This is a genomic window from Candidatus Halocynthiibacter alkanivorans (genome assembly GCF_003333265.1).
In the GTDB taxonomy this organism is placed as follows: domain Bacteria; phylum Pseudomonadota; class Alphaproteobacteria; order Rhodobacterales; family Rhodobacteraceae; genus Halocyntiibacter_A; species Halocyntiibacter_A alkanivorans.
Genome location: NZ_QOLB01000157.1, coordinates 1 through 42,851, shown reverse-complemented (window position 1 = coordinate 42,851; position 42,851 = coordinate 1). Strand labels below are relative to the sequence as shown.

Genomic DNA, 42,851 nt, shown 5'->3' with positions numbered 1-42,851 from the left:
GACAGCCTTACCGGTCGAACACCTGCCCGACTGCCGCGCCCACCACCCTCAGAGCCACCGGCCCGGACATCAACCGCTTTGAATGCAACGGAGGATTTAATGTGAAACAGTTCATGACAGCATTACTCATCTGCACGCTCGCCACCCCGCTCCAGGCAGAACGATGGGCGCAGGACAAAACCAGCCACTTCACCGCTGGCGCTCTCATTGCGTTTGGCGTCCAGCCCGAACCGGGCCCCCAACAAAATCTCTGGAAAACCTGCTCCTACACGTTTGGCCTCGGCCTGCTCAAAGAAATCTGGGACATCGACCACGGCACCTCAGAATGGGGCGACGTTCTGGCCACCGGCCTGCCCTGCCTCATGTTCCGCATTGAATTCCAGGGCGGGCGCAGGGTGCGCCGGTGAGTGCCTCAAACCAGCGCAGAGCGCTGCCCGCCCGTCGCGCCATCGCTCTGAAAGCTGCCGGGAGAATTGCAGAGAGACGTGCCGTGGATACCGCGCGCGCGCAACAGGAGTCTGTCGCCCCACCGGCCTCCTCCGCACCGCAAAACTTGCGCCACAGACGCCGGCTCTGGCTCCGGCCCAAACGGCCTGCTGTCCCCGTTAAGGCACTCTGACTGAAAGCAATCTCATCCAGGTCACAATCGGACGAAACTGCGGCAAACCCTGCCCCGGACCGCCCCCATTTGCGCGACGTTGCAAAAACGTCAGGAAGTGTTACACTGCAAATTGAGATATTATGCATTAAACGCATATGCTTAGAGATGCGGCCACGCATAATCTCCGGCATGCCGGATGAACTACCCGGCAGCCCAGAAGGAGGAAAGCTACTGAAAATCCTGCCAGTTTCCGACTGGCACCGGGGGTATTAGGCTGCATGGAAAGCATTATTGTGATCCTGCCATTATTGGTCAAAATGGGTATCGTTGTCGCGGTACTCCTGCTGCTGCCGCTGCCACTGACCTGGCTGGAGCGCAAAATCGCCGCCCATATCCAGCAACGTCCCGGCCCGATGCGTGTTGGCTGGCACGGGCTGCTGCAACCGCTGGCGGACGCGATCAAACTGCTGACCAAAGAAGACCATATTCCCATGGATGCCGACCGGCTGCTGTTCAAAATGGCCCCGGTTGTGGCGCTGGTGCCGCCCTTTGTGGTGTTTGTTGCCATTCCTTTTGGCGAGCCGGTGCAGATCTTTGGCTCCAGCTACACCCTGGCGCTCTCTGATATGAATGTCGGGCTGCTGTTTATCCTCGCCGTCTCCGGCATCGGCGTCTTCGGTGTGATCCTCGCCGGCTGGGCCTCCAACAGCAAATATGCCGTGCTCGGCAGCCTGCGCTCCATTGCCCAGATGATCAGCTACGAGATCCCGATGGGGTTTTCCGTGATCGGCGTGGTGATGCTGGCCGGCTCAATGAACCTGTCTGATATTGTCCACGCCCAGGACGGGCTGTGGAATATCGTCTATCAGCCGATCGGGTTTTTTGTCTTTTTTGTTGCCGGGCTCGCCGAGGCGCAGCGCATCCCGTTTGATCTGCCCGAAGCCGAGGGCGATCTTGGTGCCGGTTATCACACCGAATACAGCGGCATCCGCTTCTCGCTGTTTATGCTGGCCGAATATGTGGTGATGGTGGTGCTGGCGCTGCTCAATGCGCTGCTGTTTTTCGGCGGCTGGCTGGGCGCACCGCCCTTCCTGCCACCGGCGCTGTGGCTGCTGCTCAAAACCGGCTTTTTTATCTGGGTCTTCATGTGGTTCCGCTTCACGTTTCCACGCTACCGCTATGACCAGCTGATGAGCATCGGCTGGAAGGTTCTGCTGCCGCTTTCACTGCTCAATATACTGATAAGCGGGATTTTTATGTTCTGAACGGAAAGGATGAACAATGGCGCGCTCCCAGGCCACAAAACAGGGTTGGATCGGCTGGATCTTCTTCTCAGATCTGGCCGCCGGGCTGATGCTGACCCTGCGCTATATGTTCTCAAAAACCGTCACGCACCACTATCCGGACGCGGAAAAATGGCTGCCCTATGAGCGCCACCGCGGCCACCACTTCATGAAAACCAATGACGAGGGCGACGTGAACTGTGTCGCCTGCGAGTTGTGCTCCAAAATCTGCCCCTGCGATTGCATCATCGTCATTCCATTTGAGGATGACAAAGGCAACCGCCGGCCGCAGGTCTTCGATATTGACCTGGCGCGCTGCCTCTACTGCGGCTTATGTGAAGACGCCTGCCCGGCGGATGCAATCAAACTGGGGCGCGAATACGAAATGTCTGAAATCAGCACCGGCGCGCTGGTGGTGCATCTGGACGACCTGGTGGCGGCGCCGGACAAAGCGCGGGACGGCGGCCAACTGGTGCCGGCGCGGCTGATCCCCGGTGACAATCCGCATTCAGAAGTCATTGCAGGCAAAGACGGGCGCGACTGGTGGCGCAGCATCCGCAGAGATTAGACGTTTTATCAGGCCCTGCCCCTGCCGGCCGGGGTCAGGTCAAAGAACCGGAAGGAAGGACTATGCTGGTTAAATCAATACTGGAAAACAAGGGTTTCGATACGTTCGAAGCCGCCCCGGAGGACACTGTACTGACGGTGCTGCGCATGTTCCGCGCCAACCGTGTCGGCTTTGCGGTGGTCAGGGACGACTCCGGCGTCGTCGTCGGCGGCGTGTCAGAGCGCGACATCTGCCAGGCTATGTCGATGGAAGAAGGCGCCGGTCGTTCCACCGCGATTAAACATGTTATGGTGGCACCCGAGCGCTGCCAGATGTCGGACAGCCTGATCCGGATCATGGCACTGATGACACAGAAAAAGACCCGCCACATGCTGGCCTATGATGACGAGGGGTTTCAAGGCGTCATTTCGATCGGTGATGTGGTCAAGAACCGGCTCGATGAAATCATCCATGAAGAAGAGGAGATCCTGCGCTACGTCGAAGGCACCGGCTACAGCTTTGGCACCTGACCCCGCCTGACCGGTGAAGCGCAGATAAAAACATCCAGCTAAGCTACAGAAAACCTGCAGAACAGAAACAGTGAACGCGCAGACCAGGAACAGACGACACCGAGAACAACGCGTAGGCAATACGCTGATAACAAATACGGAATGAGGGAGGAGACTATGGAGCGAGAGTTCTTTCTGCTGCTTGCAACCGTCGCGACCGGCTCCGGTTTTCTGGTGGTGGTGGCCAAAGACCCGATCCATTCTGCCCTCGCGCTGGTGGCCTGTTTTGTGCAGATCGCCGCGCTGTTCATCCTGCTCGGCGCGCCGTTCCTCGCGGTGATTCAAATCTTTGTCTATGTCGGCGCGGTGATGGTTCTGTTCCTCTTTGTCATCATGATGCTGAACGTGCGCCAGGAAGCGCTGACCCGGTTTATTCCCAGCGGTGCAATTGCCGCTTTTGTGGTCACCCTGGTGCTGGCGGTCGAAATGGGCCTGCTGCTGAGCTGGAGCAGTGATCTGCACCAGTTGATGGCCCCGGCCGCAGAACCGCCCTCCGTCAACGCCCTCAGCCTGGCCCTGTTTCAGGACTATCTGCTGCCGTTTGAAGTGGCCTCAGTGATCCTGCTGGTGGCGCTGGTCGGTGCCGTGATCCTGGCCCGTGATGACGAAAAGGCGGACGCAAGCCCCCGCCGCGCGCTGCACCCTGCGCAGGGCCGCGTTCCGGGTCGCGTCGCCACTCCGGACACCATGCCAGACATCCTGCCAGACAACGGGCCAGACACAGGTCGCGAACCGGACAACGGGCCCGGTACATCCGGAGGGATGCGCCGATGATCCCTTTGTCCTGGTATCTGTTTCTCGCCGCGGTGCTGTTTGTCACCGGCGCCGCTGGCGTTCTGCTGCGCCGCAACGTGCTGATTGTGCTGATGTCGCTCGAACTGATGCTCAACAGCGTCAACATCAACCTGCTGGCCTTTGGCCATGCAATGCAGGATCTGCGCGGCCAGATCATTGCCATATTTGTCATCGCCATCACCGCCGCAGAAGTCGCGGTGGCGCTGGGGATTCTCGTGGCGCTCTTGCGCCGCAAACATACGTTGGAAGTGGATGATTTAACCGTTTTAAAGGGGTAGTCGTTGGAGTTTTTATTGACGATACGACCGGTTCTGGCGGTCGCAGTGTCCCTCACTGCGGCCGCGCTGATCCTGCTGTTGCACCGCCGCCCTGATGCCCGCGACATGGTTTCGCTGGTTGCGGCCCTGTTGAAATTCCTCATCGTGATATCGCTGGCTCCGGCGGTGTTTGCAGGTTTAACCCCGGAACTGACCCTGTTTGAAATCCTGCCCGGCATTGATTTCGCCTTCCGGGTCGATGCGCTTGGCATGGTGTTCGCCACCATTTCGAGCCTGCTGTGGATCCTCGCGGCGCTCTATTCCATCGGCTATATGCGCAGCCAGAAGGAACAGAACCAGACGCGGTTTTTTGCCGCTTTTGCGGTGTCGCTCTCCGCCGCCGTGGGCGGGGCTTTTGCCGCCAATCTGTTCACCCTGGTAATCTTTTATGAAGCGCTGAGCCTGATCACCTACCCGCTGGTCTACCACAAAGAAGACGACACTTCCTGGGCCGGCAGCCGGCGTTATGTGGTCTATCTGGTCGGCGCCTCCAAATCCTTCCTGCTGGCCGGCCTCGCGCTGACTTATCAACTGGCGGGAACCCTCGATTTCCTCCCTCAGGGGTTGTTTCGCGACAGCGACGCCTCAGACGCACTGCTGACGCTGGTCTACATCTTTTACCTCGCCGGATTTGCCAAAGCCGCGATCATGCCGTTTCACGCCTGGCTGCCGGCGGCGATGGTGGCCCCGACCCCGGTCAGCGCGCTCTTACACGCGGTGGCGGTGGTCAAAATGGGCGTCTTCTGCATGTTACGGGTGATATTCCACGTCATGGGTGTCGATGTGATGGGGAAACTTGGGCTGGGCATCGCCACCGCCTATCTGGTGTCTTTCACCATTGTGATGGCCTCAATCTATGCGCTGACACGGGACGATCTCAAAGCACGCCTCGCCTATTCCACCGTCAGCCAGCTTTCCTACATCATCCTCGGCGCCGCCCTGCTGACCCCGATGGCGGCGGTGGGCGGCGTCACCCATATCGCGGCACACGCGTTCTCCAAAATCACCCTGTTTTTCTGTGCCGGCTCGATCTACTGCGCCTCGCATCGCAAAAAGATCAGCGACATGGCCGGCATCGGCCGCCGCCTGCCCTGGACCATGGGCGCGTTTTTCATCGGCTCTCTCGGCATGATCGGCATCCCGCCCAGCGGCGGTTTCATCAGCAAATGGTACCTGGTGCTGGGCTCGGTTGAGGCCGGAGAGCTGGTGTTTCTAACCGTGCTGCTGGTCTCCGCCGTGCTCAACGCCGCCTATTTCCTGCCCATAACCTACACCGCGTTTTTTGAACCTGAAAAAGCGCCGACCGACCCCGGGCTGACCGCGGCGGAAAACATCCGCGAAGTGCCGATGGTGGTGGTGCCCCTGATGATCACCGCGCTGCTGTCCCTCGCCCTTGGGCTTTATCCGCAATATTTCATTGAACTGGCGCGCCTGGTGATGCGCGGGGCGGGCCTGCTATGATCCGCACTGTGGTGAACTTCTTTGGCGACGCCAAATACCGCCGGAGGCGCTGGTGGCTGTTCCTGCTGGTGCTGGCCGCCACCCTGATCGCAGATTTCCTGGTCGAGCGTCATGCCGGAGAAAACTTCTGGGACGCGATCCCCGGCTGGGGCGCTCTGATCGGGCTGATCAGCTGCCTCGCCATCATCCTGTTTGCCAAGGGGCTCGGCCACCGCGCCTTGATGAAAGATGAGGACTATTATGACTGAATGGTTCCATCCCGCCCTGGTGTTGATTGCCGGCGCCCTGCTGCTGCCGCTGCTGACGCTGCGTGGTCAGAAAATCACTTCGCTGCTGATCCCGGCGCTGGTGATCCTGCAGGTCGCCCAATTCAACCCCGGCACCTGGGGCGAGGTTGAATTTGCCGGCATCCCGCTGGTGCTGTTCCAGGTCGACCGCCTCGCGCTGGTCTTTGCATGGGTGTTTGCCATCATGGCGTTTCTCGGCAATCTCTATGCGCTGCATATCCAGGACGCTGCCCAGCGCATCGCGGCTTTCCTCTATGTCGCCAGTGCCTTTATTGTGCTCTTTGCCGGCGACTGGTTCACCTTGCTGGTTGGCTGGGAGCTGATGGCTTTTGCCTCGGCCTGGCTGATCTTTGCCTCTAAAACCCGCGCTGCCACCGGCGCCGGCTTTCGCTATCTGATGGTGCATGTCACCGGCGGCGTGCTGCTGTTTGGCGGCATTGTCTTGCACGGCATGCAGACCGGCTCCTATCTGACCGGCGCGCTGGATTACAGCAGTGGCGGGCTGGCCTACACGCTGATCATGGTCTCATTTCTGATCAACGCCGCTATGCCGCCGCTCAGCGCCTGGCTTACCGATTCCTATCCCGAAGCCACCGTCACCGGCGCGGTCTTCCTCAGCGCTTTCACCACCAAAACTGCGGTCTATGTTTTGATCCGCACTTTTCCGGGCGCCGAGATCCTGATGTGGTCCGGCGCGGCGATGGCGCTTTATGGTGTGGTGTTTGCCACCATTGAAAACGACTGCCGCCGCCTGCTCGGCTATCACATCGTCAGCCAGGTTGGTTTCATGGTCGCCGGTGTAGGTATCGGCACCGAAATGGCATTAAACGGCGCTGCCTCGCATGCTTTTGCCCATATTCTCTACAAGGGGCTGTTGTTCATGGGCGCCGGCGCGGTGATCTACATGACCGGGCGGCGCAAACTGACCGAGATGGGCGGGCTCTACCGCACCATGCCGCTCACCCTGGTGTTTTACATGGTCGGTGCGTTGGCGATCTCCGCCTTCCCGTTTTTCAGCGGTTTTGTCAGCAAAAGCATGGTGATCGCAGCTGCCGCCGGCGACGGCCCGGCGCTGGCCACCCTGATGTTAACCGTGGCTTCCTCCGGTACATTTCTGAGTGTCGGGCTTAAACTGCCCTATTTCATGTTTTTCGCCAAAGACAGCGGTATGCGCCCCGGCGAACCACCCGCCAACATGCTGGCCGCAATGGGCATCGCCGCGGCGTTCTGCATCGTGATCGGCATCTGGCCCGGCCCGCTTTATGCGCTGCTGCCTTTCCCGGTGGATTTCGCGCCCTACAGCGCACTGCACATCACGGAAAGCATGGGGCTGTTGATGTTCACCCTGCTGGGATTTGTGCTGCTGCTCAAAATTCTGGCGCCGGAAAATACCATCACGCTGGACACCGACTGGTTTTACCGCCGGGGCGCGGCGCTGTTCATGCGTTTTGCCCGGGGTCCGGTACAGCTCTGGGAACAGGCGCTGATCACGCTGGGGGATGGCGCCGGGCTCAACAGCCTGCACCGGTTGTCCCGCCAGAGCATGAGCGCCGATACAAACGCGGTGGACGCCACCGTCAACGGTGTCGCCCATTCGGCGCGCGGCACCGGAGCGCTGCTGCGCCGGCTGCAAAGCGGCATCGTCTCCCATTATGGGCTCGCCATGATGCTGGGGCTGACCCTGTTGGCCGGCTGGCTGCTTCTGGGTCTGGGTCTGGGAATAGGGCCTGAAATGGGGCCAGTAACGGCGCCGGGACTGGGGGGATCGCCATGACGCCGTTCCCGATCCTCAGCCTGGTGATTTTCCTGCCGGCACTGGCGGCGCTGATGCTGCCGCTGGTCCGAGATGACCGCGCCATCCGCTGGTTCACCCTGACGGCGCTTTTGCTCGACTTCGCCCTCGCCAGCGGGCTGCTGCTGGCCTTTGACAGCGAGAGTGCAGCCATGCAGTTCCGCGAGAGTTATGACTGGGTGCCGGCGCTTGGCATCGGCTACAAGCTCGGCGTCGACGGCATCAGCGTCTTGTTTGTGTTTCTGACTGCGCTGCTGGGCTGGATCTCTGTGCTGGCGTCCTGGAGCGCGATTCAGACACGGGTGCGCGAATTCATGATCTCCCTGCTGGCAATCCAGAGTCTGATGATCGGCGTGTTCTGCGCGCTGGATCTGTTCCTGTTCTACGTGTTGTGGGAAGCGATGCTGGTGCCGATGTACCTGATCATCGGCATCTGGGGTGGCGACAACCGCATCTATGCCGCGTTCAAATTCTTCCTCTATACGCTTGCCGGCAGCCTGTTGTTTCTGATCGGTATCCTGGTGCTCTATTTCGCCGGTGGCCGCACGTTCGATATGCTGGCGCTGATGGGCCAGCCCTATGCCTTTCCCACTCAGGCTTGGGTTTTTGTCGCCTTCCTGATCGCCTTTGCAGTGAAAGTGCCGATGGTGCCACTGCACACCTGGCTGCCCGACGCCCATGTCCAGGCGCCAACCGCGGGCAGTATCATCCTTGCCGGCGTGCTGTTGAAAATGGGTGCTTACGGGTTCCTGCGTTTCTCGCTGCCGATGCTGCCCGACGCCTCGGTGTATTTTGCGCCGCTGATGATCGCACTGTCCGCCCTTGCGATCGTTTACGGAGGCCTGCTGGCGCTGGCCCAGAGCGACATCAAAAAACTGATCGCCTATTCCAGTGTCAGCCATATGGGCTTTATCACCCTCGGGCTGTTCACCTTCAACATGAACGGGCTGTCGGGCGCGGTGATCCAGATGTTCAACCATGGCATCACCACCGGCGCGCTGTTCCTGTTTGTCGGGCTGATCTATGAGCGCACCCACAGCCGCGATATCCCAGCTTACGGCGGGCTGATCAAAGTGGTGCCGCTGTTTGGCATCGCTATGGCAGCGTTCCTGCTGTCCTCGATGGCGCTGCCGGGCACCAATGGATTTGTCGGCGAATTGCTGGTGATTGCCGGCGCTTTTGGCAGCACCGGCTGGGCGGCGGGCGCGGCAGTCGTCGGCGCGCTGATCGGTGCCGCCTATCTGCTGGGGCTTTATCGTCAGATGTTGCTCGGAGAGGTGCGCCTGCCCGAGGGTGCAAAAATGTGGGACCTCAATGCCCGCGAAATCGCCTGCGCTGTGCCGCTGCTGGTCTTTGTTTTCTGGCTCGGGCTTTATCCGAAACCAGTGCTGACCCTGCTGCGCGCCACGCTGGAACAGTTGCTGGCCCAGGTGATCGGGACCGGCGCATGAGGGGGGCTTATGGACACTGATCTGATCGCCGCATCTGTGCGGGCCTCAAGCCCGGAAATCATCGTCATAATCGGGGCCTGCGCCGCGCTGATGCTGTCGCTCTGGCCCCACCAGGACCAGCAGAAATACCTGACCTGGCTCAGCCTGATCACCATCCTGCTTGCGAGCGCCCAGACGCTGCAGCTCAGCCCCCGCCCGGTCAACATTGTTGAGACCACTTATTCCGGCATGTTCGTGGTCGATGCCTTTGCCACATATTTCAAAATGCTGCTCTATCTCGGCACTGCGCTGACCATCCTGATGTCAGGAAAATTCCTGCAGACCGAGGAAGCGGTGAAAGGCGAATATTACGTGCTGCTGCTGTTTGCGCTCGCCGGCACCATGATCATGGTCTCGGGTGCTGACCTGCTGATCATCTATATCGGGCTGGAGCTGCAGGCCTTATCGATCTATGTGCTGACCGGCTTTCTTAAAACCCGTGGCCGCTCGGTGGAAGCGGCGCTGAAATATGTCATTCTCGGCGCCTTTTCTTCCGGCATTCTGCTCTACGGGCTGTCACTGATCTATGGCCTCACCGGCAGCACCCAGCTGGGGGTGCTGAACAGCGCGCTGGCGACGGCTGATCTGAGTGAGCCTATGCTGATCCTGGCCACGGTATTTCTGCTGGTGGGGCTGCTGTTCAAAATCGGCGCTGTGCCGTTTCACATGTGGGTGCCCGACATCTATGAAGGCGCGCCCACCCCGATCACCGCCTACCTGTCAGTGGCCTCCAAAACCGCCGCTTTTGCCGTGCTTTTGCGGGTGTTTATGGGCAGTCTCATCGGGCTGGAACCGCTGTGGTCCTCCGGTCTTGCCGCGATCGCGGTGGCCACGATGGCGCTTGGCAGCCTGGTGGCACTGGTGCAGGACAATATCAAACGCCTGCTGGCCTACTCCTCGATATCCCACGTGGGGTTTCTGCTGCTGGGCATCATCGCCGGCACCACCTCTGGCATGTCCGCTATCCTGCTCTATCTGTTGATCTATACCTTTATGACACTGGGCCTGTTTGCCATCGTCATCCTGCTGCACCGGGATGTGCGCGCCGGCGAACCGCTCACCCTGTTTTCTGGCCTGGCGCAAAGCCATGCCGGGCTGGCCTTTATGGCAATGATTTTTCTGTTTTCGCTCGCCGGCATTCCGCCCACCGGTGGATTTTTTGCCAAGTTTTATGTGCTGGTGGCACTGATTGACGCCGGCCATGTCACGCTGGCAGTCATCGCAGTGCTGCTCAGCGCCGTGGCCGCCTGGTTCTATCTGCGCCTGATCATGCTGATCTATATACAGCCCGCCGAGCCCACCACCGGGTCCACCGCCGCGCCGGCCACCGGACCCACTGGTCACGCCCGAGCCGCCATTCTGCTCAGCGCCCCCATGCGCCTCGTGCTGCTGTTCAGCTTTTCCGGCACTGTTCTGAGCGGTATTTTCCCGGCATGGTTTCTCGCCATGGCGCGTCAGGCCAGCCTGTCCGGCCTTGGAAACTAAGGGAGTAATGTGCAAATTTGCGTAATTTAGTGTAGAGTAATCTGAAGTATGGCGCCTGGAGTTGGGTGCCGTCGTCTGCCACAGCCTGCGGCCTGCATCCCGCGCCCGGCAACTACCCCCTGGACCTGCACTCTGCAGCAGATAACCAGGCCGACAGGCTCCGAAACAGGATCTGAACATGCCCGTTGATTTCTTACCTGTATTCCTGATGGTCGCTGTGGTGTCCGGCCTGGCGCTGTTTATCTTCACCCTGTCCGCGCTGATCCGCACCGACAATCCCTACCCGGAGAAAAACCGCCCCTATGAATGCGGCGTCGACCATGTGGGCGAAGCCTCGGCCGGGCTGTTCAAAGTGCAGTATTTTGTCATCGCCATCCTGTTTGTGGTCTTCGATGTGGAAACCATGTTCCTGTTTCCCTGGGCGGTGGTGCTGAAGGACATGGGCCTGTTTGGCTATATCGAAATGTTTGTCTTCATCGTGCTGTTGCTGGTGGGCTTTATCTACGCCTGGGTGAAAGGAGCGCTGGAATGGGAATTCTGAACAACCGCTTCCAGGACAATGTGTTTTTCACCACCTCTGACGGCATCATCAACTGGAGCCGCAAATCCTCGCTCTGGCCGGAAACCTTTGGCATCGCCTGCTGCGCCATCGAAATGATCTCGGCCGGTTGCGCCCGTTATGATCTTGACCGCTTTGGCGTAGTGTTCCGACCTTCGCCGCGCCAAAGTGATGTGATGATCGTCGCCGGCACTGTGACGCGCAAAATGGCCCCGATCATCCGCCGCCTGTACGACCAGATGCCCGAGCCGCGTTATGTCATCGCCATGGGCACCTGCGCCATTTCCGGCGGGGTCTATAACACCTATGCGGTGGTTCAGGGGGTGGACCATATCGTGCCGGTCGACGTCCATGTCGCCGGCTGCCCGCCGCGCCCCGAAGCCCTGCTGCACGGTTTTGTGCAACTGCAGGAAAAAATCACCGGTACCCGCGTATTGCGGGCCAAACCGCCGGATTCACCGCACACCGAAGTGAAAGTTAGCTGAGTATGGGAAACGCAGATATTCTGGCGCATATCTGCGCTCATTTTCCGGGCGATCTGCGCGTAGATGACGCGGTCACTGACGAGGACTGCCTGCTTGTCGCACCCGAAGATCTGGTGGCACTGTGCCTGCTGCTGCGCGACGATCCGGCCCTAAAATTCGATTTCATGAGCGACATCTGCGGCGTGGATTTCTGGCCCGAAACACCCCGCTTTCAGCTGGTCTATCAGCTCTACTCCATCCCGTTCAAACGCCGGCTGCGGCTCAAATGCCGGCTGGAAAACGCCACTGCCCCAAGCATCACCCAGGTCTGGACCACCGCCAATTGGCATGAACGCGAAGCCTGGGACATGTATGGCATCGACTTCACCGGCCACCCGGACCTGCGCCGCATCTACATGTGGGAGGAATTTGACGGCTTTCCCATGCGCCGTGATTTCCCCCTGCGCGGCTATAAAGACGAGATGAACCCGTTTGGCGACGAACCCAAGCCCAAAGGCGGTGCCGCATGACCGAAGTCACCGTCGTTCAGGAAACCCACGACAACAGCGGTTTTAACCGCGAAGTGCTGATGAATCTGGGGCCGCAACACCCCAGCACCCACGGCGTGCTGCGCCTGCTGCTGCAAATGGACGGCGAGATCATCGAACGGGTGGACCCCCATATCGGCCTGTTGCACAGGGGCACCGAAAAGCTCGCTGAACATTTCACCTATACCCAGATCTTCCCGCTGACCGACCGGCTCGACTACCTGTGCCCGCCCTCCAACAACCTCGGGTTTGCGCTGGCGGTGGAAAAGCTGCTGGGCATCGAGGCGCCGGTGCGGGCGCAGTATATAAGGGTGATCATGGCTGAATTGTCCCGCATTTCCGGGCACTTGCTGATCACCGGCGCGCTGCCGATGGATGTGGGCGCGATGACCTCGCTGCTTTATACCATGCGCGAACGCGAAATGGTGATGGACCTGCTGGAAATGATCAGCGGCGTGCGAATGCACACCTCGTTCTGCCGTGTCGGCGGTGTGCGTGAAGACCTGCCGCCCGGCTGTACCGAGCGCATTATTGAATTCTGCGATATATTCACCAACCGCATCGCCGATTACGAAAAACTGCTGCTGCACAACCGGATCTTTCTGGCCCGGGTGGAAAACATTGGCAATATTTCGGCCAGACACGCAGTGGCGCTCGGGCTTTCCGGTCCCAACCTGCGCGCGTCCGGTGTGGACTGGGACATCCGCCGCGATGCGCCTTATGAAATCTACGACCGGCTTGAATTTGAGGTCATCACCCGCAAAGACGGCGATTGTTTTGACCGCTGGAAATGCCGCGTTGACGAGATGCGCCAGAGCCTGCGCATGATCCGGCAATGTGTGGAGCAGATGCCCGAAGGCCCGGTGATTGTGGACGATCCCAAAATCGCCTTCCCGGTGGACAAGGACAAGCTGGCCCATTCAATGGAGACCCATATTCACCACTTTGAGCTCGCCGCTTTTGGTTTCAAAGTGCCCGCCGGCGAAGTCTATCAGGCGATTGAGGCCCCGAAGGGCGAACTGGGCTATTACATCATTTCGGACGGCAGTGAAAAACCGTTCCGTTTTAAGGTGCGCGCGCCCTCTTTTGTCAATCTGCAGGCGCTGTGTGAACATACCACCAATATGAAATACCTCGCCGATGTTATCGCCATGCTTGGCAGCCTCGACCCGGTGATGGCCGAGGTGGACAAATGAGCCCGCGTACCAACACCGCCCCCGTCACGGCCACCGTCCCGGATACTGGCACGGATACTGGCACCGACAGCAGCAAAGACAGCGCGACGGCCGCTGCCCTCACCACCACTGTGGTCAAATCTGATCTGGCCGGCCCGGTCCGCGAGATTGTCGCGCGCTACCCAAAAGCCCGCAGCGCCATCATGCCCGCGCTCTACCTGGCGCAGGAAAAATACGGTCACGTGGACGGCACCGTCTACAAGGCGATCTCTGAACTGCTGGACGTGCCCGAAATCTGGGTTTTCGAAGTCGCCAGTTTCTACACCATGTTTGCCCGCGAGCCGCGAGGCACCTTTCACATCCAGCTCTGTGACAACCTGTCCTGCATGTTGCTCGGCGCTGATCACATGCGCGCCTGCCTTGAACACCGGCTTGGCATTCAGGCCGGTCAAACCAGCAAAGACGGCATGTTCACCCTGTCACTGGTAGAATGTATCGGCTCCTGCGACGTGGCCCCGGCGATGATGATCAATCAGGACCAGTACAGCAACCTGGATGAAGCAAAACTCACCGACATTCTGGATCAACTCACCCTCGGCAGCGCCGCCAGCCTCAGCGACCAGGGCGGCACCGGCGGCACTGGCGGCACTGGCGGCACTGGCAACGAGGGGGAGATGCCATGAGCGAACTCACCCTGCTCAAACACATCGACAACCCTGACGCCCCCCAGATCGAGATCTATGAAAAATCCGGCGGCTACCAGGGATTGCGGCGTGTTCTCAAAGACTTCACCCCTGACGAGGTGATCGATTACGTCAAAAAATGCAACCTGCGTGGCCGCGGCGGCGCTGGCTTTCCCACCGGGATGAAATGGAGCTTTGTGCCCAAAGGGGACGGTAAACCCCACTACCTGTGCTGCAACGCGGATGAGGGCGAACCCGGCACCTTCAAAGACCGGCTGCTGATGGAACGCGACCCGCATCAGATGATCGAAGGCATGGTGATCACCGCATATGCCACCGGCTGCAACACTGCATATGTCTATATCCGCGGCGAATACGGCCTGTCGATCCGGCGGGTGCGCGACGCGGTCAACGCCGCCCGCGCGCGCGGCTATCTCGGCGACAATATTCTGGGCAGCGGCTATTCGCTGGAGATCCACCTGCACATAGGCGCCGGTGCCTATATCTGTGGCGAAGAAACCGCGCTGCTTGAATCGATCGAAGGCCGGCGCGGCATGCCAAAACTGAAACCACCCTTCCCGGCGGTGGCGGGCATATATGAGTGCCCGACTGTGATCAACAACGTGGAAACCTTCGCCTGCCTGCCGCATATTTTCCGCCTCGGCAGCGACTGGTTCACTTCCATCGGGCCGGCCGATGCCCCCGGGCCAAAACTGTTTGCGCTCAGCGGCCATCTGAAACAGCGCGGTGTGTTTGAACTGCCGATGAGCATTTCCCTTGGCGCGCTGATCGAGGATTACGGCCACGGCGCCCTCACCGGCAAGCTGAAAGCCGCGATCCCCGGCGGCGTCTCAGCGCCGATGATCCCGGCCAGCGGATTTGACGTCGGTATGGATTTTTCCTCCCTCGCCGCCGCGGACAGCATGCTGGGCTCCGCCGGGGTGATTGCGCTGGATGAAACCAGCTCGATCCCCGTGGTCGCCCGCCGCATCACCGAATTTTTCAGCCATGAAAGCTGTGGCAAATGCACCCCCTGCCGCGAAGGGCTGACCTGGGCGGCAAAAATCCTGCGCCGGATCGAGGCCGGTGACGGGCTGCCCGGCGACCCGGATCAGCTTGAAATGCTCTGCGGCGGCATCTTTGGCAATTCATTCTGTGCGCTGGGGGACGGCGCGGCCTGGGCGCTCGCGGCGACACTGAAACATTTCCGCCCCGAATATGACGCGCTGATCACCCGTAAAACCGCAACCGGATGAAAAGGGACGCACTGCAATGGTAAAATGCACCCTGGACGGCAAGGAAATCGACGTGGAACCCGGCACCACCATCCTCAACGCCGCCCGCGCCATAGCCATTGATATCCCGACGTTTTGTTACCAGGACCGGCTGTCGCTCTCCGCCTCCTGCCGCATGTGCCTGATTGAAATAGAAGGAAGGCGCAAACTGGAACCGGCCTGCGCCACCACAGTGTCTGAGAACATGGTGATCCACAGCCGTTCGGACAAAGTTGTGACAATGCGCGAAGACATGCTGGAAATCCTGCTGGCCAACCACCCGCTGGACTGTCCTGTCTGTGACAAGGGCGGCGAATGCGAATTGCAGGACACCGTGTTTGAATATGGCAAAGGCGACTCGCGGTTTCAGGACGACAAACGCGTGTTCCGCACCCGCGACATTGAGCTGAACGACGTGATCGTCTTCAACGCAAACCGCTGCATCCAGTGCCAGCGCTGCGTGCGCATCTGCGAAGAAGTGGTTGGCGACACCGCCCTTGGCACCTCTGAGCGCGGGCTGGATTCTGAAATCACCGGCATCGGTAACAGCCTGAAAGACTGCAGCCATTGTGGCAATTGCATTGAGGTCTGCCCGGTCGGCGCGCTGATGAGCACCCCCTACCGCTACAAAGCCCGGCCCTGGGACATGGTCCAGGCGGAAACCATCTGCGCCATGTGCGGCACCGGCTGCTCGCTGACGGTGGAAAGCCGCGACGGCGCGGTCAAACGCGTCAAAAGCAAATATGAAACCGGGATCAACAGCGAATTGCTTTGTGCCCGCGGCCGCTTTGGCATCGACTGTCTGGAGGGCGGCACCCCGGTGCGCGTGCCAATGATCCGCACGGACGGAGCGCTGGTTGAGGCCAGCTGGGGTGAGGCCATCGCCCTGATCGCCACCACCGCCCAAACAATCAAAGCACGCAACGGCACCATTCAGGGGCAGATCTCGCCGCAACAAAACAACGAGACCGCCTTCGCCTTTCAGCATCTGATGCGCCAGGCCTTCCACAGCGACGACATCCACTCCGGCAGCCGCTTTAGCGGGCTGCGGGATCTCTCCCCCGGCGCGACCAGTAAACTGGCTCAGCTGATCAACACCGGACTTAGCCGCGCCTCGCTGGACACGTTGCTGGGCCATGACTGCACACTGGTGCTGGGCGCCAATATCGCTGAGGAAAACCCGGTCACCGGCTACCTGATGCGCGCTGCCGTGCGGGACCAGCGCACCCGCCTGCTGATCGCCTGCTCCCGCCCGTCAAATCTGGATGACATCGCCACTGCCCACCTCCGGCTGCTGCCCGGTGAGGAGGCGCGTCTGCTCAGTGCGCTCAGCGACTCCGGTAATACAGCCCCCGACAACATTGCCACCAGCGATGCGGCGGCCCAGGCCGGTTTTCTGACCACCGCCCGCACGGCGCTTGATGCCGCCGCCTCAGTGACGCTGTTTCTGGGCACCGAGTTCCTGCGCACTGGCCAGATCGAAGAAACGCTCGACTGGATCCTGCACACCGTTCAGACCCTTGAAAGAAAGGGGAAAACCGTTGCTGTCCAGTTCCTGTTCGACCGGCCCAACCAGCGCGGGCTCTGGGACATGGGCTGCCTGCCCGGCATCCCCCCAGCAAGCGCGTTCGCCGAAACAGCATTGGCAAGCGCGCTGACCGAAACCGGACCCGGCGGCGCATCTGCCAAAACTGCCGCCGATACCGCGCCCGGTACCACCCCAGCCAGCACCGTGCCCGCACAAGTGCCCGACATGGTCTTTGTTGCCGGTGCCGATCCGCTCACCGATTGCGCTTTGGGGGACCGCTGCGGCACCGCAGCCCGGAAAACCGATTTTCTGGTGGTGCAAAGCGCGCATGTAAACGCCACCACGGAACACGCCGATGTATTGCTGCCCGGCCCGGCCTGGGGCGAAGAGGTCGGCACGTTCACCAGCAATCAGGGCGCCACCCAGCCGCTGCAGATGATCCGCCCACCGGCAGCCGATGTTCTCAGCGCGGCCACGATTTACCAGCGTATTGCCACCGCCATGGGCATTGCGCCGGACTGGACAGATCCGCCGCCGCTCTTCACGCCGCAAGTCGCGCTGATGGGACCTAACGGCGCAGGTCCCCCCCCCGCCACGTCGGCCTCTGCGCTGTCCGCTATACCGCCCGCCGCGTCATCCGACAAATCCGACAGCACCGCCGCGTCCGGACCTGAAGGGGCACCAGACCAGCCGCCCGCGCTGCCGCGTGTACAGCCCTCAAAGCCCGGAGACGGTCATTACCATCTGATCACCGGCGCCAGCCTGTTTACCGCTGGCACAATTTCCACGCGCTCTCACCTGCTGCAGGATCTGGAGCGCGGCGCGTATCTGGAGCTGAACCCGCCGGAAGGTCTCGACCCGGACGCGCATCAGTACGAGGTCACCCTGCGCAGCGGCAGCACCACCCTGAACGCGCCATTAAAGGTGAACCGTGGTTTCGCCCCTGGGGTGGTTTACGCGCCGGAGCACATGCTCACCGCGCTGGAAAACAACCCGCTCTCAGCCCGGGACTACCCGCTGGCCGTCGCGCTGACATTCGCCCGGCTGCCCTGACACCGCTGCGCAAATCCGCTTTGCGGCCCCGTCACGCTTATCCGCCCGGCAAACCTGCGGCAAACACCCTCCTGCCAACCTGACGCGCATAGCCGTCGTGCAATCCAGCCACACACAATCGTCGGGCAAACCTGCCGCGCATATCTGCAGCGGCAGACATCTACCCGGATCCGCCGCGACACCTGCCTCACCCACCGCCGACCCTCGTCGTGCAATCCTGCCGCACATAGCCGTCGTGCAAACCAGCCACACACAATCGTCGGGCAAACCTGCCGCGCATATCTGCAGCGGCAGACATCTACCCGGATCCGCCGCGACACCTGCCTCACCCGCCGCCGACCCTCGTCGTGCAATCCTGCCGCACATAGCCGTCGTGCAAACCTGCCGTGAGCACATCAAGACAAAGAAAAGCCGCCCCGGAGGGCGGCCAGTTTCATTAATCAGGCTCTTATATTCACTGCTCGCTGTTTATTGCCTGCGGCCTGACCAATGTCTGGGGCGAGCGCACCCGCCCCGGAACTTATCTGCGCCACTGCGGCGCTTTTGCCGGGCGCCGCTTACACGGCGACCCGTCCAATCTCTTAACTGCAGCCCGATGTGCCGCCGCAGGTGTTGCATTTCATGCAGGTGCCGTTGCGCACCAGCGTGTAGTTGCCACATTCACCGCAAGGATCACCCTCATAGCCCTGGATTTTCGCCTTGGCCCGCGGGTCCATCGCCGTCGCCCCGCCTGAGGCGGCAACAGGATCCACAACGGGGCCCGGCCGCGCCACTTCCGGCACCAGCGCTTTTAACGCCGCCTGCGGGTCGCTTGCCAGATCCGGGGCCGCGGCGCTGCCCTGCCCCCCACCCGGAATCAGGAACAACTCCTGGGGCATGCGTTTGCGCAGATACCCGGTCGATGAAATCTGCTTCAGCACTTCAAGCGATTTACTCGCCGCCGCATCAGAGGGCGATCTGACGTTGGATTTGCCCTCGGATTCTCCGCGCCCGATATCGTCAAAAGACGCGCCCGACGGTTTCACATGCGCCAGATCAGTGCGGTCCAGATAAGACACCGCCAGCTCACGGAAAATGTAATCCAGGATCGAGGTGGCGTTTTTGATACTGTCATTGCCCTGCACCATGCCGGCAGGCTCAAAACGGGTAAACGTAAAGGCATCGACAAACTCTTCCAGCGGCACGCCATATTGCAGCCCCACCGAGATCGCGATGGCGAAATTGTTCATCATGGCGCGAAAGCCGGCGCCCTCTTTGTGCATATCGATGAAAATCTCGCCCAGCGCGCCATTGCCGTATTCGCCGGTGCGCAGATAGACCTTATGGCCGCCGACCACCGCTTTCTGCGTATACCCCTTGCGCCGCTGCGGCAGTTTTTCCCGGCCGCGCGCCACTTCCTTGATGATCACCTTTTCGATGATCTTTTCGGCGATCACCACAGCCTTTTCGGGGATCGAGCCGCTGAGCAGAACCTCTTCGGCCTCCTCGTCATCCTCAATCAGCGCCGAAGCCAGCGGCTGGCTCAGTTTGGAGCCGTCGCGATAAAGCGCATTGGCCTTGATGCCCAGCGCCCAGCTCAGCTCATAGGCCTGCTGGCATTCCTCAATAGTGGCATTGTTGGGCATGTTGACGGTCTTGGAAATCGCCCCGGAAATGAACGACTGCGCCGCCCCCATCATCTCGATATGGCTGTTCACCGACAAGAAGCGCTTGCCCGTCTTGCCGCAGGCATTGGCACAGTCAAAGATGCTGTAATGCGCCTCTTTCAGATGCGGTGCACCCTCAAGCGTCATCGCGCCACAGACATGTTCATTGGCCGCTTCAATGTCTGCGCGGGAAAACCCCAGGTGGCGCAGCAGGTCAAATTTGGGATCATTCAGCTTCGCCACCGGAATGCCGAGCGACCCAGTGCAGAACTCTTCGCCCAGCGTCCACTGGTTAAAGACAAAACGGATGTCAAACGCGGCCGGCAATGCCGCTTCGATTTTCTCAATCTCCGCCTGGCCAAAGCCGTGGCCGATCAGGGCGGTGTGGTTGATCACCGGCGCATTGCCGATGCTGCCATGGCCCACCGCATAGCTGATGATTTCCTCAACCTGCGCCGTGCCATAGCCCAGTTTTTCAAGCGCCGCCGGCACCGAACGGTTGATGATTTTGAAATAACCGCCGCCGGCCAGTTTCTTAAATTTCACCAGTGCGAAATCCGGTTCAATGCCGGTGGTATCACAATCCATCACCAGGCCAATGGTGCCGGTGGGTGCAATCACCGAAGTCTGCGCGTTGCGGTACCCGTGTTTCTGCCCCAGCTCAAGCGCCTCATCCCAGGCCATCTGCGCCAGTGCCACCAGTTTCTGGTCCGGGCAGTTGCTCAGGTCCAGCGGCACTGGTTTCACCGCCAGGCCCTCATATCCGTCCGTGGCACCATAGGCGGCGTTGCGGTGGTTGCGGATCACCCGCAGCATGTCTTTGCTGTTGCGTTTATAACCAGCAAACGCGCCCAGCTCGCCGGCGATTTCCGCAGAAGTGGTATAGGCCACGCCGGTCATCACCGCACTCAGTGCTCCGGTCAGGGCCCGGCCCTCAACACTGTCGTAGCTAAAGCCCATATTCATCAGCAAACCGCCGATATTGGCATAGCCCAGACCCAGAGTGCGGAAATCATAGGAGCGCTGCGCAATCTCTTTGGAGGGGAACTGCGCCATGGTGACCGAAATCTCCAGCGTCAGCGTCCACAGCCTTGTCGCATGCATATAATCTTCGACCTGGAATTCGCCGTCTTTCAGAAAGGTCAGCAGGTTCATCGACGCCAGGTTACAGGCGGTATCATCGAGGAACATATATTCCGAACACGGATTTGAGCCGCGGATCTCGCCATCCTGCGGACAAGTATGCCAGGCGTTCACCGTGTCATGGAACTGAATGCCCGGATCGGCACAGGACCAGGCTGCATGGCCCACATCGGCCCAGAGATCGCGCGCCTTGATGGTTTTTGACACTTTGCCGTCAGTGCGGCGGATCAGCTCCCAGTCGGCATCATCTTTGACCGCCTGCAGGAACGCATCCGTCACCCGCACCGAGTTGTTGGAGTTCTGCCCCGACACAGACGCATAGGCCTCAGAATCCCAGTCGGTGTCATAGGTGGGGAATTCGATGCTGGTATAGCCCTGACGCGCGTAATCCAGCACCCGCTTCACATAGGTCTCCGGGATCGCCACTTTTTTCGCCGCGCGGATCGCCGATTTCAGTCCCGGATTTTTGCCAGGCTCCACCGCGTCATCCACCGCGCCGTCCCATTCGCGGATGGCGGCAAAAATCGCGTTCAGCTGCTGCTCGTGCATTTTGGAGCCGGCGACGATGGAGGCAACCTTCTGCTCCTCAATCACCTTCCAGTTCACGAACTGCTCGATATCAGGGTGATCCATGTCACAGATCACCATCTTGGCGGCACGCCGGGTGGTGCCGCCCGATTTAATGGCACCCGCCGCGCGGTCGCCAATCTTCAGAAAGCCCATCAGGCCTGAAGACTGACCACCGCCCGACAGGCTCTCACCTGCCCCACGCAGCGATGAAAAATTGGTGCCGGTGCCCGAGCCGTATTTAAACAGCCGGGCTTCGCGCACCCAGAGATCCATAATGCCACCCTCAGCCACCAGATCATCCGCCACGGACTGGATGAAACAGGCGTGTGGCTGCGGATGTTCATAGGCGGAGGTCGAGCGTGTCAGCTTGCCGCTTTTATAGTCCACGTAATAATGGCCCTGGCCCGGCCCGTCGATGCCATACGCCCAGTGCAGACCGGTGTTGAACCACTGCGGGCTGTTGGGCGCGGCCTGCTGGCTGGCCAGCATATGGCGCATCTCGTCGAAATAGGCCTGAGCATCGGTCTCAGTGGAGAAATAGCCACCTTTCCAGCCCCAGTAGGTCCAGGCCCCGGCCAGCCGGTCAAACACCTGGCGTGCACTGGTCTCGCCGCCAAACCGGTCTTCCTCAGACAGTTTCGCCAGCGCTTTGTCATCCGGCACCGAGCGCCACAGGAATTCCGGAACCCCCACTTCGGGCATCCGTTTTAACGCGGCAGGCACGCCGGCTTTGCGGAAATATTTCTGCGCGATAACATCACTGGCGACCTGGCTCCAGCCAGACGGCACTTCACACTCATTCAGCTGAAACACAATCGTTCCGTCAGGGTTGCGGATCTCGGACGAGATGATGCTGAAGTCCAGCTCCGCATAGGCATCCGACCCTGCCCTGGTGAATTTGCGCTCAATTTTCATTGCGGCCCCGTAGATTTCGACGTTTATACCCACGCCCCCGTCTCAGACGGAGGCAAAAGAATTCGTGCCGGCTGGTGCCGACCTAAAGACAAAACTCTCTTGTCCCATGCCCATTGCTGCACACGGAATGGCAAATGCCCTGACGGGCAACGCACAATGTAGTCTTGTCACTCGGTCCGCTCAGACCACTAAATGTGGTATCCCCCCCAACCGGCCCCTACAACTTGCAGCTTAAAATCCGAGTTGGCAACGAATTTTTTACGTTCTTTACTGTTGACCTGACTTGCCCACAACCCGACTTGATTCGCCTGCCCGGGGGAGGTGTTTTTCTTGCGCTATTTCGGGGGGTTTCTTGCCACCGCCAAACAATCGGGCGAAAATCTGTGGATAAGTTTGTTTTTATAATTGCCTGATGCGTCCGATCATCATGTGCCCAGACTGACCCAAACGCCGGTTCAAACCTGCCACAATGGCGACAAATTTACCCTCAACCCTGACGCTAGTGGACAGATTCAGCCATTGCGCCGACTCATGCTCCTCCTGCCTCCCGGGCCCGGCCGCCGGAATTCAGACCGCAGGCCTCAATTGCCGGGCTTCAGACGCAGCGCCACAGGATTGTCGCCAAAATGCCTTTTGAACGCCCGGGCAAACCCCTCGGGCGAGCGATACCCGTAGCGTCGCGCCACCGCGTCCACCCGGTCGCCGCGCACCACATCCTGCCGCGCCAGAATTAAACGCCAACGCCGCAGATAAGCCGCCGGCGGCTCTCCCACCACCGCCAGAAACGTCTCGGCAAAGCGTGACAGTGACAGCCCGGCGATCTGCGCCAGCTCCTCATTGCGCCAGCCCCGTCCCGGCGCATCATGAATGGCGACAATCGCCCGGCTCAGACGCGGATCCGACAGGCCCGCCAACAGGCCCGGCGCGGTTGATCCCGCCTCGATCTGCGCCCGCAACATGCGCACAATCATAACTTCGCCGAGCCGGCTGACCACCGATCCGGCCCCACAGCGCTGCGCCTGAAATTCTGTTTGCATCAGGCTGACAAGCCCGCGGCTGTCTGCGTCCCCGCCCAGATCGAACACCACCACATCCGGCAACGCTGCAATCAGCGGGTTGGACATCCCGCCCCAGTCCACCTGCGCACAAAACAACACCTGATCCGCATCTATGACAAATCCGTTCGTGCGGCTGCACAGGACTATCTCTTGCGGCGTCCCGTCGGCAGCCGCCACCACCAGCAGGTTCGCCTCAGCAAGCGCGGCCGGCCGCACCACCAGGCTGAATCGCTCCATCAGTGTCGTCAGTCGGTCAAATCGGGCCATTTCGGATTTTCCGTCGGTTATTTCGGATTTATTCGACACTAACAACCACTACACTGCGAGGCAACAGCACTCAGAATAAGGATATCCCATGCTGCTCCCTCGCCAGAAAACCCCCGACCTGTCCCTGTCCACCCTGGACCACGGTGATTTTGACCTCGCCTCAGAAGTCTCGGACCGCGGCACCGTGATCTGCTTCTACCGCGGACTGCACTGCCCGATTTGTGCCAACTACCTGACTGAGCTGCAAAAACGCGTTGCCGATTTTGCCGAGCGCGGCATCAAAACAATCGCCATCAGCTCCGACGGCGAAGAGCGCACCCGCGCCATGGCCGACAAAATCGGCGCCGACTCGCTGCGTTTTGCCTATGACCTGCCGCTGGCCAAAGCGAAAGAGTGGGGTCTCTATATCTCCACCTCGCGCGGCAAAACCTCGATCGGTATCGAAGAACCAGCGCTGTTCTCTGAGCCCGGCCTGTTCATGGTGACTCCGGAGCAGACACTCTATTACGGCTCTGTCCAGACCATGCCTTTCGTGCGCCCCCATTTCTCCGAACTGCTTGGCGCTGTCGATTTTGCGATCAAAAACGACTACCCGGCCCGCGGCGAATACACCGGCGAAGTCTGATCTGCCTGGCCGGCGCGCCCAAATCAGCGCCGGCCAGCACGACCCGCGGCAGCCAGCCGCCAGGCGCGCATATCGGCCAGCAGCCCCCTGTCTCAGCCACCATCGCGCAAATCCGACTTGCCACTGAAAATCCAGGCTGCATAATCACTTACAATCAATGCAAAGCCTCCCTCCCCCGGTCCGGCACGGTCCTGGACCAGACTGGACAGGCGAAGCGCAGCCCTGACACCCGCCGCATCCGGAACCACACAATGACCGATTTCTCCAAGACCCGCGCAATGTTTCATCTCCCCGAGGGCATGACCTACCTCAACGGCAATTCTCTTGGCCCGATGCCACGCGCCTCCGAAGCCGCCATTTCGCGTTTTCTCAATGACGAATGGAAAAACGAGCTGATCAAAGGCTGGAACAGCAAGGGCTGGTACACGCAGACCAATACGCTTGGCGACCGCATTGGCCGGCTGATCGGCGCGCCCGAAGGCAGCACCGTGGTCGGCGACACGCTCTCGATCAAGGTCTTTCAGGCCGTCGCGGCGGGTCTTGCGCTGGTCCCTGAACGGCGGATAATCCTGTCTGACAGTGGCAATTTTCCCTCCGATCTTTACATGGCCGAAGGGCTGATGAAGCTGAAAGATGACGGCTACAGCCTGCGCACCCCGGATCCTGAGCAAGTAATGGATGCCATCAGTGACGAGGTGGCGGTGCTGCTGATCACCGAGGTCGATTACCGCACCGGGCGCAAACATGACATGAAGGCGCTGATCGAAAAGGCCCACAGCCATGGCGCGGTTGTGGTCTGGGATCTGGCCCACTCCGTCGGCGCGCTGCCGGTGGATGTCACGTCGACTGAAGTCGATTTTGCCGTTGGCTGTACTTATAAATATCTCAACGGTGGCCCGGGCGCGCCGGCGTTCATCTATGTCGCGCCGCGCCACATCGGCTCCGCCGAGCCTGCCCTGTCCGGCTGGTTTGGCCATGCCGCGCCGTTTGATTTCGCCCTCAGCTATACGCCGGCGAACGCCATTGAACGCATGCGCGTCGGCACCCCTTCTATTGCCTCCTTTGCCCTGCTCAACGCGGCGCTGGACGTGTGGGACAATGTGGACATGCAGGATCTGCGCGCCAGATCGGTGGAACTGTCCGAACTTTTCATCACCGAAGTTGAGAACCGCTGCCCCGGAGTGACGCTTGCCAGCCCGCGCAACGCGCTTGAGCGCGGCAGCCATGTGTCCTTCCGCTTTGAACACGGCTACGCCTGTATGCAGGCCCTGATCGCACAAGGGGTCATCGGCGATTTTCGCGCCCCCGACATCATGCGCTTTGGCATCGCACCTCTGTTCAACAGCGAAGCTGACATTCTGCGCGCGGTGGATGTTCTGGCACAGATTCTGCGGGATGAAAGCTGGCAAGATGCGCGCTTTCAATTGCGCGCCCCGGTGACCTGATTTTCGCCAGGAGGGGCAATCCCCCCCCTTCTGCTCAATGCTTTGCCAACCCTCTCGCCTCTGCCTTTGCAAAGCCGTGCCCGGGTGTTTGTCCGCTCCCGATCGGCAGCAAAGCGGGACGCCACCAGCAGATATAACTGTGACTTTCAGCAGCCCCTTAGTTTCACCTGGGCTTTCGGCCCCGCCTATATGATTTTTTTCTGAACATATAACCCAGCTGCCCAATCAGGCTTGCTTCGATCTGGTCGGTCACACCCAGCTTGGAGTCGCACGGGCCCGGTACTTTGTGGGTTCCAAAAACCTGGTCAAACACTGAAAATACCGTTGCAAAGTTCGTTTGGAAAAATCTGTAATCCGCCGCGTGGTGCCATCTGTGCATCGCAGGGGAGACAAAAATGCGCCCCAGCCAGCCGTAGGTCCAGGGCAGATCCGCATGAATAAAATACCCGTAGTAGTGACGCACAAATCCATTTGCGATAACGGCAAACGGCGGCAGGCCCAGAGCCAGCAGAAATGCGCTGTCGATCGCGGTGGTGGTAATCCGGTTGACCGGATGAAACCTCTGAAGCGTGAACCATGTCATTTGGGTATCGGAATGGTGAACAGCGTGGGATGGCCACAATATCCAAGTGTGCTCTAAACGATGCCGCCAGTAGCCAATAAAATCACCGGCAAACACGGCGATAACGATGACAATCTCTTTGGGGAGTTCTGACCAGCTTTCCTGGCTGACAAGTGTCCAGCCGTGCCATTGGAAGAAACTGTTCACCGTCAACGATACGAGAATAATGACGGGTGACATCGCGAACGAATCGAAAAGAAAAATTTTGACGTTCAGCGTGCTTTCCTTAGCGCTCTTTTTAACGTCGGTTATCAGTTTTGCCTTTTTGACCGCCAACCCAATCAACAAAAAGAAAAGAGCGGGCATCAAAAGCCCCTGCACCGCCGTAAGGGAAGAACTAAATCCGAAACTGAATAAATCGATCATATGAACACCCAAATTGCTCTGTTTTGACTTTTGCCTCCGGAACACGACTACCCTAAATTCCGGCATGTGTGGCAAAAATTGGGTGGCTGGTTCCTTCATAAAGTCGCAGGCGCCAAAACAAGTTTTCAGATCACCTGGAAGTACGCCGCACAAGGCGAATTGATCCGGCCACGCAGCTTTGTTGTATGGCGCCCGCCTGCCCGAAAATGGCTGACTGAACAAGCTGCAGCAGCCAACATTTGATCCAGGACCGCTTCGATACGCACCGGGGGAAATATCAACATGAGACGGCACCGCCCGTCAGCAGAGACGATTAAAGCAATGCGCAGTGCGCCGTATTACATACCGACATGTCACGCGGGCATCCGGCGACAATTGATCGATATAAACACGACAACAGACCAAGCTGGTAACATTAAAAAGTGAGTAAGCTGCGCTGCAGACCGGAGGGGCTCTCTCTGCATCAATGACCGGGTAAGTCATTGTTTTTAATGGTCGGGACGGCAAGATTCGAACTTGCGACCTACGGTACCCAAAACCGGGGCAAGACGTTCAGAACGCAGCGCTAATTTGTAAACCAGCGCAAAAACGCCTGTTGAAAATCAATGGGTTACAAGCGTTTTGTAAACTGATTTTGGAAGTAGACTGTTGCCATCACAAGGGATTGTGAACCCAAAGTTTGCGATCCATTGCACTGGATTATTACCCACATGCTCCGTGGCCATTAACCGACGCAATGAGCTTTCGCAACTGAGGCAATGGCCGCGGTCGGCGGTGCGTTCAACTGATCGCCGCAACACACTCTGCAAACCTTTCAGCTGGCGTTTGATACTGCAAGGTCTTGCGGGGCCGCTCATTGAGCTGCCTGGCGATGGCACTGAGTTTGGCTTGGGAATGAACGGAAAGGTCCGGTGTCAGAGCAATCGTGGCAAAATTAGGCCAATGAATGTAAATTGATTTCGTATCATTCCCGTACCTGATCGGCCCGATGATGGATGGGGACGACACAATCTGAAAGCCCTTGTTTTGTTGGGCTTTTGGAATGTCATCAGATTTCGCAGCACCGATTGTAGCATCTGCTTTGCTCTCCGTCATAGGCAAAACTATATAGGGCAATGACTCCAGGGTTGTTTGGGATGCTTTAAGCTGTTCAAACTGTTGGCAAAAGTTCCCTGCCGAGCAAAGACTTAGAAGCATTTCAGAAAAAGGCACTTTCATGACTCACCTCGAAGACTACCTGAAACACTATGTCTCCCTCAAGGCTCCAGGCTATGCCGTTCTTGTAACTGGAGCTTGGGGGACGGGGAAGACGTTTCAGGTCAGAGAGTGCATCCCCGAAGAAAGTCGCGTTTACGTGAGCCTGTATGGTGTCCAATCGGTCGATAAAATTCATGCTGAGGTATTCGCTGCCGCCCACCCGACCAAGGCGAAAACGCGCGGTTTTTTTGAAAAATTCCGCGGCCAGGACGTTGGTGCCGTTGGATTTACTGTCCCTTTGGGGTTCGTTCCCGATATTGCCAATGCATTACTTAGAAACGAGTTGAAGCCTGAAAAGATCTTAATTTTCGATGATCTGGAGAGAAGTGGCCTTGACCTCAAGGAAGTGCTGGGAGCGATAAACTCATATGTCGAACACAAGGATTTTCGCGTTGTTGTAGTCGCCCATGACGACGAGAAACTACTGGGTAAAGACTTCCGAACCTTGAAAGAAAAGACATTCGGTCAAACCGTTCTCGTAGAGCCTCAAATTGAACGAGCTTTCGGGAGATTCTTGAGTGAGATCAAGGTGGAAAAAGCCAGAGATTTCGTAGCTGCTCACAAGGCTCAAATCGAAGATGTCTTCCGGCAATCCAAGGTGAAGTCACTTCGAATATTGAAGCACGCCGTTGAAGATCTGGTCAGGTTGTACAGCGCACTGAATGTAAAGCACCAGAAAAATGCCGAAGCCATGATTGAGCTGGTGCAGACCTTTACGGCGCTGGGGGTCGAAGTCCGATCAGGGCAGCTCGTGGAAAAGGACCTACGTAATAGGAGGGGCGTTCGGATAGGTCACATGATGCGTGATCGTCGCAAAGCCAAGGATCAGCCTGAGACGCCCCCACTGGTGGTAGCCGATGAGAAATATCCGAGTATCGAACTCGAAACTGGAATGCTGAATGATGGTGTTTTGGTCGCGACGCTTATTGAGGGCCGATATCCTATCGAAGAGATTCAGGCATCCATCAACAACTCGCCTCACTTCTTGGTCCCGGAGGAGGTTCCGCCGTGGAAGGTGGTTATCCACTTCGATGATCTGGATGATGAGACCGTTGAAGTAGCCCGCGAGAAGATGGAGCAGCAATTCGAAAAACGCGAGGTGACGGATTCTGGTGAAATGCTGCACATTTTCTGTTTGCGCATGATGATGGCAGAGAACGGAATTATTGACCGAACCGCCGACGAAGTTGTCAGGGAAAGCAAGTCATACTTAAATGATTTGTTGGATTGCGGCCGGTTGCCCCCACAAGGGCCTGACTGGCGATGGTTTGATGAGTTTGATAGATCCTACGATGGATTTGCCTACTGGGTAAGCGAAGCGAACGCTGGCCGTTTCAAAGAGATCTGGGACCATCTCATTGGCTCTCGCGAAGACGCTCTACGGCAAACCTTCCCCGAGGTCCAAAAAGATCTTTTGCGTATAGTCAGGGAGGACCCCAAGGCCTTATTCGAGGCTGTTTCGCCTACCAGCTCTGGCCACAATCCATACGCGACTATCCCTCTGCTACATGAAATTCCTGTTACCGAGTTCGTTGATGCTTGGCTTGGTGGAAATCATGAAAACTGGCGAAACGTCAATCATGCCCTTGAAAACAGATTCAGTCACGGTCAGCTGGAGCGGGATTTGAAGGATGAGAAGGACTGGGCTTTGGAGCTCCTAAATGAACTTGATGCGCGTTCTGAGAGAGAAACTGGCTTCGGTGCTTTGCGGATTAAGAGACTAAAACCTCGAGTCCTTATCGAGTTGGCGCAGTCCTTGGAGAACGCTGACTCAGATGTCGAGTAGGGTGGCAAGTGGAAGTTCTTTGCCATGTGTGATCCTAATTTCCTAATCCGTTCGCCCTTAACAGCTGGTCCGAATTCCCGCGACCACCTCAAACCAATGTGGGCTCTTTCCTGCTGTTTACTGCACTTGGCATGAAGGTCCGCTGTGGGGAAATGGCTCAAACCTTGCAAAGCCCGCAATCTGCGCATTACTGCCCTTGGCGAGGAACGCAGCACGAATAGTTGGGAGTTTCGGTCTATGACTGCTTTCGCGTTGCTGAGGTATGATCCGAGCACGTGCAGCGAATGCACACTTTCCGCCCTTCGCTCCGAAATATGCCTGGTGCAGCAATCGGACTACGTTCCGCCGCCCTACCTGTCAAGAACGGCCCAAACTGGACATTCGTTGTTTTCATCGGCGCTGCGGCACAGCTTCACCGAAGCGGTCGTTCGTGATCCGGTGCAGCAAGAGGCTCGGCCAGCCTTGCTCTGACTTATGCTCCAAATTCCTTGTGTGAAATCGTTGGCCTGCCGCACGCGCAATCATTAAGCTAAGTTTCCCGTTGTCCTCTACGAGCGCAACGAGAATGCGGTTGGGCAGCTTATTCGAATTCACCTTTGGCAGCTGACACATGCCGCTCCTGTTCAATAACAGGACCGGCTCCCCGGATGTGCGGGTTTCGCCAACTGATGCCGCCTGCGCGGTTACGCATGAAGTGACCCTGCACCCAATGCGCTCTACGCGTTCTGCTCTCAGCGTTTCCGCCTTCGTTTTCCCCTTGCATGGCTTGCATTTGCCGCTTTCCCAGCTCACCAAGAGTAACCTTTACCACTCGCATGCCTGGGAGCGGTTTGCCCTCTTTCTGCGCACGGCGGCGTTCCGCTCGGGGATATAAGGGCACTTCCTCCGTTTCCAGCATCGATTTGTGCTGAAACAAGACAGACATACCTACAACCATACTGAGGAAACTGATGCAGATAGGCTGCTCTTGCTTTATCGGAGCCTCAACACTGATATTTTCACCCGTTTCCTTCATGAGTTGATAGGTAGGTGTAAACGAAGTATCGACCGTTGCGCCTTCCGACTTGAAAACCAGCAAGTTGGGAATGAAACCGTTGTTACCTTCGAGAAACACCTGGGTGTACAAAGCGCCTTCGTCTTGAGTGATCAATGCAAATGGTCGCATCCCTTCCGATACCGGTGGAATCGTCAACAACATGGCAGGAAACGGGAGTTGGACGTGACTGAACATGTCTTCCAGCCCGTCTTTCTTCATCTTTGCGGAGAGTTCATACAGCAACGTCTGTGCTGCCTCATCGAGCACATAAAGCTGGGCAATATTTAAGATTTCGCTCTGCCTTTGGCCGTGGAATTCCAGCGTTTCTAGAAGATCCGAGGAAAGCGAAGAGCGATTGATATTCTTCAGCTGAAGGAGCGTGGAGGGGTAGTGTTCGTAAAACGTAAGCAGGGTGGTGAGCATCTTGAACCTCTTTTAGATCAGCCAATTTGAAACAAGAGAGCCGTCTAGGGCTCGTATGGACGATCGAGACTTTTCGAGAGCCTGAGTACATTTGGCATCAAGAAATAAACATCTCTTTCAGAATAACAGAAACCTAGCGCATCCCATCTTCGATCCTCTGTGCATCGCCCGCTTATGCTCGGCAGCCGACGCATTGTTGGCTCATTTAGCTAGGAGGCATATGCCCGTTGTACCCCATGGCACAATCGGCCCTGAACGGCCATTCGTGCCAAATACGTCTAACGGCAGCTCCCAGCTCAAAGCAGTCGCTCTGCCTAAGTACTGCACCCTCGGTCAATAATCGCTTGAGAATACCTGGGCGATTGCTCATGGTCGCTTAATGGTCGGCGCAGAGGAGAAAAGCGGTTATGGACGGTATCGTGGGCTTTGTTTGGGTAAGTTTGATCCTAATCATTTTGGGGTGGCTCTACATCTTTCTCCCGGCATCGATGGCAGCAGAACGCGGCCGGTCAGCGTTTGGCTGGGTTCTCCTCACACTTTTCATTTCACCTTTTTTTACGATTATCGCTCTTTTGGTCCTAGGGCCAACGGTAGAAACTGCGCTTGCCAGAATACAAGAAGAGGAAGGATCTAGCTGACGTGGACGTGCAAGTGGGCAAAACAGCCCATATTCGTTCGCGCCAGACCAGCCCTGAGCTACCATTCGTGCCAAACACGTCTAACGGCAGCCCCCAGCCCAAAGCGGTCACATTTTCCGTCCTGCACCGAACTAATAATCACACGTTTTGCAAATCATCAGATCCGCCATTCATCCACTTCTTAATCCGACGGTTTGCCCTGCTATCATCCATAATTCTCTGATCCTGAGGAAGTTTTAGGCGGATTCGTTTGCTTAATTGAGCGAGAATCTTTGCTCGGCTTGGAGATATACTCTTAAGTATGTCCTCCGCACTTGTGGAAAATGCTAAAGCCAATAAATTATTGTCATGGTCTTCTAGGCATTCAGCAATCCACTGGCGTGCAAAGGCGGCGTTTGAAAGGCGATTAGATGCAGTGTCATTATCCAATTTACGAATTGATTTTTTGTAAAAGATTAAAGCATATTCCGTGTTCCCTTTAAGCTGCAGGCAACGCCCAATGTTCCCGAACTTAGGTCCATCGTGGTCCTCACTGTCAGAAGTTCCCTCCGCTATCTCTTCGACTGACGACCCTCCAAGGAAGAACTCGAGTGCAGGCTCAATTTCGCCAGCGTCACGCCTTGCTAACGCCAAATGGTGTTCGTCCCCATATTGGGTATCAACGTTAGTTTGTGCTTTCAGATCCAGCCCCGCTTCGCCCCATTCAACAGCACGTTTAAAATCTCCCCGCTGCCAAAAAGAATACGCCTTCATGTCACAGTAAAGGATGTATCGCGCTGTTTTCTCAGGAATCGTCGCTTCAAATTGCTCGAAGATAGAATCTGCGCCAGCATGATCTCCAAGCTGGTCCAAACATTCAACAAGCTCGGATACAATCCCATTAAAACCCGAAATCTCGGTAGGCGCAGTACTCCAGTCCAACCTTTCGACAAACATGCGGGCAACACGAACAAACTCCTCAGCATGGCCCCCGCCAAGAAGGGCGCTCTTCGCAGCCGTCAAGGTGTTAGCCGCATCCTGAAACAGCTTTGCCCTAATTTCCAGCTCAGCCTTTTGAGTCCATCGCCCAAGCAAAGGAAGTGGCAAGGAGAACCCGAGTAGGCTTGTCAAAGAAACGATGATGGCATTGTATTGGCCAATTACCAATTTGATATAATCTTGCCTTTCGGCTGGGGAGAAATTTTGCTTTACGAACTGCCGAACCAGCGGATGCAAGTCGTACAAGTCCGGCGCGTTCACCTCCGGCTTTATAACGACAAGGTTCAGACGGATTAGTGATCTGAGTGACTTGTCGAATTTATTATAGCGCAACTTTGTGGAGACATACTTTTCCAGAGTGTCTTTTGTTTCAGCTCTTACTGCTTCCGCCATGATCCTCAGCAACAACTGCTCATTTTCTGATAGGCGCGCCCAGATAGACGAAAGAACGTTAGGGCTTTCTTCTCTGCCACGTCTAATATCTTCGAGCAAACCACTTAGCGTTGTTCCCGGAACCTGCGCGACTTGTACGGCCATTAGATCTAGCCAGAACGGATGCCCGTCCGTCATCTCGTGGGCTGCCTGAATATCCGCTGTTTTGCAAGCGTCATTGGCCACTCCGCGCTTTTCAAATAGGGCCTCGGTTTCATCCAAATTAAGACCGGGCATTGGTATGGTAATTATGCTTGCTTCTGAATACCTCACCTGCGGACGACATGTTAGAATGATTTTGCTCGTCGTAGGGGAAGTTGCGAAAGCTTTCACTAGTTTGTCCAAAAGGCCGACAAAACGGAAATTTTCCAAATCGACATAGTGATCTACATTGTCGAACACAAAAATAGTTTGAGACTCCGCACTGCGAGCTACCAGCAAGTCAGCTAAATCTGCGTCACTTGAACTGACCAACATGTCACTTGTTGTTTCCTCTGAGGTTATCCTGTCAACAGCAGCAATAACTTGAGTTCGTATGCTATCAGCGGCCTCTTTGCAGTCGCGCCAATCCCAAAATCGAAATTTGGTTGTTGACGCAAATGTATCCTTAATGTGCTTAGCTGCTGTCAGTGATTTGCCTTGGCCACCTATTCCAGAAAGGATCACAACTGGTGACTGCGTGGTTTCTAGCGAGCGTAGCTCAGCGTCACGTCCCACCCATGCTTCAATATGAGGCGGACGGTCGCAATCTAATTGCTTAAGTGCGGTAGAGGTTATGGAGAATGGATGGGGTTCATTCTGGGACGCAGTCCCTGCGGACTGGGCTGTCGCATCGTTAGACCAGAAATCGATAAGCTTTGGAAGAAAGGAATGGCAGTCAATGCCAGCATAAAGGCTAGTTCGTCCGCGATTGAGGCCCGGCTGCAATACTGAGCGCAGATGCGCAGGAATGGCCGGAGCGCTATCATAGAACGTCCACAAAACTTCGGGGAAGGCAGCGCCATTTCCGGTCAACTCTTTCAGTGCTGCCGTAAGTATATCTTCCCACCCCCCATATGCGATTACGACGACTAATTTGTCTTTCAATATCTCAAGTAAAGAAGATTTTAGAGCAGGGCGGGTCTGAAGTAGCTGCGTTCCGGTGTGCAACGTATCCGTTCCTCGCCAGAAGCCATGGAAATGAATGACACGGCATCCGTCAGCGTTGGTATTTCCTAAGTCTGCATCTTGTATCAACGAAGTTTGCCACGATTGGCCGCCAGCGCGACGAATTGATACCTCAACCAATGGATCAAAGTTGGACGTTAATATCGTCTTACCAAAAGTGTTTGGCTCGGTAGAAATTAGCCGCCCTAATGCCTCTACTCCACTCGAAAGGTGCCAGCCAGCAACATCGGCTTCGAATTGGCTAAGGTTTTCGTCGTTCAAATGGAGAGGATCAACACTATTGGGTTCATGGTCGGCAGTTGTGTGCCTCGAACATAAAACAGCCTTGCGAACCACTTTGTTGCATACGTCTTGCCCTCTTCGTCCTTGAAGAAAATGAAATGCGGCATGATACTTATTTGATGCGGTAGCAATGTTGTTCTCAAGAGTGATGTGAGGCCCCGTGCCGTCGGGAAACCGCCCGCGTATATCTTCAATCATATCACTTACATCTGACACACCCGGTTGCCCTACTTCTTCCGGAGCGGTGAGCGGTGCACCTACAACAAAAACTACCTCTTTTGAGGTTTCTTTAATACCGTCTGACAGACGATCAAGCAGCGCTTCTTCATCATGAAAAATTAGATCTTCAAAATTTGTCACTTGGGGAACCGCTCATAATTAGATGAATTGACATGCATAGTATTGGTTCGCGCGACGGTTGAAAAGATGGGAAAGCTCAGAAACTGATCAAATTGCGAAAGTATCAATCAACCGAAGTCACCTGTGAGCTGCGTCCACAAAACCCCTCCAACTTTGCAAAGTCATCTGTCTGTGCATTGCCGCCGTCCATGCAAATCGCAGCGAATGGCGGGTCACCGCCCAAACTGACAAAATGCTGTAACTGCACATAGCTGGAAACTCTCAGAGACCAAAGCCCCGACAATTAAACCGGGGCTTTCCATATTCTTCGCTCCGCTCACAGCAGCCCGGCTGGCGCGTCTGCGTTTGATATGATCAGCTCCCGCGCCTTTTGCTCAGATGCCTGCCGGCCGACCGTGTAGGTCAGGCGGACCTCATCAAGGATGAACGCGGCGAACACCTCGCGGATTTCAGGCGTATCATTGATCGACAGGATGAACTTACCCTTGTTTCCGGCCAGCTGCCCGGCCATGCGCGCAAAGTCATCGCGCGCAAACATGCCCTTGCCATAATCCGTCTCGCCGCCGTGATAGGGCGGATCCAGATAGAACAGCGTGTCGGCGGTGTCGTAGCGCCTGATCAGCCCTGACCAGTCGAGGCTTTCAAACACCACACCATCGAGGCGCTCCGATGCGGCTTCAAGGATCGGCTCCAGCTTCGCCAGGCTGAAGCGCGGCGAATGAGCGGGCGAGACACCAAACACGCCCCGTGACTGCCCGCCAAAGGCCAGCCGCTGCAGATACAGGAAGCGCGCTGCGCGTTCGAGGTCGGTCAGGGTGGCGGGATCGGTGTGGCGCAGCCGTTCAAAATCGCGCCGGCTGCTGAACTGCCGTTACTGATCATTGAACTTCTACTGCACTGTCCAGTATCATTTCGGAAAATGGCTTCGCACAGTAGGGTACATATGGAGAAGGTTTTAATCGAGCTAGAGCCAGATAGTTGGCATGGCTTCTCCACAGAAAGCGTGTGGGCAACCAAACTAGGTGATGACCTATTTCGACTTGAGAACTCGCCATTCTTCGCGAATGACTTGAGCTACGAAGATGTCATCAAAACCACTTTGAAGGAGAGGGTGAATTATTTCATTGAAACAGTCACTTCGTCGGGGCGCTCAACTTATCGCATTATACCCAACAATGCAGCAGACAGCGCAAGCTTTGAACGCTACTGGCGACCGATTGAGGACCTAGGTTGTTCGTTCGAACAAGGCAACTTTGGATTTATTCTTTTCGCAGTCGACGTACCTAGCGACACCAATATCCACCAAGTCTTTGCTCTGTTGGAAGAAGGAGTGCACAACAAAGTCTGGGAATTCGAAGAAGGGCACTGCAGCCATTCAATTTGAGACCAACGAAACGGTCTTTTTGGGCTCGAACCAGCTCTCTGTTTGCGATAGTGTCAAGGAGTTGGGTTCGTTGTCATTCGGGGTCGCGGTTCTCTACGAAGTCGATCCTGCCGCTTCATGATGGCGTCCGGGAGCTGATCTGCCAAAATGTCGTTCGCGAAGTTAGCGGTGTGCTACTTCAGCAGCTTCTGACTGGCTTGATCCGCCTCCGTCCCGAAGGACGCTGAGCCCGCCGTTGATCTCTCGGGCAGGTATTCCGTTCTTGATATCAGGCTTTGGCCTCCATGCTTGTTTCAAAGACTGTTCCGTCGCGCCAAATGCAATGCAGGATGACCGCGAGCTTGCGCGATGTTGCCACAGCGGCTTTCTTGAACCCCTTTCGGTCCCGCAGGCGCCTGGCCCAGGTTAACAGCGGAGATGGCTTTTTGACCTGAGTGATCAACGTCGAGGCTGCAGAGTAAAGCAAGCGCCGCAGATCGCGGTCTCCACATTTTGAGATGCGTCCTGACCAATCCATATCACCCGACTGATGTCGCTTGGGTGTGAGGCCCAGAAATGCGCCCACATCCTTCGACCTCCTGAAGCGACCGGCGTCATCGAGCGTTGCGATATAAGAGAGAGCAACCACCGGACCAACACCCGGAACGGTCATGAGGCGGCGCGCAAGATCACTGCCGCGCGCTATGCGTCTCAGCTCATCATCCATGGTCTCTGTCGCAGCGCAGAGGGCCTTGTGGATTGGACTGAACATTTCTTCCATCACGCTGATTGCGGGATCGGCCGACTCCGCCCCGGCAAGCTGATCTCTGAAGCCCTGCCGCTGTTTCGTGCGATACACCGCCCCCATACAGACCCCAAAGACCTTCAAGACACCACGAACATGCCCTTCCAGGTCCTTACGCATCCTGATCAGGCGCTCTCGTGTGCCGATCAACACGCGGACGCGCTCAGAGGCCTCGCTTCGAATGTGTACTTCTGTGAACCAGCCAGTGCGCGCGAGATGGGCCAGGCCTTCTGCGTCACCAACGTCGGATTTGTTGATACGCCCTGACAAGGCCTTGTGGGCAAGGCGGGCATCAATGCAAATTATCGGCAGGCCGCGCTTCTCCAGTTCGCGCGTCAGCCAGATGGCGAGAATTCCACTCTCATGCACCACACGCTCCGGATCGGGCGCATGCCTGGAAATGAACGATGTAATCTGATCAGGATCAGAGGTTGTCTCTCCGCGCGCAAGAACGGCACCCTGAGCGTCAACAACGCAGATGGAAACTGATTTCACGGATACATCCAGACCAACATAATAAGACATGGTCGTTCTCCTCTACCGCTTGTGATTTGTGAGGCCAGTATACTGAACCTCGTTCGCCCAGGGAGAGCGACCACCGCAAACACACCATGTCGTTCGCTGCAGCTTGAACGAACGACCGCTGAGCGGACCAAGTGAACCTTAGATATCAGCTTCAGCATTTAGGCGTTTTTTTTGATCTTCATTGTTAAGTGAACCCCTTTCGCTGAGCCATATAACAATGCCGCAAACGGCCACAAATGAAAGTACCGCATCAACGAGGTCCACTGAGATTCTGAAACTAAGTCCACTACCTAAAGCGCCAATAAAGTCGATAACACAGAATGCGGCGAACGGCACCGCGACCCAAAAAAGTTCTCTGCGCAATCCTATGAGAACGAGATACAAAAAAATGGCTGACGCAGAGGAAACAAGTGCTATCGAAAATAATTCCTTGTCATTGTCCCAGATGCCAAGGGCAGAAAATACCACAATTAAAACAGACTGAAGCCAAACCATATATTTTGTTGCTTGAATTGCCAAATTCATACTGACTCCCAAAATAAGCTAAAAAGAATTCTAAAAATTATTTCTTTCATAGAATGGAGGATTCTTCTAGCGGTTTGAATTGTTACTTTGGGCTCAGCGCCGCCATTCGCTGCGGTCGGATTGAATGTCGACTGCTATACGGAAGCTCTCAGGCTGCACTTTTTGCCCCGCTATTTAAGCGCGTCGGCCACCAAGTCGCTTGCCGCGATGGCAATGGCCTTTTCCGCGCCGCATTCAATAAGCTGATCCCCCAGGCGACCGGCAATGAGTTCCCAGTCGCCGGCACCGATGAATTTTGAGGGGTGCGGGCATGGCGCGCGCACCTCTGCCGACAGATCAGGGGGGCGGACCCCAGCGGCGTTGAAGGCGGCGCAGCTCGCCAGAAGTGGGCCGGCGAGTGCCAGCGTTAGAATCCGTCCGGATCTCATTTTCGATACCCTCCACCAGGTGGTTGCGCGCTTCGATCGAAGCCGCCAGCCGCGCGGACTGGACCGACAATTCGTCGGCGGCTTTGAACAGGTCTTGCTGAAGCTCAATGCGGCTTTGCTCATAGGCCGCAGTTGCGCGGCCATAACCCGATTGATAGCCCTGCCAGAACCCGAGCATGCCGGCGAGGGCACAAGCCGCCACCAGCATGCCGATCGAGCGCATCATGCGGCGCCCTTGACGAAACCATGATCCCGCAGCGCCGCGTGGAATGCAGCGCGGGTCTGAGGCCCGGATACGCCATCGGCATCCAGCCCAGCATCGAGCTGAAACGCGTGCACATCTCCAGGATCATATCCGAGGAACACCAGAGCGGTGCGGGCGTAAAGTTCCAGCCGGTCACGGTAGCCGTTCAAGCCACCATTGATCCGACGGGTCACCATCTCGATATCGCCCCGGTCAGCGTAGCGGTTGAGCTTACGTCGCTCCCAATACCAGAGCGGCGCAAGCCCCTCCCACGGATCGGTATTGAGCAGATCCGGTGATGCGACGAAGTCCGGCGCGTCCGGAATTTTAGCCTGCGCCCACGCGGTGAACAGCGCATAGTTTGCCCGCCCGGTCACCTGAATGCCGCTGCGGCCGGAATACAAGCGCCCGTCCCCGTCCTGCGCTGGCGAATTGCCGAGATCAGTGCGGGTGTCATAGCGCGCCTGTGCCGGCGTCGGCCCCCAGATTTCTTTGTCATAGCGAAACCGCCCGCTTTCATGGGCGATCTGCGGAATATACTGGGCGAGCCGGTCGGGACGTTCCAGCCCCAGCTTGACATAACCGTAGGCTTCAAGCCCCGCGATGACCGACGCCATGTTTGCTGTTTCCCGGGCTGTGCCGGCAATCAGCGCAAGTTGTGCTGTACTGACCCTCATTTCGCACGCCCTCCACGCAGACGCCCCAGCAGGATACTCACGACCCCTGCCCCTGCACTCGATGCTTCTTCGCGTATGCCCATCAGGAACAGCAGCACCGTCGGCAGCACCAGCGCCGAGGTGAGCCCGCCCACGGCCATCGACAATTGGAACGGCGCCAGGCCATACAGCTTCGCAATCAATGCGAACAGCAGGCCAGTGAAGACGGCCGACACGATCGTTGCAAAGGTGCCGCGCCGGCTTTGCAGTGGCATATGCAATCGCGCCAGCAGCCCCAGCCCGATCGAAAGCCCCAGCCCGCCGATAAAGTCAGGCACCCCGACCGAGAAGCCAAGTGCGGCTATCACCACCGCCAACACCGTGACCAGCGTATCAAATGTTGTTTCTTTCACTGCTCAATACCCTCTGTATTAGATTTGCCAAAACGGCACGACAACGGGCCGCGCGGATCTGCACGGCCTGAAGAATTGATTTTCGGAATGTTTCGCTGCTCAGAGCGGCTTCAGATTATGCCGGCCAGTGCTCATTGTTGGCATAATCTGCCGGGATGGGGTTGGCGTCTTTCAGCGCCACGCTTGCCTCATGGACCGCGCCCATCCACGCAGCACCCAACCGCCACAACGTCACCATTTGCGGCGGCGTGAGAAGGTGATCTTCGTTTTTCCGATCGCGAAACTTGGTGATTGTCGTTGTGTCGGCAGCATCGATGCGGTCTTTCGCCACATCTTTCAGGCCGAGCAAACTGATCTGATCTTTCTCGCGCCCCTGCAGCGCAACCGGCACCGCATAACCTGGGAGCGATATATCCGTGCCGGCCTCGATGCGCCGGGTGCGCTCTGCGTTCACCTCATCGGTTGTGGGACCTGGCGCAGGCGGCGGCGTATCAATAACTTCCGCATAGGTGCCACCAATCACTGCCGCGAGCGCGGCGATGTTGGCCGGGTCGCTGACAATGGTGTTAACCACCACGCCGCCCTGGGAGATATCATATTTCATGTGGTTTTCCCTCAGTAATAAACGACGAACAGGCAGCCGGCACCGCCAGCGCCGCCATAAGAGTTTGCTTCCCGGCCACCGTCAGTATCAACACAGTAGCCGCCGCCTCCGCCTCCGCCGCGTGTACCCGCCCCGCCAATCACATCATCTTTGCTTGACCAGTTGCTGTACTCACCCGCCCCGTGACCACCCAGACCTTGATCGTCGATAAATGGCACGCCATTGGCGGCTGCACGGGCCATTAGGAATGTAATGTCCGCGTAGGGCGATCCCGGGTAGACCGCCGAGGCGGCTTGGGTTGCGGTGTATTTGATGATCTTATCGCCGCTCGCCGTGTCCACAATGGATACCGCTGCACGCGCGGTTGGGTGGCCAAAGTTGGGAGCACCACCACCAGAAGCCTTACCATTGTTGCCCGACGGATCGAGACTGAGGCCGGTTGCGCCGGTGTAATTGTAATCTCCACCGGAGCCGACCCCGCCCGCTGCGCCTACTGTAAGACCAGCTGAGCTGTTCCCGTCCCCACCAGCGCCGCCGGTTGCTGTCAGCGCCACACCTGTCCCGGTGAAAGTCGAAGTCCCACCAGTGCCGCCATCGGCGCCAGGATCGTTGTAATCTGAAAGACCAGCAGCAGAACCGCCGGCACCTATCATAAGAGAATAGGAGTCCGCGGTATTGACGTTCATTACCTTGACGGAAGATCCACCGGGGCCGCCGCCGTGGGCAGTGGCTTCGTCCTGTCGGTCAGAGCCAGACCCGCCACCGCCGCCGCCACCGACGAGGTAGATTTCCACGTCCCCGGCCTGTGTGAATTTGAATGCGGCGTCGGAAGCATCATAGGCCTCAATCTTGACCGGAAGCGATGCGCCCCCGACTCCAGACAGTTTTGCCTTTTCTGCGTCGGTGAATACATTGGTATCTGCGTTTGCCTCATAGGCCGCCTTGATTGCAGCGTTATCCAGGTTGAGCAAATCGCCCCATCCGGAATTTGCTGCGTTCCGCGCTTTCCAGACCGACGTTGCGCCGGAAGTGTCGACCCAGATCATATAGGGATAGGTTTCTGACGGCTCAGCATTGCCGGCGTTGTTCGACGCGATCGCTGCAAAGACACTGTTGAAGAACGCCAGCGCTGCGGCGTCATTGTGGGACACGTCCGGGGTATAGGTTGCCTGGCTCATGGATACCTCTTGTGGCGCGTTTTATGCGGCCTGTGTTGCAGTGATTGTCAGCCCGGTCACATCGACCGAGTATTCGGTGTTTTCAGCAGTGAGAACGGCGCGAAATTGAAAAGTGCGACCGGCAAATTCGGCGGCATCAAAACTGGTCCAAGCTGACCAGACCGGAGATCCCACCGGGTCGTCATTGGTCGATTGCACCTGAATATCGATATCGCCAAAAGCGCCGGCGGCCGTCCAGAACGCGTCGCCGCCCCGGTTCCAGAATGAACTGCCGCCGGGGCTCCAGAACAGATCTCCGCGCCGGCCGATCAGAACCTGGACATCAGAGATCAACCGCACTGCCTGCACAGAGCCGAGATCGATATTGCCCGACAGCGCATAGGTGCCTTCCAGCTGACCGCTGGACAGTTCCAGAACGCTGGATGCCACTGCGCAACCGACTTTGGTGCCAGCGAACGCGGGATGGGCAACCATCTGGGCAACTTGCGTTGTGGCGATAATTGATGCCCCGGTGGTTGTGTCGGTGGCGACCGGACCCGGAATGCCAAGGGCATCGAATGGCCGCGCCAGATATGTGCCGGATTTCAGCGGCAGCGTTGCTTCAGTGTTGCCCCCATAAATGGATTTTCCTATCGAGGTGGATGCCTGCCAGGACGCTCCGGTCAATGCACTGGAATGGCGAAATTCGATCCGCCCGCCCTGCTGAACATCAAGAGACGGATGACGCTGCCAGCGCATCATCGCCACACCACCACCAAGCGCCTGGATTGACAGGCCCGACAGCGCCACCGGCGCTGCGTTAACACCAAGGATTGCCACTGGCGGGCTGTAAGACCAGTCTGACCAAATGCCGCGTTTCGTCTGGCAGCGGGCGCCAAACACGTAGGTGCCCGGCGCGATATCATCCAGCGTATCAGCGCCCGACTGTGTCAGCGGGCGCAGGTTGTCTGTGCTTTCCGAGGACAGCCGCCAAGCAAACTGCCACGCAGCCACAAACGGATTTGTGCTGGTCGAGCTCAGGTGGACCCGGGTTTTGACACCGCCGCCGCCGCGCGTTTCGTAAAGTTCCTCGCTCGCCGCCGGCGCGGTCAGCGTCGGCTTGGTGGTCGGTGATGGCAGGGTGGATATACCGCCGGCGGGTTTTGGGGTTTCCTCGCGGGGCAGCCAGTTAAATATATCCGGG

At 57.6% G+C, this 42,851-nt stretch carries 37 protein-coding genes and 1 pseudogene; 23 read left to right on the top strand and 15 right to left on the bottom strand.

Annotated elements, in window-relative coordinates:
• The 18 genes from DWA01_RS20955 to DWA01_RS20870 all read left to right on the top strand — a co-directional run.
• Positions 1-407: YfiM family lipoprotein (locus tag DWA01_RS20955; protein ID WP_235008641.1), on the top strand; the 407-nt coding region annotated here is incomplete at its 5' end.
• A gap of 472 nt (positions 408-879) precedes the next feature.
• Entirely contained in the window at positions 880-1,866 is a 987-nt protein-coding gene (nuoH, locus tag DWA01_RS20950; RefSeq protein WP_114287758.1) for an NADH-quinone oxidoreductase subunit NuoH, read from the top strand.
• Between the two features lie 16 nt (positions 1,867-1,882).
• Positions 1,883-2,452 (top strand): 4Fe-4S dicluster domain-containing protein, encoded by a 570-nt coding sequence (locus DWA01_RS20945; RefSeq protein ID WP_114287757.1) that lies wholly within the window; start codon positions 1,883-1,885, stop codon positions 2,450-2,452.
• Positions 2,453-2,514: 62 nt separating this feature from the next.
• The gene (locus DWA01_RS20940) at positions 2,515-2,961 is read left to right on the top strand and encodes a CBS domain-containing protein (protein WP_114287756.1); all 447 of its coding nucleotides are present in this window, start codon (positions 2,515-2,517) and stop codon (positions 2,959-2,961) included.
• Positions 2,962-3,117: 156 nt separating this feature from the next.
• Positions 3,118-3,774, top strand: a complete 657-nt coding sequence (locus DWA01_RS20935) for an NADH-quinone oxidoreductase subunit J family protein (RefSeq protein ID WP_114287755.1) — start codon at positions 3,118-3,120, stop codon at positions 3,772-3,774.
• Entirely contained in the window at positions 3,771-4,073 is a 303-nt protein-coding gene (gene nuoK / locus DWA01_RS20930) for an NADH-quinone oxidoreductase subunit NuoK (protein ID WP_114287754.1), read from the top strand. Before DWA01_RS20935 ends, nuoK begins: the two co-directional genes overlap by 4 nt.
• Before the next feature lie 15 nt (positions 4,074-4,088).
• Positions 4,089-5,573 (top strand): monovalent cation/H+ antiporter subunit D family protein, encoded by a 1,485-nt coding sequence (locus DWA01_RS20925; protein ID WP_200832637.1) that lies wholly within the window; start codon positions 4,089-4,091, stop codon positions 5,571-5,573.
• Positions 5,570-5,821, top strand: coding sequence for a hypothetical protein (locus DWA01_RS20920; RefSeq protein WP_114287752.1), 252 nt, complete (start codon positions 5,570-5,572; stop codon positions 5,819-5,821). The genes DWA01_RS20925 and DWA01_RS20920 overlap by 4 nt, the downstream gene beginning before the upstream one ends.
• Positions 5,814-7,634 carry a Na(+)/H(+) antiporter subunit D gene (locus DWA01_RS20915; RefSeq protein WP_114287751.1) on the top strand — a complete coding sequence of 607 codons (1,821 nt, stop codon included), beginning with the start codon at positions 5,814-5,816 and terminating at the stop codon, positions 7,632-7,634. The genes DWA01_RS20920 and DWA01_RS20915 overlap by 8 nt, the downstream gene beginning before the upstream one ends.
• Positions 7,631-9,103, top strand: coding sequence for an NADH-quinone oxidoreductase subunit M (locus DWA01_RS20910; protein WP_114287750.1), 1,473 nt, complete (start codon positions 7,631-7,633; stop codon positions 9,101-9,103). Before DWA01_RS20915 ends, DWA01_RS20910 begins: the two co-directional genes overlap by 4 nt.
• A gap of 9 nt (positions 9,104-9,112) precedes the next feature.
• A complete protein-coding gene (locus tag DWA01_RS20905; protein WP_114287749.1) occupies positions 9,113-10,627 on the top strand; it encodes an NADH-quinone oxidoreductase subunit N in 1,515 nt (504 codons plus the stop codon).
• 178 nt (positions 10,628-10,805) lie between these two features.
• Entirely contained in the window at positions 10,806-11,168 is a 363-nt protein-coding gene (locus DWA01_RS20900; protein WP_114287748.1) for an NADH-quinone oxidoreductase subunit A, read from the top strand.
• Complete coding sequence (locus tag DWA01_RS20895; protein WP_114287747.1) at positions 11,156-11,671, top strand: NuoB/complex I 20 kDa subunit family protein; 516 nt, start codon at positions 11,156-11,158, stop codon at positions 11,669-11,671. The genes DWA01_RS20900 and DWA01_RS20895 overlap by 13 nt, the downstream gene beginning before the upstream one ends.
• 2 nt (positions 11,672-11,673) lie before the next feature.
• Positions 11,674-12,180, top strand: a complete 507-nt coding sequence (locus DWA01_RS20890) for an NADH-quinone oxidoreductase subunit C (protein WP_114287746.1) — start codon at positions 11,674-11,676, stop codon at positions 12,178-12,180.
• Positions 12,177-13,394, top strand: coding sequence for an NADH dehydrogenase (quinone) subunit D (gene nuoD / locus DWA01_RS20885; protein ID WP_114287745.1), 1,218 nt, complete (start codon positions 12,177-12,179; stop codon positions 13,392-13,394). Before DWA01_RS20890 ends, nuoD begins: the two co-directional genes overlap by 4 nt.
• Positions 13,391-14,056, top strand: a complete 666-nt coding sequence (locus DWA01_RS20880) for a complex I 24 kDa subunit family protein (RefSeq protein WP_114287744.1) — start codon at positions 13,391-13,393, stop codon at positions 14,054-14,056. The genes nuoD and DWA01_RS20880 overlap by 4 nt, the downstream gene beginning before the upstream one ends.
• The gene (nuoF, locus tag DWA01_RS20875; RefSeq protein WP_114287743.1) at positions 14,053-15,312 is read left to right on the top strand and encodes an NADH-quinone oxidoreductase subunit NuoF; all 1,260 of its coding nucleotides are present in this window, start codon (positions 14,053-14,055) and stop codon (positions 15,310-15,312) included. Before DWA01_RS20880 ends, nuoF begins: the two co-directional genes overlap by 4 nt.
• A gap of 16 nt (positions 15,313-15,328) precedes the next feature.
• A complete protein-coding gene (locus tag DWA01_RS20870) occupies positions 15,329-17,911 on the top strand; it encodes a molybdopterin-dependent oxidoreductase (RefSeq protein ID WP_114287742.1) in 2,583 nt (860 codons plus the stop codon).
• A 581-nt stretch (positions 17,912-18,492) separates the two neighbouring features.
• Here the strand turns inward: DWA01_RS20870 and DWA01_RS20865 are convergent.
• Both DWA01_RS20865 and DWA01_RS20860 read right to left on the bottom strand, forming a co-directional pair.
• Positions 18,493-22,185, bottom strand: a complete 3,693-nt coding sequence (locus tag DWA01_RS20865) for a vitamin B12-dependent ribonucleotide reductase (RefSeq protein WP_114287761.1) — start codon at positions 22,183-22,185, stop codon at positions 18,493-18,495.
• A gap of 581 nt (positions 22,186-22,766) precedes the next feature.
• Positions 22,767-23,510: a helix-turn-helix transcriptional regulator gene (locus DWA01_RS20860; protein WP_200832636.1), complete on the bottom strand. Its 744-nt coding sequence runs from the start codon at positions 23,508-23,510 to the stop codon at positions 22,767-22,769.
• Positions 23,511-23,598: 88 nt separating this feature from the next.
• Between DWA01_RS20860 and DWA01_RS20855 the strand changes: the two genes are divergently transcribed.
• Together DWA01_RS20855 and kynU are read left to right on the top strand one after the other, a co-directional pair.
• Positions 23,599-24,135: a peroxiredoxin-like family protein gene (locus DWA01_RS20855; RefSeq protein WP_114287741.1), complete on the top strand. Its 537-nt coding sequence runs from the start codon at positions 23,599-23,601 to the stop codon at positions 24,133-24,135.
• Between the two features lie 251 nt (positions 24,136-24,386).
• Positions 24,387-25,580 (top strand): kynureninase, encoded by a 1,194-nt coding sequence (kynU, locus tag DWA01_RS20850; protein ID WP_114287740.1) that lies wholly within the window; start codon positions 24,387-24,389, stop codon positions 25,578-25,580.
• Between the two features lie 163 nt (positions 25,581-25,743).
• Here the strand turns inward: kynU and DWA01_RS20845 are convergent, their stop codons facing one another.
• Together DWA01_RS20845 and DWA01_RS20840 are read right to left on the bottom strand one after the other, a co-directional pair.
• Positions 25,744-26,568: a sterol desaturase family protein gene (locus tag DWA01_RS20845; RefSeq protein ID WP_114287739.1), complete on the bottom strand. Its 825-nt coding sequence runs from the start codon at positions 26,566-26,568 to the stop codon at positions 25,744-25,746.
• A 780-nt stretch (positions 26,569-27,348) separates the two neighbouring features.
• Positions 27,349-27,477, bottom strand: a pseudogene (locus tag DWA01_RS20840) (IS30 family transposase); the annotation flags it as partial.
• A gap of 307 nt (positions 27,478-27,784) precedes the next feature.
• On the opposite strand from DWA01_RS20840, the gene DWA01_RS20835 reads away from it, so the two are divergent.
• On the top strand, positions 27,785-29,611 hold the full coding sequence (locus DWA01_RS20835) for a hypothetical protein (RefSeq protein WP_114287738.1): 1,827 nt from the start codon (positions 27,785-27,787) through the stop codon (positions 29,609-29,611).
• 580 nt (positions 29,612-30,191) lie between these two features.
• Here the strand turns inward: DWA01_RS20835 and DWA01_RS20830 are convergent.
• The gene (locus DWA01_RS20830) at positions 30,192-31,070 is read right to left on the bottom strand and encodes a hypothetical protein (RefSeq protein ID WP_114287737.1); all 879 of its coding nucleotides are present in this window, start codon (positions 31,068-31,070) and stop codon (positions 30,192-30,194) included.
• A gap of 407 nt (positions 31,071-31,477) precedes the next feature.
• On the opposite strand from DWA01_RS20830, the gene DWA01_RS20825 reads away from it, so the two are divergent.
• On the top strand, positions 31,478-31,708 hold the full coding sequence (locus DWA01_RS20825; protein WP_114287736.1) for a hypothetical protein: 231 nt from the start codon (positions 31,478-31,480) through the stop codon (positions 31,706-31,708).
• Between the two features lie 138 nt (positions 31,709-31,846).
• On the opposite strand, the gene DWA01_RS23015 is transcribed toward DWA01_RS20825, so the two are convergent.
• A complete protein-coding gene (locus tag DWA01_RS23015) occupies positions 31,847-34,927 on the bottom strand; it encodes a hypothetical protein (RefSeq protein ID WP_136057798.1) in 3,081 nt (1,026 codons plus the stop codon).
• A gap of 316 nt (positions 34,928-35,243) precedes the next feature.
• Positions 35,244-35,741 carry a DNA adenine methylase gene (locus DWA01_RS20815; protein WP_268807760.1) on the bottom strand — a complete coding sequence of 166 codons (498 nt, stop codon included), beginning with the start codon at positions 35,739-35,741 and terminating at the stop codon, positions 35,244-35,246.
• Positions 35,742-35,756: 15 nt separating this feature from the next.
• Between DWA01_RS20815 and DWA01_RS20810 the strand changes: the two genes are divergently transcribed.
• Entirely contained in the window at positions 35,757-36,311 is a 555-nt protein-coding gene (locus DWA01_RS20810; protein WP_136057797.1) for a DUF4265 domain-containing protein, read from the top strand.
• Positions 36,312-36,579: 268 nt separating this feature from the next.
• Here the strand turns inward: DWA01_RS20810 and DWA01_RS20805 are convergent, their stop codons facing one another.
• The 8 genes from DWA01_RS20805 to DWA01_RS23205 form a co-directional block, all read right to left on the bottom strand.
• The gene (locus DWA01_RS20805; RefSeq protein WP_114287732.1) at positions 36,580-37,620 is read right to left on the bottom strand and encodes an IS110 family RNA-guided transposase; all 1,041 of its coding nucleotides are present in this window, start codon (positions 37,618-37,620) and stop codon (positions 36,580-36,582) included.
• Between the two features lie 138 nt (positions 37,621-37,758).
• Positions 37,759-38,145, bottom strand: coding sequence for a hypothetical protein (locus DWA01_RS20800; protein ID WP_136057796.1), 387 nt, complete (start codon positions 38,143-38,145; stop codon positions 37,759-37,761).
• A 336-nt stretch (positions 38,146-38,481) separates the two neighbouring features.
• Positions 38,482-38,799, bottom strand: coding sequence for a hypothetical protein (locus DWA01_RS23210; RefSeq protein WP_160116089.1), 318 nt, complete (start codon positions 38,797-38,799; stop codon positions 38,482-38,484).
• On the bottom strand, positions 38,796-39,494 hold the full coding sequence (locus DWA01_RS20790; RefSeq protein WP_114287729.1) for a peptidoglycan-binding protein: 699 nt from the start codon (positions 39,492-39,494) through the stop codon (positions 38,796-38,798). The genes DWA01_RS23210 and DWA01_RS20790 overlap by 4 nt, the downstream gene beginning before the upstream one ends.
• Positions 39,491-39,886, bottom strand: coding sequence for a hypothetical protein (locus DWA01_RS20785; protein ID WP_114287728.1), 396 nt, complete (start codon positions 39,884-39,886; stop codon positions 39,491-39,493). The genes DWA01_RS20790 and DWA01_RS20785 overlap by 4 nt, the downstream gene beginning before the upstream one ends.
• Before the next feature lie 115 nt (positions 39,887-40,001).
• Positions 40,002-40,490, bottom strand: a complete 489-nt coding sequence (locus DWA01_RS20780; RefSeq protein ID WP_114287727.1) for a DUF4376 domain-containing protein — start codon at positions 40,488-40,490, stop codon at positions 40,002-40,004.
• A gap of 11 nt (positions 40,491-40,501) precedes the next feature.
• Complete coding sequence (locus DWA01_RS20775) at positions 40,502-41,668, bottom strand: glycine-rich domain-containing protein (RefSeq protein WP_114287726.1); 1,167 nt, start codon at positions 41,666-41,668, stop codon at positions 40,502-40,504.
• A 21-nt stretch (positions 41,669-41,689) separates the two neighbouring features.
• Positions 41,690-42,851, bottom strand: a 1,162-nt coding sequence (locus DWA01_RS23205) for a phage tail protein (RefSeq protein WP_473206064.1), incomplete at its 5' end; no start/stop codon positions are given.

Excerpts from the sequence above, each read along its gene's own strand:
- DWA01_RS20830 (WP_114287737.1), bottom strand. The coding sequence starts at position 31,070 with ATGCTCACCACCCTGCTTACGTTTTACGAACACTACCCCTCCACGCTC.
- DWA01_RS20870 (WP_114287742.1), top strand. The coding sequence starts at position 15,329 with ATGGTAAAATGCACCCTGGACGGCAAGGAAATCGACGTGGAACCCGGC.
- DWA01_RS20780 (WP_114287727.1), bottom strand. The coding sequence starts at position 40,490 with ATGAAATATGATATCTCCCAGGGCGGCGTGGTGGTTAACACCATTGTC.
- DWA01_RS20845 (WP_114287739.1), bottom strand. The coding sequence starts at position 26,568 with ATGATCGATTTATTCAGTTTCGGATTTAGTTCTTCCCTTACGGCGGTG.
- DWA01_RS20865 (WP_114287761.1), bottom strand. The coding sequence starts at position 22,185 with ATGAAAATTGAGCGCAAATTCACCAGGGCAGGGTCGGATGCCTATGCG.
- DWA01_RS20945 (WP_114287757.1), top strand. The coding sequence starts at position 1,883 with ATGGCGCGCTCCCAGGCCACAAAACAGGGTTGGATCGGCTGGATCTTC.
- DWA01_RS20790 (WP_114287729.1), bottom strand. The coding sequence starts at position 39,494 with ATGAGGGTCAGTACAGCACAACTTGCGCTGATTGCCGGCACAGCCCGG.
- DWA01_RS20775 (WP_114287726.1), bottom strand. The coding sequence starts at position 41,668 with ATGAGCCAGGCAACCTATACCCCGGACGTGTCCCACAATGACGCCGCA.
- nuoH (WP_114287758.1), top strand. The coding sequence starts at position 880 with ATGGAAAGCATTATTGTGATCCTGCCATTATTGGTCAAAATGGGTATC.
- DWA01_RS20935 (WP_114287755.1), top strand. The coding sequence starts at position 3,118 with ATGGAGCGAGAGTTCTTTCTGCTGCTTGCAACCGTCGCGACCGGCTCC.
- DWA01_RS20855 (WP_114287741.1), top strand. The coding sequence starts at position 23,599 with ATGCTGCTCCCTCGCCAGAAAACCCCCGACCTGTCCCTGTCCACCCTG.
- DWA01_RS20940 (WP_114287756.1), top strand. The coding sequence starts at position 2,515 with ATGCTGGTTAAATCAATACTGGAAAACAAGGGTTTCGATACGTTCGAA.
- DWA01_RS20905 (WP_114287749.1), top strand. The coding sequence starts at position 9,113 with ATGGACACTGATCTGATCGCCGCATCTGTGCGGGCCTCAAGCCCGGAA.
- DWA01_RS20920 (WP_114287752.1), top strand. The coding sequence starts at position 5,570 with ATGATCCGCACTGTGGTGAACTTCTTTGGCGACGCCAAATACCGCCGG.
- DWA01_RS20805 (WP_114287732.1), bottom strand. The coding sequence starts at position 37,620 with ATGTCTTATTATGTTGGTCTGGATGTATCCGTGAAATCAGTTTCCATC.
- DWA01_RS20910 (WP_114287750.1), top strand. The coding sequence starts at position 7,631 with ATGACGCCGTTCCCGATCCTCAGCCTGGTGATTTTCCTGCCGGCACTG.
- DWA01_RS20835 (WP_114287738.1), top strand. The coding sequence starts at position 27,785 with ATGACTCACCTCGAAGACTACCTGAAACACTATGTCTCCCTCAAGGCT.
- kynU (WP_114287740.1), top strand. The coding sequence starts at position 24,387 with ATGACCGATTTCTCCAAGACCCGCGCAATGTTTCATCTCCCCGAGGGC.
- DWA01_RS20880 (WP_114287744.1), top strand. The coding sequence starts at position 13,391 with ATGAGCCCGCGTACCAACACCGCCCCCGTCACGGCCACCGTCCCGGAT.
- nuoD (WP_114287745.1), top strand. The coding sequence starts at position 12,177 with ATGACCGAAGTCACCGTCGTTCAGGAAACCCACGACAACAGCGGTTTT.
- DWA01_RS23210 (WP_160116089.1), bottom strand. The coding sequence starts at position 38,799 with ATGATGCGCTCGATCGGCATGCTGGTGGCGGCTTGTGCCCTCGCCGGC.
- DWA01_RS20890 (WP_114287746.1), top strand. The coding sequence starts at position 11,674 with ATGGGAAACGCAGATATTCTGGCGCATATCTGCGCTCATTTTCCGGGC.
- DWA01_RS20860 (WP_200832636.1), bottom strand. The coding sequence starts at position 23,510 with ATGGCCCGATTTGACCGACTGACGACACTGATGGAGCGATTCAGCCTG.
- nuoK (WP_114287754.1), top strand. The coding sequence starts at position 3,771 with ATGATCCCTTTGTCCTGGTATCTGTTTCTCGCCGCGGTGCTGTTTGTC.
- nuoF (WP_114287743.1), top strand. The coding sequence starts at position 14,053 with ATGAGCGAACTCACCCTGCTCAAACACATCGACAACCCTGACGCCCCC.
- DWA01_RS20900 (WP_114287748.1), top strand. The coding sequence starts at position 10,806 with ATGCCCGTTGATTTCTTACCTGTATTCCTGATGGTCGCTGTGGTGTCC.
- DWA01_RS20825 (WP_114287736.1), top strand. The coding sequence starts at position 31,478 with ATGGACGGTATCGTGGGCTTTGTTTGGGTAAGTTTGATCCTAATCATT.
- DWA01_RS20800 (WP_136057796.1), bottom strand. The coding sequence starts at position 38,145 with ATGAATTTGGCAATTCAAGCAACAAAATATATGGTTTGGCTTCAGTCT.
- DWA01_RS20895 (WP_114287747.1), top strand. The coding sequence starts at position 11,156 with ATGGGAATTCTGAACAACCGCTTCCAGGACAATGTGTTTTTCACCACC.
- DWA01_RS20915 (WP_114287751.1), top strand. The coding sequence starts at position 5,814 with ATGACTGAATGGTTCCATCCCGCCCTGGTGTTGATTGCCGGCGCCCTG.